The sequence below is a fragment of the Photobacterium gaetbulicola genome, from assembly GCF_003025515.1.
GTDB lineage: Bacteria > Pseudomonadota > Gammaproteobacteria > Enterobacterales > Vibrionaceae > Photobacterium > Photobacterium gaetbulicola.
On record NZ_PYME01000015.1, the window covers coordinates 1 to 57671 of the forward strand.

A 57671-nucleotide genomic window follows, 5' to 3' on the forward strand; every position below is an offset into this window, starting at 1 on the left:
TGCCGTTTGCTTCCTTCAGATCCCACCTCACGGTGGACACCCTTGCATAGGCTAACGGTTCTCGCTCGACTGAGCCCGTAGAGGACTTTCACCTCCTAGAACAACGCCATGCTCGGCGCACCAAAAACACCCCGAGGAAGACTCTTCCTCGGGGTGCTCTGCGAATACAGCGTTAGTAGCCGGTGATGAACCCGTCTACCTACTCTCCGTTCGACAGATTATTCTGCTGCTTCACCGTCACGACGCTCAGCCGCTTCTTTGATCAATGGCTGAAGCTCGCCTTTCTGGAACATCTCGATGATGATGTCACAACCGCCGATAAGCTCACCTTCAACCCATAGCTGAGGGAAGGTAGGCCACTGCGCGTAGGCTGGAAGCTCAGCGCGGATATCAGGGTTCTGCAGAATATCGACATAAGCAAACTTTTCACCGCATGCCATCAGCGCTTGTGCCGCCTGAGAAGAAAAACCACAGCTTGGCAGTTTCGGTGAGCCTTTCATGTACAACAGAATTGAGTTTTCAGCGATCTGTTGTTTAATCTTGTCGATGGTTTCCATAGCTTCCTCTTACGACTTTGCTTTATAAGTTGACTATCACAGACATCATTCTACTTGCTCTCGTGCCGGAAAAAAATGCCTAAAAAAAGTAAGGACATTATTTTTCAACTCTTTTTTAGCTTTCAGCTCTTTTAATAAAGAAAAAACTTGCTAAAATGATTTCACTGTCACAATTTAGACCCATACCTCGCGGTATAGTAATCCGGTGACAATAGTCAGTTTCAAATAATAAGTTGGCCCTAGCCGACTGGAAGCAATGTCAAGGGAAACGCCCCTTAACCAAAATGGAGAATCGAGCAATGGCATTCGAACTACCAGCTCTACCTTACGAAAAAAATGCTCTTGAGCCACACATCTCTCAGGAAACTCTTGAGTACCACCACGGCAAGCACCACAACACTTACGTGGTAAAACTAAACGGTCTTATCGAAGGTACTGAGCTAGAAGAAAAATCACTAGAAGAAATCGTTAAGACTTCAACGGGTGGCGTATTCAACAATGCAGCTCAGATCTGGAACCACACTTTCTACTGGCACTGCCTAGCGCCAAACGCAGGTGGCGAGCCAACAGGCGAAGTTGCAGAAGCAATCAACGCAGCATTTGGTTCTTTCGAAGCGTTCAAAGCGAAATTCACTGATTCTGCAATCAACAACTTCGGCTCTTCTTGGACTTGGCTTGTGAAGAAGGCTGACGGCTCTCTAGACATCGTTAACACGTCTAATGCTGGTACTCCGCTGACTGAAGAAGGTGTTACTCCTCTTCTAACTGTTGATCTGTGGGAGCACGCTTACTACATCGATTACCGCAACCTACGTCCAGACTACATGAATGGTTTCTGGGCTCTGGTTAACTGGGACTTCGTTGCGAAGAACCTAGCAGCCTAATCGCGCAAAGATTCCCCCCTCTTTCAACTTGCCATAGAGTTGAAACGAAAAAACGCCTGCAAATGCAGGCGTTTTTATTTGGCTCAAGTAAGCCTTATTAATGCTTTTCAGCCAAGATAATACGCAGGGTGCGGCGTAGTGGCTCTGCAGCCCCCCACAATAGCTGATCACCCACAGTGAACGCATTGAGGTAGTCATCACCCATCGCCAGCTTACGCAAACGGCCAACAGGAATCGACAGCGTCCCTGTTACCTTAGTCGGGCTTAGCTCTTGGACAGTCACATCGCGGTCATTCGGGATCACTTTTACCCAATCGTTATGCGATGCGATAATTTCCTCTACTTCGTCCATAGGCACGGCTTTTTTCAGCTTCAGTGTCAAAGCCTGGCTGTGGCAACGCATTGCACCGATACGCACGCAGGTACCGTCAATAGGAATTGGGTTGTTATCAAGCCCCAAGATCTTGTTGGTTTCCACCGAGCCTTTCCACTCTTCTTTACTTTGGCCATTGTCGCGCTTCACATCAATCCAAGGGATTAACGAACCTGCCAGCGGCGCGCCAAACTCAGAAGCAGGGAAATCATCAGAACGCATGGTCTCGGCGACTTTACGATCGATATCCAAAATAGAAGTGGAAGGATCAGCCAGTTCGCTAGACACCGCATCATTGATCACACCCATCTGGCTGATCAGCTCACGCATGTTCTTTGCACCAGCCCCTGAAGCTGCCTGGTAAGTCTGGGAGGTCATCCACTCCACCAAGCCGGCCTGGTACAGGCCCCCTACAGCCATCAGCATAAGGCTTACCGTACAGTTACCACCGGCAAAAGTACTCACACCGTTATGCAGACCTTGCTGCATCTGGTCAAAGTTCACCGGGTCAAGGGCAATAATTGAATCTTCTTTCATGCGCAAGGTTGATGCCGCATCGATCCAGTAGCCTTTCCAGCCTGCTTGGCGAAGTGCTGGGTACACTTTCTCGGTATAGCTGCCACCCTGACAGGTAACAATCGCGTCCAACTGTTTCAGGCGCTGAATATCAAACGCATCCTGAAGGACACCGGCATCCTTACCAAAATTTGGGGCTGGGATCCCAACTTGGGACGTAGAGAAGAAAACAGGGTCAATCACATTGAAATCACCCTCTTCTACCATACGTTGCATTAGGACTGAGCCCACCATGCCTCGCCAACCCACTAATCCTACTTTCATCATGTGCACAACACTCCCTGATCATTGTTCTATCGGTATAACTATTGGTCTGCTGGTACGACCATCTAAACAAAAACGGCCAATAGTTATAACGACAGGCAGACCCCCATCTATAGTAATTTCAGCAAGGAAACTCAAGCAGAAGTTGCAAAAAAGCTGTAAAAAAAATCACCAAGCTGTAAAGAAAAGCCGCAAATAATATTACATCCTGCACTATCTAACTTTAAATCCCCACACTATTTTTGGTGAAATTTCGGGCTAGAAGACAAACAACCACCGGGTAAATTGCACGCAAATCGCCACTACATGTATAAAAACAAAGCTGAAAGATTAAATTAAATCGAAACGACCACAAGTAATCACCATCACTTTTTTTGATCATTTCGCCACACATTGATAACCTACCACAACCATAAGCAGCGAAGCTTAATTCTAGGATATTACCACTTGTATGGTTATATCATCTATTCATTAATGGAATTTCACACATGGAAACAATACAAACAAACAGTCAAAAAACAAACAAAAAACAAATTAAGCACGCTTAATTAACAATAAATCAAAATGCAAACATCAATTTTTAAAGGGTTTTGATAGCAATTTGTATGAGATCACATCTAGAGACATTTTCTATCGTGACAACAAAAGCTATCCGCTAGAGTAGCAGCAAATCATTGCTAGTCCCCTTTAGCAGGCCGTAATGGTCATCAAAATTATTACAAAGTAATTCCTTGGAACGAGAAATAGGCTCCAAAGGAATATTCACTCTTTACAGGCTCGAACTTACAAGGTTAGAAGTATGAACAAACAGACAGTAAAACTACCGTCGCTGACTCAGGTCTTTATTGCCCTCGGTATTTTTCTTGCGCTGGCTTTCTCTTTTACTGCGAAACTCGATTTACCTATCCAGCTAGCACTTTACATTGGTTGGTTCGTGATCATCGCACTGGGCATAAAACTTGGACATGATTACAAATCGCTAGAAACAGCGGCCACCAAAGGCATTGCTAACGGCCTCGGAGCGGTACTGATCCTGCTGGCTGTCGGCGCTCTTGTTGGTACCTGGATTGCTGGCGGTATTGTACCGACCATCATTTATTACGGGTTGAAAGCGATCCACCCATCCATCTTCCTGCTTGCCACTATGCTGATCTGTTCGATGACGGCACTGGCGACCGGTACCTCTTGGGGCGCAGCGGGCACCGCCGGTATTGCCATGATGGGTATTGGCCAGGGGCTGGGCATTCCTGCACCGATGACTGCCGGTGCCGTGCTCTCAGGTTGTTACTTCGGTGACAAGATGTCGCCGCTGTCAGATTCGGTGATCTTGGCGTCTTCGATGTCCAATGTGGAAATTGTTGAGCACATCAAAGGCATGCTACCTATTGCCCTGATCAGCTACATCATCACCGGCATCCTCTTTACCGCTGTAGGTATCCACTACGCCGGCAATGTCGACATGTCTCAGGTTGAGTCGGTTATCGTCGCTATGGAGCAGCAATTTGTGATCTCGCCGTTCTCTTTCGTGCCGGTGATCATTGTGCTTGCCCTGCTTGCCTTGCGCCTGCCTTCTTTCCCAGTCATTTCACTTGGCTCCCTGCTGGGTATCGTTTGGGCGGTAATGGTTCAGGATATGGATCCGCTAGTAGCCTTCAACACCGCTTGGGCACCATTCTCTATCGACTCGGGTGTTGATTTCATCGATGCAATCCTAAACCGTGGTGGTATGTCATCGATGCTGGGCTCAGTAGCGGTGATCGTATTCGGCCTTGGCTTCGGTGGCCTGCTGGATAAAGTGGGTGTACTACAGACGATTGCCAAACTTTTCGAGAAGCGTGTTAACTCGGCAGGCAGCCTATCGGTATCGACTATTGCTACTGCTTTCCTAGGCAACGTGTTTGGCTCTGCAATGTACGTCTCCCTGATCCTGACGCCGAAAATCTGTGCCAAGAACTACGACCGTTTGGGCTACCAGCGCAAGAACCTATCACGTAATGCCGAGTTCGGCGGCACCCTGACATCAGGTATGGTGCCTTGGAGTGATAATGGTATCTACATGGCGAGCATCTTGGGTGTGGCAACTTTCTCATATGCACCATTCATGTGGCTGAGCTTCGTGTGCATCATCGTCACCATTGTCTCGTCTTACATGGGTTGGTTCGTCGACCGTTGCCCGCCAACAGAAACAGCTGACAACCACGACGATGAAAGCCAGCTGCAAGCGACTCAGGCACAGCAGCAAACAGCTTAACCCTTATTCCCCCGTAATTCCCAGGGCGCCTTTGGGCGCCCTTTTCTTTATCTGCACAATAAAATAGTTGTAAACAAATATTAATGACGCTTATACTAGCAAAGCCTCGCTAATAGGCATATTTATCATTCCCCACCGCCCCAAAAAACACTTTAAAAACACACAAAGCACAACATGGAAATGATTAATTAATATATAAAAAACAATTAATCATGCTTTAAAACATTGCTTGGTGATATTAAATTTTGTGAATGAGATATTAATGTAGATCACGATCACAAATACTACCCATTACCCCAATTGGATTAGCATTCAGTAGCACATATTGACCCCCGTCAATTATTTCCTAACTAAATCAGGGACAATGACCTCGTTTCTGTTTTGAGGACTCTGTAACAGCAGCTTTTGTTGTGAAGAATTGTTACAGATTCCTTATTTTGGCCAATCGGCCTTTTTGATTCCTAAGAGGTTATATATGAGCAATCCAGCAGAAAAAAACCAAAAGGTAACGATAGGTGCATACATTGCCCTTGCGTTCGCTTTTGTGTTCTTTTCAGGTTTACTACAGACCAACGAATGGTACGGTGTATTTGATTTCAACACCCTGAACGGTTCTTTCGGTACCATGGCAAACAATGTCACTATGGCCGCTGATGGCGCTGTAGAAGTGACAAAAACAACAATGCGCGGTACTGGCGGTAGCGGTGCACGTGACGGCTTCCTATTCGCCCTAACCTTGGTGCCAACCGTTATGTTCGCGTTGGGTATGATCAATGTTCTTGAGCACTACGGTGCGCTGGACGCTGCTCGTAAGCTTCTGACACCACTTCTACGCCCGCTAGTCGGCCTACCAGGTGATACCGGTCTAGCTCTGATCGCTTCTCTTCAGAATACTGACTCAGGTGCATCGATGACTCGCCAGCTTCAGGAAGCAGGCCATATCAACCAGCGCGAGACCGATGTGTTCGCTATGTTCCAGTTCTCTGCCGGTGCAACCATCGTTAACTTCTTCTCTTCTGGCGCGGTACTGTTTACCCTGACCTACGCTGACGGCAGCAATGCAGTAACCTCTTCAATCGGCCTGGCGGTTGTCATCATGTTCGTGATGAAAATTGTTGGCGCGAATATCTTCCGCCTATACCTAAAAGCCACTGACAAGAAAACCAACGTTTCTACTGAGAAGGAGACCGCATAATGTCTCAAGCAACTAAAAAACCAATGGTTACTGATATCTTCGTAGAAGGCGCGAAGAAAGGCTGGGCAATCTCTACCAGCTCAACGATTCCAAACGTACTGATGGCTTTCGTGATCATCAAAGTACTTTCGCTAACCGGCGCACTAGACGCGATGGGCGTGCTGTTCTCGCCAATCATGGGTGTCTTCGGCCTACCGGGTGAAGCAGCAGCTGTACTTATCGGTGCTTGGATGTCTATGGGCGGTGCAGTTGGTGTGGTGATCACCCTGTTTGACAGCGGTATCCTTGACGGTAACCACATCGCTATCCTTGCCCCTGCTATCTACCTAATGGGCTCTCAGGTTCAGTACCTTGGCCGTATCCTTGGTGTTATCGGCACAGAAGGCCGCCACATCCCAGTGATGGTTGCGATCTCTGTTCTGAACGCATTCGTCGCTATGTTCGTGATGAACATCCTAGTGTAAATCACTACCTTTAAGGGGGCCTACTGCCCCCTTTTTCCTGTCGCTATTCATACCCCTAAGGGTTTCTCTCAGGAGCTAATATGAGTTTCTCACTGCAAGATTACTTGGAAGAACTACGCCCGCTGATCGATGTTGACTGCGGTACGCTAACCAAAGAAGGCATTGAAGTTATTGCCAACCAGATGGAACAGAAATACGTTGATCTGGGCTGGAACGTTAAGCGCATTGACTGCGGCATTGCTGGTACAGGTCTTGAAGTTCGCAACAAGCCTGAAGCAGAGCAAATTGACGTGATGCTAATCGGCCACATGGATACCGTTTTCCCTGTTGGCACTGTAGCCGCTCGCCCAATGACGTTTGATGACAAGCGTGCCTACGGCCCTGGCGTTTCTGACATGAAATCTGGCCTGTTGAACGTTGTTTACGCCCTGCGTGAAATGGACAAGGAAACCCTGGACAAGCTGTCTATCTGCGTATGCATGAACCCAGATGAAGAAATCGGTTCGCTACACTCAGAAAAATGGCTGAAGAGCGTTGCGGTTAACGCGAAAAATGTATTGGTAGCAGAAGCTGCCCGTGCAGACGGCTCTTTGGTAAAAGCTCGTAAGGGTATGGCTCGCTACCGCCTGACTTTCGCTGGTAAAGCGGCACACGCAGGTAACGAACCACAAAACGGCCGCAGTGCTATCACTGAAATGGCCAACTGGATCCTGGCTATTAACGAGCTGACTAACTTCGAAAGCGGCACGACCCTAAACGTCGGTGTCGTTAAAGGTGGTGCAGGTGCCAACATCGTTCCAGACCACGCTGAAGCTGTGGTTGACGTTCGTTTCTGGGATAACGACGAATACGCTGCTGCCGATGCGAAAATTCGCGCCATGGCTGAAAAGCCGTTCGTCGACGGTGTAACGATCACCATTGACCGCGAAGCGCACAAACCATCTATGGTCCCTTCTGAGAAGACAGAAGCGTTGATGGCTATGGTAGAAGAAGCAGGCCAGGAACTTGGTATCAACATTACTTGGCAGGAAGTCGGCGGCGGTTCAGACGCCAACCTGACTGCTGTTCTGGGCATCCCTACTCTGGACGGCCTTGGTCCTGCTGGTGCCGGCTTCCACAGCGCAGACGAATACCTTGAGCTTGAAACTATCGAGCCTCGTATCCAGCTGCTGAAGAAAGTACTGACTAAAATTGCGGGTTAATTATCGTTAATTCACCGTATTAGACGAAAGGGCGCGACAGCGCCCTTTTTCATTATGAGCAAACACCCTTTACATATCCCTTCGAACGTATTCGGCGCTTTTCATTTGTTTGGTAAGCCTCTATATGTTTCTCCCTCACCCTCGCTAAGTGTGCCTGGGCCAGCTTTTCTTTAATTCTCATAGAGATAGTCATAATTACCACAAATAATCAACCCGCGAGCAATAGGCTACACAAATACAAAACACCGTTCAATAGCACCCTTACAATCCATACATTTCGATACACTCACCATAACCAGTATTTAAAATACATGTCATTTACCAAAAATGATCTCGATCAATGACGTTACTGCTCTTTGCCCTTATCCTCACCCCATAAGTTGCAATATAAATACACCTTTAAAGGAATGCAATAATGTCGAACTTAGCAATGTTCTGTCACCAATGCTCTATGGCCCAGACTGGCGGTTGTGGTAGCACGGGAAAAACCCAAGGTACTTGTGGTAAAGACGAAAACCTTTCCCGCCTACAAGATATTATGATTTTCGGCCTGAAAGGCCTTTCTGCCTATCGTACTCATGCCGATGATCTAGGTGCAGACACCAAATCAGTCGATGATGTGATTGCCGAAACCCTATACTTCACGCTGACTAACGTTAACTTCAGCTTCGATCAGCATATCGCCCAGCTGATGAAAATTGGTGGTGCTGGTAGCGAGATGATGTCTCGTCTCGGTGAAGCCCACCACGGCCGCTTAGGGATCCCTACTCCTGTATGTGTGCCGCAAAACAAAGCTGAAGGTAAAGGTATCCTGGTTACTGGTCACGACCTTGAGCTACTAGAGCGCTTGCTGATTGCCACCGAAGGCAAAGGCATCAATATCTATACCCACTCAGAAATGCTACCTGCCCACGGCTACCCTGAGCTACGCAAGTACAGCCACCTTAAGGGTAATATCGGTAAAGCTTGGTTCGACCAAAAACAACTGTTCCAGAAGTGGAACGGTACTATTATCGTCACCACCAACTGTATTGTACCGCCAACGGGTCGTGCTGATTATGCAGATCGTTTATACAGCTACGGCATTGTGGGCATCGATAATTGCCGCCAGCTTGAAGACGATTTCGCTCCATTGATCGAGCAAACGCTGAGCCTACCTGACATCGAAGGCTTCGACAGCGAAGAAACCCTGATGACTGGCCACAACTACAAGACTATTCTAGGTCTGGCTCCGCAGATCCTTGAAGCGGTTAACGAAGGCAAGATCAAGCAGTTCTTCGTGGTTGCCGGGTGTGACAAGCCAGGCAAGCCGAATGACTACTTCCGCGAGTTGGCCCTGTCGATTCCGGAAGATTGCATCATCCTGACTTCTTCGTGCGGTAAGTTCCGGTTCAACGACCATGACTTCGGTACCGTTCCGGGCACAGAGATCCCACGCTACCTAGACCTTGGCCAGTGTAACGACAGCTACGGCGCAGTGATGATTGCGCTGGCATTGAGCGATGCGATGGGAGTACCTGTTAACGATCTTCCAGTGAATATCGTCCTGTCTTGGATGGAGCAAAAAGCGGTATTGATCCTGCTGGCGCTGTTCAACCTGGGTATCCAAAACATCTACTTGGGCCCTAATCCACCAGAGTTTGTTAACGAAGATATCTTTGCCTTCTTGCAGCAGCAGTTCAACCTGCAGCTAACTGGTGATGCCAAGGACGATTTGGCTCGCATGCTGAACCCTCAGCCACAGCTAGACGTGGTTGAAGTGTAAACGGCAGTCATGCCCTCAGGCCGGCCCTCTGCTACCCACTAGGGGTCGGCCTACCCTTAATTAAAACAATAACACAGCAACGTGTTTGCCTGTGTCGATTACCTGCACCTGTTAAACAGGGCTTGCCCATTGGAGCCAGTCATGTCTACTCATCCTGAAAGCCAATCGCAGTTTGTCACCATGGACGGCAATGAAGCCGCCGCATCAATCGCTTACCGCTGTAATGAAGTGATCGGTATCTACCCTATCACCCCGTCTTCCCCGATGTCGGAAGCCTGCGAGACATGGGAATCCCAGCAAAAGGAAAATATCTGGGGCCAAGTCCCTCGCGTTATTGAAATGCAATCAGAAGGTGGGGCTGCCGGAGCCGTGCACGGTGCCCTGATGGCCGGCGCGATGTCGACCACTTTTACCTCTTCGCAAGGGTTACTGCTTAAAATCCCGAACATGTACAAAATTGCGGGCGAACTCACCCCGTTCGTTATGCACGTTGCCGCCCGTACCCTTGCAACTCATGCCTTATCAATTTTCGGCGATCACTCTGATGTAATGGCAGTGCGCCAAACTGGTTTTGCCATGCTGGCGGCAGGCAGTGTGCAGCAAGCCCATGACTTTGCGCTTATCAGCCAAGCTGCGACATTGGAAAGCCGTGTACCCTTCGTTCACTTCTTCGATGGCTTCCGTACCTCGCATGAAATCAACAAAATCAAAGTGATTGATGACGCGACGTTACATGCCATGATAGACAGCGAGCAGGTCAACGCCTTCCGTGAACGAGGCCTGACTCCAGATGCCCCGAGCATCCGCGGTACCGCACAAAACCCGGATACTTTCTTCCAGGCCCGCGAAGCATCAAACCTGTTCTATCAGGCCTGTTCTGATATCGTCGCCGCGAAAATGACCCAGTTTGCCGAACTAACTGGTCGTGAATATCGCCCGTTTGACTACTACGGCCACCCACAAGCCGATGACGTGATTGTGGTGATGGGCTCAGCCTCTGCTACCGTAAAACAAGCTGTTGACCACCAGCTAGCTCTCGGGCAAAAGGTCGGAGTCATTACCGTTCACTTGTACCGTCCGTTCTCGCTTTCACATTTGGTTGCGGTATTACCGACTTCGGTGGCACGTATCGCAGTACTGGACCGCACCAAAGAGCCGGGTGCCTTGGGCGAGCCACTCTACTTGGATGTCTTGGCCGCCTTGCAGCAGGCTGTTGCCAACCAGCAATTTCCGCACATGCCTTCGATTGTCGGTGGTCGCTATGGCCTGTCCTCCAAAGAATTCACACCATCGCATGCGGCTGGCATTTTCAACGCCATGCTAGAACAGCAAATCAAGCATCCGTTTACGGTGGGCATCATCGATGACATCACCCACTTGTCGCTACCTCAGCCAACCGCTATCGACATCGAGCCTGCGGGACGACTGCGTGCACTGTTTTATGGCTTGGGGGCCGACGGAACCGTCAGTGCCAACAAGAACACCATCAAGATCCTGGGTGAAAATACCCTGTTGCACACCCAGGGGTACTTTGTCTACGACTCGAAAAAATCGGGCGGGATCACCACCTCACACCTGCGCATTGACCCTCATCCCGTCGAAGCCCCTTACTTGATCGAACAGGCGGACTTTATCGCTTGCCACCAGTTCCAGTTCATCAACAAGCTGGAGATGTTTGAAAGAGCCGCACCTAAAGCAAGCCTCCTGCTCAATAGCCCACACGATGCTGACACCGTATGGCAGCACCTGCCACGGGAAGTACAGCAGGTGATCATCGGCCGCCAGTTGAAACTGTATGTGATTGACGCAGTAAAACTTGCCCGTGAGCTTGGGCTGAAAAACCGTATCAACACCATCATGCAGGCGGGCTTTTTTGCCCTGAGCAACCTGATGCCGCTCGATGAGGCGCTTGGTCAGTTGAAGGATGCTATCGAGAAGAGCTACAGCAAGCGCGGCCCGGCAATTGTCGAGGCCAACCACGCTGCGGTTGATGCAGCTGTTGCACACCTGCATGCTGTCGCTATTCCGGATGAAGCCACCAGTATTTTCCGTCGCCCGCCAGTGGTCGGCGAAAACGCACCGGACTTGGTCAAGCGTGTCAGCGCCATGATGATGGCCGACAAAGGTGACCAACTGCCTGTCAGTGCTTTCCCTGTTGATGGCTGCTGGCCGACAGCAACTACCCAGTGGGAAAAGCGTAACATTGCCCAGGAAGTCCCGGTCTGGGAAGAAGATCTGTGTACCCAGTGTAATATCTGTACCTTGGTGTGCCCGCATGCGGCCATCCGAGCCAAGACGGTTGCGCCGGGTGAGTTGGTTGATGCCCCGGAAGGTTTCAAACATACCGATTACAAGCAGCGTGACTTCAAGGGCCAAGCATATACCCTGCAGGTATCTCCAATGGACTGCACCGGCTGTAACCTGTGCACCACGGCCTGTCCTGCCAGTGACAAAGACAACCCGGCGCGTAAGGCCATCAATATGGTGCCGAAGCAACAAGTCATTGAGCAGCAGAGCACAAACTATGATTACTTCCTGCAACTGCCGGAAGTGGAACGCATTGATATCAAGCGCATTGATGCCCGCACCAGCCAGCTCCTGCAGCCATTGTTCGAGTACTCCGGCGCCTGCTCGGGTTGTGGCGAGACATCCTATGTCAAACTGCTCACCCAGCTATTCGGTGACCGCCTGTTGATTGCCAATGCAACGGGCTGTTCGTCAATCTATGGCGGTAACCTGCCGACCACACCCTACGCCGTCAACAGTGATGGCCGGGGTCCGGCTTGGGCCAATTCGCTGTTCGAGGACAATGCCGAGTTCGGCCTGGGCATGCGCTTGGCATTGGACAGCAAGCGCAATAATGCCCTGTCATTGCTCGATAGTGCCCGCGATATTGTCCCCGCAGACTTGCTCGACCAGATCCGCGAGGACGCCTTCGACAGCAGCGAAACCGCCGTTGTCCGCCAACGCGGTAACCTCACCCGTCTGCGGGCGGCATTGCCTTATTCAATGCGCCAGCTTGACGCCTGTGCCGACGACCTAGTCGCGAAAAGCAACTGGATTGTTGGTGGCGACGGCTGGGCGTATGACATCGGCTACGGTGGTTTGGACCATGTCCTTGCCGGCGGCGATAATGTCAACGTACTGGTGATGGATACCCAGGGTTATTCCAATACCGGCGGCCAGCAGTCAAAGGCGACGCCAACCGGAGCCGTGGCAAAATTCGCCACTCAGGGCAAAACCAGCCAAGGCAAAGATTTGGCCCTCAACATGATGATGCACGGCAATGTCTACATCGCCAAGATCGCGCTGGGTGCCAACATGAACCAGACCATCAAAGCCCTGCAGGAAGCAGAAGCCTATCCTGGACCGTCTTTGGTAATCGCGTACTCACCGTGCATCACCCATGGCTTTGACATGGCGGAAGGCGTCGAGCATCAGCAACTATTGGTGGATTCAGGGCTATGGCCGCTATTCCGCTTTGATCCACGCCGGGTTGCCAAAGGCCGTGCCGCGCTGCAGATGGACTCGAAACCAGCCAAGAAAGATATCGAAGAGCTTATTGGCCGTGAAGCACGCTTTACCCAAATCAAGCGCAAAGATCCGCAGCGCTATGAACAGAACCTCAACCGCCTTCGCCAGCAGGTAAACCACAAACAGCAGTTACTCGAACAACTGGCCCAGTGGAAACCGGCTCAAGACAACAACGAATAACCCAGTCCAACGGGTGTGCAACTCAACAAGATCACAAAGCGGCTGGCCAGCGTTTTATTACTCTCAGCAGCCAGCCAGCATTAAATAGTTAGGAGAAACAAATTATGGCTAACATCGGTATTTTCTTCGGCAGCGATACCGGTAACACCGAAAAAGTAGCAGAAAAAATCGCGGCAAAACTGGCATTGGAACCGCAGGATATCGCGGGCACCAGCAGTGACATCTTTGATGATTATGATGTGCTGATCCTCGGCACCCCAACGGCTAACTACGGCGAGATGCAACCCGATTGGGATTACTTTGTCCCAGAGATGGAAGAGGCCGATTTAACCGGGAAGAAGGTGGCATTGTTTGGTCTTGGCGATCAGATTGACTACCCTGATAGTTTCCTCGATGCCATGGGCGAACTAGCGGAAATGGTCGAAGAAGCCGGCGGTGAGCTGATCGGCGAGTGGCCAACGGACGGCTATCAGTTCAATGACTCCCGAGCAGTAAAAGACGGAAAGTTTGTAGGGTTGGCGCTGGACGAAGATCGCCAGCCAGAACTGACTGACGATCGCGTTGCAACGTGGCTATCGACGCTAGGCCTTTAAGCCGTTAGAGATAGAAAAATTGAACAACAAGGGCTGCAATCGCAGCCCTTGTTGTTCGGGATTCGCCTCTAAAGCCAACTTACACAGTCAAGATGTGACAAAAAAGAGAACTACTGCTGTAAGGAAGATGAGGAGTTATCGACTTGTTCACCACGGCGCAGGCAGTCAATCTTGAACTTTAAGGTTTGCAGCGGACGCCGCCATGCCAGTTTCGGCATAGCCCATCGCAACACATGATTAAAGTGCAGACGTTTCGAAGGCTGATAACAATGACTCTTACACTGGATACAGTTAGGCTTTTCATTACCGAGCCGACATTTTTCTACGCGGTGTTCGACATATTTGATTAACCCTTCACACTCAGGGCACATAATGGCACCACGATGCAGCGTTTTGCAGTAAAGGCGAATCATCGCCTTTGCGGTATCCAACTCACGCTGCTGACGAGCTGGACCAGAAGTTAGAACGATCATAGTGGCGCTATTATCCACTGCCGCCACATCATTTATATGATCTCGATCAATTTAGGCAAGCGAACAAACAAATCACTCAGCCATATGACAGTAGACCGAGAGAAAATACTGCTAGCAACGCTCGCCTTTCAGTCTTATGTAGCACGCCACTAGGCGTCTACTTTCGCTTTGGCCAGAAGAACCTCTGCCTGGGCGATTGTTTTATTCAAGATTTGTTCGATATCACGACATTCACCCTCTGAAACGATTTGGTTGTGTTTGAGCTTGGTTTCTGCCTCTTCGCAGCAATCTCGTAAAGGCGCCGCCCCGAGGCTGGCTGCCACCCCTTTTAGCGCATGGACGACATTCAACGCGTGTTCTTGCTGGCCGGGCTCTGATGCTGCTGATACCAATACCTGACCTTTCCCCGCATTGTCCTCAATAAATATCTCGAGCAACATGCACACCGCGTCCTCATCACCATCCATACTTTCAAGCAGAGCAGTGATATCGAGCCAGGGGGAGGCAGGCCGTTCCTTTGCGTCATCATCGGCAGGCGCTGCCGCCATATTAGCAATGACAGCCTCGCTGGGGTCACTATCCAAAGGAATAACACGGGGACTACCTATCAGGGAAGAGGTTTCATTGCGCGATTCTCGCAACCTGAAGCTGGCGCATTCCTCAAGGAATGATTGGATTTCCAGTGCCGCCGGGGTAAAGACCATCTTCAACAATTCACACAACTTTTCCAACTTTTCACTATTAGCCTGAGCTTTTACTTCGCGTTCGATCTGTTCAGCCAATGCGTGGACTTGTTCGGTGCCCAGGCTGGCCGCCACCCCTTTGAGGCTATGAGCGATCATCTGTACCTGATCCAGATCACCGGCTTGAAGCGCCATTACAATCTTATGGCCATCGTTGAAGTGTTCATCGACAAAGACCTCCAGCAGCATCGCCACCATATCGCGTTCACCATCCATGGTCTCGAGCAGGAAATCACTGTCGAAAACCAGCATTGACTCCACTTCAGGCGAAAGACTCAATGGTTCCGCGTCGAGCACTGTGCGAGAGCTTACAGTGTCTTCGTTCGTTGAGCCTGTTGTGGCATCCGTGCCGATATCGGCGTCTTCTCTTGGCTTTACCAGCAAATTGAATCCAAGCCCCAACGCAGCCACCAAAGCCATCACCGAGAACACAATGAGTGAATAGCCCACCACTCCAGACAAGTTAACCCCAAGATACAGACTCGGCAGCGCGGCAACGATAAGTACGGTACCAACAACACTTTTCCTGGAACTATGAGATCTCAAAGGGGAGGTAGAGTTTTTGCCGCAAGCATTTGTCATGGTCACTCCTGTCCATCTTAACGATGGCGATGAAACACACTCAGACCTAGTATTGAAAAAAAAACCAATAGGTACAGAAAGCTATACAAGAACTGTAGGCAATAAAATTAGAGAGGTACAACCAAAATCACAGCTTAGTTGATATGCAGTGCAACTTTACACAAAAAACGGGTAACCGAGAGGCCACCCGTTGTCCAGAGCTCTAGCCGTCGCTATTGAGTCGGCGTAGTAACTGATCTTTCAAGTTTGGTGGTGTCCCTTTCAAAGTCAGGGTATCGGTATCGGCATCGTAGAAAATACGCTCACCAAGTAGCATGCCATCAAAATTAATGGTGACACCACCACCTGAGCCAACAAACTTGGTCAACTTACGCATCGCCGTTCTGTCGGCGGGGAAGCTTTCTTCCAGCTCATAGCCCTGCTGTGAAGTGAACTGATAAAAATCAGTCCCGTCTTCAGACTCGGGAAGCTCAGCAGCCAGCTCTTTGACGGTCACTTCATCACCAGCCTGCAGTTGACTGTTACAGTAATCGTACACCTGCTTGCGGTATTCCTGCTTTTCCTCTTTATCCATACGCGAATCGGCACAGAAATCTTCCACAGCCTGCATCAGAACCTGATTCTGCTCTTTGACATCCAGGCCAACTTCTGCCTGCAGGAAATCAAGGAAAAAGTCAGAAATCTTGCGACCGACACGCCCCTTGATGAAGGTCAGGTAACGGTTAGAATCTGCATCCGTTTCCCACGATGACAGATCGATGCGGGCAACAATATCCATCTTCGAGACATCAAGATAATCGGTCGCACTGATATCAAGTTGCTCGGTCACTTTCATACTGTGACAGGTAGGCAGCAGGCCGATAAACAGGTAATCCGTCGCTAGCGATTGGTACTCGGCAATCACCAGTGTGCCAGTCTCGGCAAACGGGTATTTGGCCAGCTCGGCCTGCAGGCGCTGAGCCGACTGATTAGAAAATGTAAGAAAGTCCAACTCACCACGACGAGTCTGTTTCAGCCAGTGGCCAAATTCGCTATCGTCAGAGAAGTGGCCGAACCCTTTGGCACCTTTGCTGCTGTAAACCCGATGGAGCTCCGAAACCAGATCCTCGGTCGCAGTGTTATTATCAAGGGATTGTTTTCGAAGATGAATTTCCAATTCATCGTTTTCATTCTTGACTATTTGATGAAGAATGACGTTAGAAAGCGTGAGACTCATAATGGAAAAATTTCAGTAAATCTAAAGTGTAGGTTATTATAAGTCGCTTTCCTTAACATTAAACAAGATTAAACAAGACTTCCTATGCCAATTACTTCAAAATACACCAATAAAAAAGTTGAACAAATCATTGAAGATATGTTCGATGTATTAGAGAAGCATGATGCTTCTGCAGAACTCGCGCTGATGATCGTGGGCAACATTGCCACCAACATCATCAATGCCGATGTTCCTGCATCGCAAAGGAAAGCTATTGCAGATAAATTCGCGCAGGCTCTGCAGTCCTCTGTCAAAGAAGACTAATCTTGTTTGCTTGTGCCACAGCTATATAGGACTGGGAAACACTGACATCTATGGTCTCCAGCGGTAACAATTACAAAGACAAAGTCTCTCAGCTTATCAGCTGGGGACACTGGTTCAGTTTTTTCAATATCATCGCCGCCATGCTTTTGGGTACGCGGTATATTGTCCATTCTGAGTGGCCGGCATCCCTGCTTGGCCAACTCTACCTGCTGTTCAGCTGGGTCGGCCACTTCGGCTTTCTGGTCTTCGGTTTCTACATCCTGATCCTGTTCCCGGCCAGCTTCCTGATCCCCTCTCAGCGTCTGATGCGGCTGTTTGCCGTGTTAGTGGCCACCACAGGCCTAACCGCATTGCTGCTTGATACCCATGCGTATGAAACGCTGGATCTTCACCTGAGCCCCCTGGTGTGGGATTTACTGCTCAGCGGTGAGCGCACTGAACTCAATGCCCGCTGGCAATACCTGTTTATTACCGTCCCGGTCATCTTCCTGCTCCAGCTGGTGCTGTCTGAATGGCTGTGGCGCAAATTGAGAAAGCTTACCCGCAAACATGTCGGGGTTCCAATCGCAACAGTCTTTGGGATCTGCTTTATCAGCAGCCACCTCATGTACATCTGGGCTGATGCCAATTTGTACCGCCCGATCACCGTACAGCGTTCAAATTTTCCACTGTCCTACCCAATGACAGCCAAAAGCTTCATGGAAAAGCATGGTTTGCTGGACCGTGAAGAATATACCGAGCGTCTCAATGCCCAGGGGATCGAAACCAGCGAACAGCTGCGCTATCCGCTGGAGAAAATGGCATTTGATGATCCAGGAACAGGCAAAAATCTGCTGATCGTAATGATTGATGGGTTACGTAGCGATATGGTTGAGGCCGAAACCATGCCTTACCTGTCAGCCTTCGCCAGCCAAAATATCGATTTCGAAAACCACTACAGCAGCAGCAACGACAATACTGCCGGGATCTTTGGCCTTTTCTACGGCTTGCCGAGCAGCTATATCAACAGCGCCCGCTCAAGCAACGCCAGACCGCTTCTTGTCAGTACGCTTGAACAACGTGGCTACCATTTTGGTTTGTTCGGTGGCGATAACCTTCGTCAGGATCCGATATACTCCGACGCGATTTTCAATGGTCTCCCGGTCGAGGAAATGACCACGACAGATCAAGATGCCGAAGTCGTGGATAGCTGGGCGTCATGGCTTAAAGCCCAGAACAGTGAAAAACCTTGGTTCAGCTACATTGAACTTACGTCAGTACAGAACTTTGAAGAAGGTGGGGATTACTCTCCAAAATTTGAGCCATCACTGGGTTCAAGCAACATCTCAGGCCAGAACACTAACCTGATATTGAAAAATAGCTACCGTAATGCAGCTTACTTTATTGACGAGCAGTTGATCCGTATCTTCGACCAGCTGGTTAACCGACAGCTCATGGATGACACCATTGTCATTATTACGGCGAACCACGGTACTGAATTCAACGAAACCGGAAGTAACAGCTGGGGTGCAAACAGCAACTACAGCCAATATCAATTGAAAGTGCCAATGGTTATCCATTGGCCGGGCAGCGTTTCCTCAGTGAGCGACAGGCTCACCAGCCACCTTGATGTTGCCCCAACATTGATGGAGTCACTGTTTAACACCACAACCCCCTCATCTTCCTACAGCAGTGGCAACAGTTTGTTCAGCCCCTCGGCCAAGCGCCGCTGGATTTTGGCGGGTAATGAAAAAGACATTGTGATGATCCAGCCACAATCGACCACTGTTATTGATAAATACGGTAACTATCTGGTTTATGACCAAGACTATAAACGGATGGATTCTGCCAAACCAAAGCTGTCAACCCTGATGCAGGCTATGCACGAGATGAAACGGTTTTACAGAGCAGAGCAATAAAACAGAACATTTAAAATAAAAGGGCAGCCCATGGCTGCCCTTCCTATTTCCTTGACGCTATTGCCTGCTAACTACAGGTAATCGGTATTATCGGCATAGCATTGCTCATACCCATCCTGCCAACCGTAAGCATATTTATGGTCGGCCTCCATTCTTTCGGGATCTTGACGAAAACCATCCAGATGCGTTGCCGGTTCGTTCTTGCGGCTGAAACACCCGTCTTGGTATCCATCTAAGTAAGGTCGGGTAAATCCGAGTTCAGCCAGCGTGTCGTGACGCGAATCTGCACACCCCGCCAGAAGGAGCAGAGCAAGGGGGAGCCCCATCAATGTTGGTGAAAGAGTCATAAATATCCATATATGAAAGTAAACACCTAAAACTTAGCGGAGAACAGTACTTCAGCCTGTCTTAGTTTCGATACTTCCGCTATCTTTATACCTACCTGATTAATATTCTCTATTTTTCAGCCTCTTATTGAGTGTGATATTTCCCCAAAGAGCAGCGGGTTAAGGATAAAAAATGAATAAAACCGTCTTAATTACTGGCGCAAACCGTGGCGTGGGACTGGCGTTGACCGTGGCTTACCTTGAAGCCGGCTGGCGGGTCTATGCGACCTGCCGCGATATTGCCCGTGCAAATGAGCTGACCCAAAGGCAAAGCTTGTTTCCCAACCTGACCATCGTCGAGCTAGATGTCACCAACCACGATGCCATCTTGCATCTCGCCCAATCGATGGCGTCCATCAGTCTAGACTTGCTTATCAATAACGCAGGCTACTACGGCCCTAAAGGGTATGGTTTTGGTAACACTGATGCCGAAGAATGGCGAAAAGTATTGGAAATCAATACTATTGCGCCGCTGAAGCTGGCAGAGGCCTTCTACCCTCAGCTCAAAGAAGGAACGCCCGGTATGATTGCCTGCGTTTCCTCCAAAGTAGGCAGCATGGCCGAAAATACCAGTGGCGGCGGCTATATCTACCGCTCTTCCAAGGCAGCTCTCAACTCCGTGGTCAAGAGCCTATCGAACGATCTCCAGGCCGAGGGGATTATCACTATCGCCCTTCACCCTGGCTGGGTGCAGACAGAGATGGGCGGACCGAATGCGCTAATCGATAGTCAAACCTCAGCCGTTGGCCTGAAAAAAGTCATCGATAACCTCACTCCGGCCGACTCCGGCTTGTTCATGGACTACCAGGGTAATTACCTGCCTTGGTAACGGCCAAAGCCGCGATGAAAACGAACACTTTATCGCGGCTTCCCCCAGAGTTTTCACCCGAAAAACCACTGATTGATAAGTCAGCCAGTTGCAGCCACACGTATGATGCGTCGCAGAAAGGCTTTCTCGCCAGGAGAAATAAGCCAATTTGCAGTATCCATTTATCTATACAGGTAAAAAAAACGTAACAATAGATTGTGCACCAAGAATCATGATCCAAGTGTGCCGTATCCGTATTGAGTGCATAGTCATTTAGGGTGGAAGGTAAATTGATCCAATATCATAAAGTCCGGCAATTTTACGATCGTCTACTTGCCCAAAGCGGAAAATCCCATAATCTTCAAACAACATGCGAGCAGATCTGCAACAACCTCGCTCTCCGTTTTTCAGTCACCCGTGCGGTTATTGCTCTGGCCTATGGCAATCAGTGGAAAATTATCCTGAACATGGATGAGCAAGGTACCCAGTATCATTATCCGCCTATTCCGTATCTGGAGATCCCCTCGCTACCGGCAGAATTGATCAACTTGGCCATTACGCAACAGTGGCCGGTATTCCATCCTCACAACGCGGGACAGTGGCTGCTGCTTCCCTTAGAGCGGCAATCGGAAAACATTGGCTGCATGCTTATCGACTTCCCCGAAAGTGCTGACAACCAGCACCTTCAGAGCCACGATTTTCACTTTCTCGCGGCATTACTGGCTGCCGAGTTGAATGCCTCGATGTTCGATAGTATTTTCCTGAGTAAATTCAGCAAAGAACGTGTTGCGGAACGAGAGATGAAAATCCGCCAAAACGAACAGCATACCCTGCAAAGACAACTGCAGGCCCTGCATGACATTTCCTTCAAGCTTTGGCGTGCCGACTCAATCGATAGCATGCTGTTCACCGCCGTTGACGAAGCCAAGCAGCGGCTCAATATCGACAGAATGGCCATTTTTTTATTCCAGGCCAGTAACCGAATGAAGGGAACTTACGGCACCGATCTGCAAGGGAATACCGTCAACGAAAGTAACTTCGAATCAGATATCCCTGATATGTGGTTTACCCCCCATGCACTCGGGCAGAAAGAATATCTCGTCGTCGAACAAAACACCCCGCTCTATCATGACCTCAAACAAGTCGGCTTCGGCTGGAGCGCCTACATTTCCCTATGGGATGAAGATACCCTTATTGGCTGGATCGCTTGTGACAACCTGCTAAGAGGCCTGCCACTCCCGGATCACTTTCATCAGCTCCTCAAACAATTCGGCTTCATTGTCTCGCAGCACTTGGTCAGGCGCCAAGCAGAGGAAAAACTGAGGAAGCTCAACGGCGAGCTGGAACAGAGGATTGCCGAGCGAACCCACGCTCTGCAACGAGCCAACACCAAACTTCAGAAGGTATCGCGTGAAGATCCGCTGACCGAGGTAGCAAACCGCCGGGTTTTCGATGAACGCTTTATTGATGAATGGCGACGGGCCGACCGGCACCAGCTTCCGCTATCGATATTAATCATAGACATTGACTACTTCAAAGAGTACAACGACAGCTTCGGCCACGCCGCCGGTGACGAATGCCTCAAAACCATTGCCCAAACCCTGGCGCAGGTTGAGCGGCGAGCCGGAGCCTTGTTTGCCCGTTACGGCGGAGAGGAGTTCGTCCTGCTGCTACCGGGTCAAGATAACCGTGCTACCCACTACGCGGCTGACAAAGCCCTGAACGCCATTCGCCGGCTACGCCTTGCTCGGGACCCGCATCCAGAGCAGACTACGGAGTTTGTCACTATCAGTATTGGCGGTGCCACCATCACGCCTTCAACACGCTACACCCCTGACGCTTTCTTCAAAATGGCCGATTCTGCCCTCTACGAGGCAAAAAGCGGAGGCCGTAACCAGCGGCTAATTGTAGACATTCTAAGCTAGCGGCAATGTCGTGTACTTGCTGATCCGGATGATTAACTGGAACGCCGCTTCCTCGTCCCGCCCTTGCGGGTACTGCCCGCAGCCGGTTTTCTCGTTCCTTTACTCGAACGACGCTTCTTCGTTTTAAAGGGCTCGGGCGATTTTAGGTCGCGCAGGCTCTGGGGAACCTCACAGGTTTTCACCGTTTCCATCATCTGGGTCACCTGGACTTCCAGCGCATTCATGAACGGTTTGTAGGCACACTTTTTATCGGCCATATCCTGCAGCTGGTGTTCCCAATGAGCGGTCATATCCGGATAGGTCGCCTCGTCCGGCAGCGCATAGATCAGGCCTTTGCCTGCATCGGTTGCATGGATGCTTTTGCCCTGACGCATCAGCAATTGCCTTTTAAACAAAATATCCAGGATCCCGGCACGGGTTGCTTCCGTGCCGAGCCCATCGGTCTCTCGGAGGATTTTTTTCAGCGAGCTGTCGGAGACAAAGCGGGCAATTCCGGTCATCGCCTGTAACAGCGTGGCCTCGGTAAACGGCTTGGGCGGCTCCGTCATCTTATCCACAATCTCGCCATCGCGACAGGTCAGGACCGTTCCCTTGTCAAGCGGCGGCACTTTGTCAGCCAGATCCGCCTCATTGTCCGCGGGTTCATCACGCCCCAGCAAAGTACGCCACCCAGCCGACATCAACTGGCGTCCCCGGGCCACAAACAGCCCACCGGCAATGGTGAATTCCAGCTTTGCCTCGCTGTAAATCGCCGCCGGGTAGAACTGCATCAGGTACTGCCTGGCAATCAGCTGGTACACCTTCTGCTCGCTGCCACTCAGGCTCGCGGCATTGACCGCCTTTGGCGTGGGGATAATCGCATGGTGGGCATCCACCTTCTTGTCGTTCCACGCCTTTGATTTGAAGCTAGTATCTGCTCCGTCCACCGCTTTGCCAAGCTGGCTGTCTGTATTGGCAATGGCTTGGCAAACATCCCCAGCCTGGCGCAGGTGATCCATTGGCAAATAACGGCAATCTGAACGCGGATAAGTGATCACCTTGTGTCTCTCGTAGAGCGACTGACATGTGGCCAGCACATCGGCGGCACTCATACCAAAGCGCTTGGCGGCATCAATCTGCAAGGCCGACAGTGAATAGGGCAAAGGAGGAGCCTGCCGGGTTTCCTTGCGCTCCGACGCGGTTACTTCCGCTGGCTGACCTTTAATGCGGCTGACAACGTTCTCACACAGCTTGCGGTTCATCACCCTGCCGTCTTCATCCTGCCAAGGCTTACAAGCTTCGCTCGGTTTCCATCTGGCACGGATCTCCTGCTGCTGGTACGGGATCAGTGCAAACAGCTCATAGAATGGCTTTGGGACAAAATTGGTAATTTCATCATCACGACGGGTCACCAACCCCAGTACTGGCGTTTGCACCCGGCCAACCGATAATACACCTCGGTAACCCCCTTTCTGGCCAAGCAAGGTATAGGCACGGGTCATGTTCATGCCATACAGCCAGTCAGCCCGGGAGCGAGCCAGTGCCGATACCGACAGCGGGATAAAATCACGGTTGCTGCGCAGCTTGCCGAGTGCCCGCTTAACTGCCGCAGGGTTAAGATCGGAAATCAGCAACCGCTGCATGGCAGCTTTCTTGCCCTGGGCAAGATTGACGTAGTCAATCACCTCGTCCACCAGCAACTGCCCTTCGCGGTCCGGGTCACCCGCATGGATCACTTCGCCTGCCTGCTTGCACAGCTTGCGCACCACCCCCAACTGTTTTTTGGCCGATTTGCGGGGAACCAACTGCCACTGCTGCGGCACGATTGGCAAGTCAGCCATATGCCATTTTTTATACTTCTCATCATACGCATCCGGCTCGACCTGCTCGAGCAGATGGCCGATACACCAGGTGACGATATCCCCGTTTCCCGCCTCGATATAGCCATCATGGTTTTTATGAGGACGTGGCAAGACCGCGGCAATGGCGCGCCCCAGGCTGGGTTTTTCTGCAATATATAGACGAGACATGGTTGAAGTTCAGTTGAATCGCTTTGGAAAGTCTTGGCTGAACTATAAGAAAAAAGTCTGGGGAGAACAAGAAAATACTGGATATAGATACAGGCCACTCGACATCAGGCTGGCTGTTGGACAGAAAAAAGCCCAGCGGATGCTGGGCTTAACATCAATGAGTTAGGCGCAATTTTCAGCCAACCATGCCTTGACCTCAGCATATTCACCACGGAAGACAATGCGATCCGCTTTCTTGCCGAGCTGGTAGGTATACATAGGATCGTAGTATTGCTCAAGCAACAGGGTTAACCAATCATAGTGACCGCCAAGCTCACCGGTGGCCTGCATCGCTTTGACCGCCTGCTGCTGGACCAACAGCAGCTCTTCATAGCGCTGGAAGCCAAGACGCTTGCGGATACTGAACATTCCACGCTCCAGGTACTGGGCAAACCGCTCCCATCCCTCTTGTTCGCCGTATTCAGCACAGAAGTCACGTTGCATCCGCACCACGTAATCATCCAACAAACGCTCGAGGCGGACATCCAGCGGATCATCAACAATGGCGATAGGCGCTTGCTGCATGGCTTGGTTGATCGTCAAGGGAACACTGACCGAGCCAATGATCTTACCTTCGTCCTCGTAGACAAAGTGCGACACGCCCGCGGCCTGCTTCTTGAGCATGGCAATCGCCAGCACATTCTCGAAATTGATCTGCGTTCGCTGGGCAGTCACATAGCGACCGAAGGACGAACCTCGGTGATTCGCCGCTCCTTCCAAGTCGATACCGTTGCCGATCTCATTGACCATGATCGTCTTGCCGCAGCCAGTGTTGCCGCCAATCAGGGTCATCGGCTTGGTGGCAACATCATCGATGGTATCGATCAAGAAACGTCGCAGGGCCTTATAGCCCCCCTCGACAAAGGGGTAGTCAACACCGGCTTCTTTGAGCCACTGCTGGGTAATGCGCGAGCGCAGCCCGCCGCGGAAACAGTAAAGATACCCTTCAGGGTTGGCTTCGCAAAAGGCCTTCCACTGTGCTACCCGCTGGGCTTTGATATCGCCGTGCACCAGCTCGTGGCCAAGGGCAATCGCGGCTTCCTGGCCGTGCTCTTTGTAGCAGGTGCCCACCGCCTTGCGCTCTTCGTCCTGCATCAGCGGACGGTTAACGGAGGCTGGAAAAGCACCGAGTTCAAACTCTACCGGCGCACGCATATCCATCAGTGGCGTATCGTTGATAAACAGCTGGCGGAAATCTTGGCAATTAGGACGCGACATAACTAGCAGATCTCAATCAGTACTGTTTCTTCGCTCGGGGCGGTTACCAGCTCGCCGATGGCATTGAGCTCGATGTCATGCTGCTGGGCCAGCGCTTTGACTTCTTGCTCGAATTCAGGTGCCACCGCCAACAGCAGGCCACCTGAGGTCTGAGGGTCACACAGCAGCGCTTTTTGCTGCTCGGTCATCGCCCCCAGGCGGTGGCCATAGCTGGCGAAGTTACGCCCGGTACCACCTGGCACACACCCTTGCTCGATATAATCAAATACGCCCGGCAGGGACGGTACCTGGGCAAACTCGAGCTTCGCCTTCAGACCGCTGCCCTCGCAGATTTCATTGAGGTGGCCCATCAAGCCGAAGCCGGTCACATCAGTCATCGCCTTTACGCCTGCGACGTTGGCAAAGTCAGCACCCGGCTTGTTCAGCTGGCACATCCAGTCGCGGGCCAGCCCGCGGTGCTCTTCGCGCAATTTGGATTTTTTCTCTGCCGTGGTCAGTACCCCGATACCTAGCGGCTTGGTCAGGTAGAGCTTGCAGCCAGCCTCGGCCTGGTTGTTTCGCTTAACACGGTCTGTATCTACAATGCCCGTCACGGCCAAACCGAAAATCGGTTCCGGGGCATCAATCGAGTGACCACCCGCCAGAGAAATACCCGCTTCACGGCATACGGCACGGCCGCCTTCAATCACCTGCTGGGCAATTTCCGGAGCCAGTACGTTGACCGGCCAGCCCAGAATGGCAATAGCCATGATCGGCTTGCCGCCCATGGCATAGATATCACTGATCGCGTTTGTTGCTGCGATACGGCCAAAATCATACGGATCATCGACAATCGGCATGAAAAAGTCAGTGGTGCTGACGACGGCGGTACCATTGCCAAGATCATAGACCGCGGCATCATCTTTACTTTCGTTACCTACAAGCAGGTTAGGATCGGCAAACGGAGCGAGCTGCGTTCGAAGAATAGTATCAAGAACTTGAGGGGAGATTTTACAACCACATCCTGCTCCGTGGCTGTATTGAGTAAGGCGAACATTTTCCATGACACGCTCCGATAATTTTACAAGAGCGATGGATTCTACTCCTGCAACCAGACCCTGTCATCCACTTGGATCAAAAAGGAGAGCCGACGGCTCCCCTCGCAACGTCGCAATATCGGTTACAGGTACTCAACGAACTGAGTCAGATCCCGAACAGGTGGTTTGGCATCCCGGCAGCCGGGGGTGCCCAGATACAAAAAGCCGACAATCATATTATCTCCCCCCACTCCCAGAGCCTGACGGACCACGGGGTGATACGCCCACTTACCGGTGCGCCAAAAACCAGCGTAGCCCTGGGCGATGGCCGCCAGTTGCATGGCCTGCACCGCACAGCCCGCCGACAGGTACTGCTCTATTACCGGCACCTTGTCGTGCTCGGCGACCTTGGCGACGACCGTTATCACCATCGGAGCCCGGAAGGGAGCGCTGCCGGCTTTCTCGATCGCCGCATCATCAGCACCCTCGCTGTTTGCCGCCTCGACCAAAATATCGGCGAGCTTCTGCAAGCCTTCACCTTGGGACACAATAAACCGCCAAGGAGCCAGGCCCGCATGATCCGGCGCCCGCAGGCCCGCCCGGAAGATCGCTTCCAGCGCCTCTCCCTCGGGCGCCGGCGCGACCATCTTGGGCAGCGAGCGGCGGTTTAGCAATAAGGTAAGTGCGTCCATAACAACCTCATAGAAATGTGTAGTTATATTAGACGGTAGCATAGATTCTGCGCAGTAAATCCATGGGAAAGGTACGTGATCCTGGAACCTAACTTCCCCATGTGGTTCTGCGGTTCTGCGGTTCTGCGGTTCTGCGGTTCTGCGGTTCTGCGGTTCTGCGGTTCTGCGGTTCTGCGGTTCTGCGGTTCTGCAAACAGGCTCAAAACGGCCAAGGGAAAATCAACAGATGTCGAAGTTATTATCAAAACTACTTATTCCCAAAAACCTTAGCACCAGCTTCCTAAACATTGCTCCGCTTTAAATACCATAGAGCCACAGAACCGCTTTTCTCCCATAGGACCGTTTTTCTACAACTTCGCCGCCAGCTCAACCCCTTGGCGGATCACCCGCTTGGCATCGACCTCCCCGGCGACATCGGCCCCACCGATAACATGGACATTGGTGTTTTTGGCCCGGAGCGCTTCGGATAGCTCATCCACCGAAGTTTGCCCCGCGCACAGGACTACATGATCGACATCCAACACCCGCGACTGGCCTTCGACCGTGATATGCAATCCGAGATCATCAATCTTGTCGTAGCTGACCCCGCTGAGCAGCTCGACTCCGCGCTTCTCCAACACTTTCTTGTGGATCCAGCCCGTGGTCTTGCCCGGCCCTTTACCCATCTTGCCCGGACGGCGCTGCATCAGCCAAACCTGACGCTGGCTGACATATTCTTCATGCGGATACAGGCCGCCAGCATGCTCAATCGACTTGTCGATCCCCCAATCCTTAAGCCAATCATCCAGGCTCTGGTGGTCGGGCTCGGTCAACATTGTGGACACATCGACCCCGATCCCTCCGGCACCGATGACAGCAACACGCTGGCCCAGCTCGACCTTGTCGCGGATCAGCGTCTGGTAATCAATCACTTTCTCATGCTCGATACCCGGGATCGGCGGACGTCGTGGCTGGACACCGGTCGCAACAATCACTTCGTCGTATCCGCCGAGCTCGTCGGCCGAGACGGCGTGGCCAAGCTTCACATTGACCCCGGTCTGCTCCAGGCGGCGGGTAAAGTAACGAATCGTCTCTTTGAACTCCTCCTTGCCCGGAATTTGCATTGCCAGGTTGAATTGGCCACCGAGATAATCGTTCTTCTCAAACAGATCCACCTTGAAGCCACGCTCGGCCGCTGCAACGGCCGTTGCCATACCGGCTGGACCCGCCCCGACAATGGCAATCTTGCGTTGGCTGGCTGATGGCGACAATACCAGCTCTGTCTCGTAACACGCCTGCGGGTTCACCAGACAGCTCGCTCGCTTGCCGACAAACACATGATCCAAGCAAGCCTGGTTACAACCAATACAGGTATTGATGTCATCCGCCCGATCCTGCTCGGCTTTCACCACAAAATCCGGGTCAGCCAAAAACGGCCTCGCCATCGACACCATATCGGCTTGGTTACTGGCCAGAATGTCTTCGGCAACCTGCGGGGTATTGATACGGTTAGAGGTCACCAACGGAATGGAAATCTCAGACTTGAGCTTTTCGGTCACCCAGGCAAAAGCTGCCCTTGGCACCTGAGTGGCAATGGTAGGGATCCTTGCCTCGTGCCAGCCGATACCGGTATTGAGGATAGTCACCCCTGCCTGCTCAAGCCGTTTAGCCAACTGCACCACCTCGTCATGTGTACTGCCCTGCTCAACCAGATCAAGCATCGACAGGCGGAAAACAATAATGAAATCCCGCCCTACCCGGGCTCGAACCGCCTTGACCAGCTCGATGGGGAAGCGCATCCGGTTTTCATAACTGCCGCCCCACTCATCGTATCGATGGTTCGAGCGCTTACAGATAAACTGGTTGATCAAATAACCTTCCGATCCCATCAGCTCCACACCGTCGTAGCCTGCCTCTCTGGCTAGCTCAGCGCTGCGGGCAAAGGCCTCGATGGTTTTCTTAATTTGTCGGGAGCTCATTTCCTTGGGGGTAAACTTGGAGATAGGCGCCTTGATAGACGAGGCACTGACTGCAAAAGGATGCATGGCATAACGGCCGGCATGGAGCAGCTGCAGCGCAATCTTACCCCCCTCCTCGTGCACCGCATCGGTAATCACCCGGTGCGCTCGAGCCGCCCGCCCCGAGCTAAACTCAGCACTGAGCGGATGGAGGCGACCGCGAAAGTTCGGCGAGAAACCGCCGGTGACAATCAAGCCAACGCCGCCCTTGGCTCGGGCTGCATAAAAGGCAGCAAGTTTTTTGAATCCATCGCGGGATTCTTCCAGCCCGGTATGCATCGATCCCATCAACACACGATTACGCAATTGAGTGAAACCAAGTTCTAGCGGCGCTAACAGATGAGGGTAAGATTTATCGTCCATGGCTTCCATTCTTTATGTTGTTATGGTCTGACCAGTATACGAAGGTGCCAACCATATTTCAAACAAACGTTTACATAAACGCAACAATATATTGATTTAGATCTAACTCTCTGTATAAAAGTAGGTATATTCATTTTGATGCTAGCTGCCCCGCATTTGTTTGCCCCGGCGATTCAGCCGATACGATTAGATACTGTAATTCCTTGATTACTCAGGTAGCATAGAACTTAACCATAATTATTACGTCCAATCAGATATAGATTGAGAGATAAGCAGGCCCAGAGCCTTGGCTAAATATCAGGAACCTTCATGAAAATGATCTTTAAAGGAATTGGCAAAATTTTCCGTTGGATATGGAAACTGATCAGCTTTACCCGTCAGCTGATCATCAACTTACTCTTCCTCATTATCATTGGCGCGCTTTTCTTTGTCTTCAGCGAAAGCGGCAAGGAGCCAGAGCTACCGGAGCAAGCGGCGCTGGTCTTAGACCTTTCGGGGCCGATTGTCGAGCAGCGGAGCTATACCAGCCCACTCGATAGCCTGACCAGCAGTGCGTTCGGCAACGAACAGGCACAGGAGAATGTGTTGTTCGATATTGTCGAGACCCTGCGCACTGCAGCGACCGACGAGCGTATCACCGGGTTAGTACTCAACCTGCGCGATATGCAAGAGACTAACCTGACCAAGCTGCGCTATATCGCTAAGGCCCTCGAGGAGTTCAAGCTATCCGGCAAGCCGGTCTACGCGATAGGCGATCACTACAAGCAGAGCCAGTACTACCTGTCGAGCTACGCCGATAAAATCTTCATGTCCCCGGATGGCGGTGTACTGCTGACGGGTTACGGCAGTTATACGCTGTACTACAAGAGCCTGTTCGAGAAGCTGAACGTCAACACCCATGTCTTCCGTGTCGGTACTTACAAGTCTTTCGTCGAGCCGTATACCTTGGACGGTATGTCTGACCAAGCTCGCGAAGCCAACACCGCATGGCTAAACCAGCTGTGGGGGGCCTATACCTCTGATGTCGCGAGCAACCGCCAAATTGAAGCCCGTTCTCTGACGCCAGAGCTTGATCAGTTTGTCGCCGAGCTGAAAAGTGTCGACGGCGACTTTGCCAAGCTAAGCCAAAAGATGGGCTTGGTCGATGAGCTGGTAAGCCGCCCGCAACTCCGTCAGCAGCTGATTGAGGCATTTGGTGAAAACGACGACCACAGCTTTAATCAGATCAGCTACTACGATTACCAGCCAACCGTTACCGACACCCAGCTTCCGAGTGACAACCAAATTGCAGTTGTGGTCGCTAGCGGTGCCATCATGGATGGCAGCCAGCAACGGGGCAATGTCGGCGGTGATACCACGGCTACTCTACTGCGCGAAGCTCGCCTTGATGACAACGTGAAATCAGTGATCCTGCGCGTCGATAGCCCAGGGGGCAGTGCCTTTGCCTCGGAAGTGATCCGCAACGAAGTCGACGCCCTCAAGGCAGCCGGCAAGCCCGTGGTGGTGTCGATGTCGAGTGTTGCGGCATCTGGCGGTTACTGGATTTCCGCCTCTGCTGACAAGATCATGGCCCAGCCGACCACGATTACCGGTTCGATCGGTATCTTCGCGATCCTGACGACTTTCGAAAAAGGACTGGAAAAGATGGGGATCTACAGTGACGGTGTGGGTACTACTCCATTCTCCGGTGTCGGTGTGACCCGCGAGTTACCAGAAGGTATCGCCGAAATCTTCCAGCTTGGGATTGAAAATGGCTACCAGCGTTTCATCGGCTTGGTCAGCCAATACCGCGATATGACGATTGAACAAGCCGACAGCGTTGCGCAGGGCAGGGTCTGGACCGGCCAAGATGCCCTGGCCCTCGGCCTAGTCGACGAGCTCGGTGACTTTGACGATGCCATCAACAGCGCCGCCGAACTGGCCATGCTGGGCGATGACTACGAGCTTCGCTGGATGGCTAAACCGCTGAGTACTGCAGAGATATTCATGCAACAATTCAGTTCTGGTGCCAAGGTACTCTTCCACCAGTTGGTATGGGGGGAACTGCCGGAGGCAATGCAACCAGTCACCCAAAAAGTTGTTACAGACCTCTCAACCCTTGGTAACTTCAATGATCCAAAAGGGCAATATGCCTTCTGTATAAACTGCCCGGATCGTTAAAAGTGAGATCAGCCCGGCATCGCCGGGCTTTTTTTACGCTACATACCCCGTATAATGCGCCCACCAAACCGATAATTCTGTACCTTCATATGGAAAGAAAAAACATTTACATCGCCTACACGGGCGGCACAATTGGCATGCAGAAGTCTGACCACGGCTATATCCCGGTTGCAGGCTTCATGGAACAGCAACTGGAAAGCATGCCAGAATTCCATCGTGCAGAAATGCCAAAGTTCACCATCCACGAGTACGATCCCCTGATTGATTCGTCGGATATGACGCCAGCGGATTGGCAGCGCATTGCTGATGATATTAAAGCGAACTACGACAAGTACGACGGTTTTGTGATCCTACATGGTACGGATACCATGGCATACACCGCGTCGGCCCTGTCTTTCATGTTCGAAAACCTCGACAAGCCAGTGATTGTGACCGGTTCGCAAATTCCGCTTGCGGAATTGCGCTCTGACGGCCAGAGCAACCTGCTCAATTCGCTGCACGTTGCGGCTAACTACCCGATTAATGAAGTCACTGTTTTCTTCAACAACAAGTTGATCCGTGGTAACCGCAGTACCAAAGCCCACGCAGACGGGTTCGGTGCCTTTATTTCACCTAACCTACCACCGCTGCTGGAAGCCGGTATCAACATTCAACTCAATAATGTTGAAATCGACAAGAAACCTGACGGGCCATTCAAGGTTCACAACATCACGCCACAGCCTATTGGCGTGATCACCATGTACCCGGGGATCTCACCAGAAGTGATCCGCAATACCCTGCGCCAGCCGGTCAATGCGATGATCCTGCTGACCTTCGGGGTGGGTAATGCCCCGCAAAATCCGGAACTGCTAGAACAGCTCAAAGAGGCAAGCGAGCGTGGTGTAATCGTCATGAACCTGACCCAATGCCTGTCAGGCAAGGTCAACATGGGCGGATATGCGACGGGCTGTGCCCTGGCTGACGCCGGGGTACTCAGCGGTTATGACATGACCCCGGAAGCCGCACTGGCCAAGCTCCACTTCCTGCTAAGCCAAGATCTGCCGGTAGAAACCGTCCGCAGCATGATGCAGCAAGATCTTCGCGGCGAACTGACGCTCTAAGCGCCAAATAAGCCACGGCCAAAACAAAAACGGCAGTAAATCGCTGCCGTTTTCATTGTTCTCCCCGCATAAACAACAACTCGGCTACACTTTGACTATTCCTGTCAGCAAAAGGCCGCCCGTACATTATGATCCTACATGGTTCCTCGATTTCACCATTTGTCAGAAAAATCATGCTGGCCCTTGCCTACAAAGGGATCAACTACGAGCTTCAGCCCCTCAACCCCTACTTTGAAAAGGAGCTGGCTCAAAAGCGCCATCCGCTCGGTAAAGTGCCTGTGCTGGAGGTCGACCAGTACAGCATTATCGATTCCACGGTCATCGCCCATTACCTTGATGACCAATATCCCGTCCCCCCGTTATATCCCGGCGACCCGCTCACCCGAGCAAAAATCCGCTGGCTGGAAGAGTATGCCGATACCCGGCTCACATCGCTCATTGGTGGCGTACTGTTCTACCAGAAAATCCTGAGGGGGAAGATGCTCGATAAAGACGTCGATGAAGAAGCCGTTGAGCAGTGCCTCGAGCACCACCTGCCTCGGGCCATACAGTACCTTGAAGAGCAGCTACCCGAGCAGGGCTATATTGGCGACCACCTGTCGATGGCAGAAATAAGCTTGTGGAGTGTACTGCGAAGCGGTTGGATGGCTGGACTGAGGTTTTCCCACTACCCGCATCTTGACAGTTACCTTGCACGCATCGAGCAAGAGCCCTGGGTCGCCAACCTGGTTGGAGAGGAAGACCACGAGCTATCAGGTTTCTATTGCCCGCCCGTGGTACTCGGCACCATTAGATAACATGCCTGTGCCGTGCCAAGCCTTATAGCTGATCATGCTCAAACCGGGCTATGTCATCGGCGGCCACCGCTGCTGCCGGCTCCTCGCCTGCAAACTCTTTTTTCAGCTCTGCCTTGGACTTAAATTTGAGTTCCCCCCCTTTTTCGACCGTCATATGGGCAGCTTCAGCGTTATGGCGGGACTGGTAGAGCATAACGGCCTGCATGGCCGAGTCGCGTTGAACAGGGGTCAAAAGCGTTCCATCTGGCCACTTGCCAATTTCAACGGCGGTTGAAAGCCGCTGGTAAACTTCTGGGGTCATGGCGTTGAGCACCGTTTCTATATCCATGGCTGTTCACTTTTTCCATTTAATGATTATTGTTGCCCGCAGTAATAGCAGTTTCCATTAAAGCTCGCCAAGAATACGTCGATAAAATGCTTGGGGGATCACACTGCTCAAAATCGGCGGCCCGCCGCAGTCTTTTATCGCCATTTTGATAAACTCATTAATAAGAACACCTTGACCAAAGGCACTGGAAGCCAAATGAGAAAAACAATCCAAAAACTTACCCTTCTGTTGGCCAGCGTCATTTTTGTCAGCGGTTGCTTCGAGCGCCACCGCTCAACCGACAGCTTGTGTGAGGCCGAGCCCCAACTCTGTGCCGACACTAACCTCAATGACGGCCAATGCCGGCTGCAGCGGGTCAACCTGATTTGGCAACGTTACGAGGTGCAGAAAAACCCTAGCGACAAAGAAAAGTTCCAAGAGCTCAAATATACCTACGATTATCAGAAATGCCTGGAGTATGCCGCCCGCATCGAGCCTACGGAATTGAAGGAGCGCAAAACCCACCGAACCCAGGCCATGCTCAGTGCCTACGCTTCCATCAAACGACTCAACCTTGAGCTCGCCGAATCGAACGACCCGGAGATCCTGTATTTTCGCTGGAGCCAAGGCGACAGAGATGCACTGCGGAAATTCTTGAGGCTCGAAGGCTCGCCAGAAATGGAAACACCGGAGATGCAGTTGGCCTTGGCGACCTTTTACACCACCAAAGATCAGGAGAAGACCATCCAGTTGCTCAAACACTCACTTGAGCTCTACCCGCGCAAGCCGAAGATAAAACCAGAAATCATCCAGGGCCTGGCCACCCTATCCCATCAAAGCGGGGCGAGTGAGCAGGCCTACCTGTGGGCCAAAGTCGGTGGGAAATTGGCAATACCGGTCGCCAGCCAGGAGAAGCTCAATGCCTTCTACCCTATGAGCGACGAGCGTCGCAATGAATTGAATGAGCAGGCAGAACACATTGCCCAGGCACTCAGTGATGGCAAGTTCCACACAAGCATGGCGAATTAGCCCAGCTTATTTCTGAGATGGCAGGTACGCCCTGTAATGGAAGCAGGGCGTAACGGAATCTTGGGGCGTTAGCCGTCTCGGTGATCGCTATCGCGACTCTCGTGATTAAACCGCAGGGATACCGAGTTAACACAATACCTTTCTCCGGTGGTTTTGGGTCCGTCCGGGAAAACATGGCCGAGGTGGCTATCACACTGGGCACAGCGGATCTCAATGCGGTGCATGCCATGGCTGTGATCATCGAGGTAGCGAATTGCATCACGGGCGATTGGCGCATCAAAGCTTGGCCAGCCACACCCCGAGTCGTATTTGCTGCCCGAATGGAATAATGGCGCTTGGCAACAGGTACAGCTGTAAATACCGGTTTCGCGGTTATGGAGCAACTTACCGGAAAAAGGAGCCTCGGTCCCCTGCTCCCGACAGATGTGATACTGTTCTTCCGTTAGCTTTTCACGCCAATAAGACTCTGATTTTACTGACATTACCTTTCCTTCTTATAATTTTCACGTTATCTCTTCCGAAAAATGGTTGCCATTAACGCGGTCTGTGGCACATACTTTCTGCTCGAAAGGATTTTACATCTTCACTGCTCATTAAAGCATATTTTGAATGGGCTTCGTGTTGATATTAAAAGTTAATAACAGCAATGATTGATATTCATACAACTTCTGTACGAATTTGCAGCGTTGTAGTAGGAATGTAAAAAAAATCCGAACTTTTTTTTGACCTCACGCAATTTAAGTTCGTTTTTCACTTGCAGCGTCACGTTAGATTCTGTAATTTTACTACCAGTTATCTTTCATTAGAAATTAAGTTGTGGAGCAACTGTAATGACTATCAAAGTAGGTATTAACGGTTTTGGCCGTATTGGACGTTTTGTTTTCCGTGCTTCTGTAGAGCGTAACGACATCGAAGTTGTTGGTATCAACGACCTAATCGACGTTGAGTACATGGCTTACATGCTTAAGTACGATTCAACTCACGGCCGCTTCAACGGTACTGTTGAAGTAGAAGGTGGCAACCTAATCGTTAACGGCAAAACAGTTCGCGTAACTGCAGAGCGTAACCCAGCGGACCTTAAGTGGGACGAAATCGGTGTTGACGTTGTTGCTGAAGCAACAGGTATCTTCCTAACTGACGAGACTGCTCGTCAGCACATCACAGCTGGTGCGAAGAAAGTTGTTCTAACTGGCCCATCTAAAGATGCGACTCCAATGATCGTTATGGGTGTTAACCAAGACACTTACGCTGGTCAGGACATCGTTTCTAACGCTTCTTGTACTACGAACTGCCTAGCGCCAATCGCTAAAGTTCTTAACGACAAGTTCGGCATCGAGTCTGGTCTGATGACTACTGTTCACGCAACTACAGCTACTCAGAAGACTGTTGACGGTCCTTCTGCTAAAGACTGGCGTGGTGGTCGTGGTGCTTCTCAGAACATCATCCCATCTTCAACTGGTGCTGCTAAAGCTGTAGGCGTTGTTCTTCCAGAACTAAACGGCAAACTAACTGGTATGGCTTTCCGCGTACCAACTGCTAACGTTTCTGTAGTTGACCTAACAGTTAACCTAAAAACTGGCGCATCTTACGAAGCTATCTGTGCAGCAATGAAAGAAGCTTCTGAAGGCGAGCTGAAAGGTGTTCTAGGTTACACTGAAGACCAGGTTGTATCTCAGGACTTCATCGGTGAAGTACAGACTTCTGTATTCGATGCTAAAGCGGGTATCGCTCTAACTGATAACTTCGTTAAAGTTGTATCTTGGTACGACAACGAAATCGGTTACTCAAACAAAGTTCTAGACCTAATCGCTCACATCTCTAAGTAATGTAAGCTTTTAGCTAGATAGTAAAAGGCGACGCTACGGTGTCGCCTTTTTTGTACCCGTCATTTTTTGTGCTCGACACTCGCCAACCAGCAAGCACTAAACAGCAGCTAAAAAATAATTACAAATTTAACAAATATTTTTTAATCAGTTTTGTTATTTTTTAAATAAAAATAAGTGTAGAATTGACTGTTACTTTTCCACCAAGGTGGCAATCATTTATACATTGCTACAACCAAAGGATAATCTGATGGATTTCAATACTCTTCCAACAGTGGCGGCCTTATCCGATGCTGTCACTATCTGTGAATACCAAGGGATCAAGATTGTACGGATCAACCATGCTCAAGCTGAGGCGGCTATTTCACTGCATGGTGGCCATCTCGTTTGGTTCAAGCCTAAAGGTGAGGATGATGTAATTTGGCTGAGCGAAAAAGCCGAATTTGATACCACCAAAGCGATACGCGGCGGGATCCCAGTATGCTGGCCGTGGTTTGGCAAAGCCGCCGCCCCTTCACACGGTTTCGCCCGGAACAGTGAGTGGACGCTTTACGAACACCGTGAAAATGACAATGGCGTGATCATCGCCCTAACCCTGTGCGACTCGGATGCGACCCGTGCTGTTTGGCCGTACAAGTTCAGCAATATGCTGACCTTCGAAATTGGCACGGAACTAACGGTTTCACTGACCTCCACCAATAGCGATGACAACGCATGGAGCTACTCCGGCGCACTACATACTTATTTCAATGTAGAAAGCATCCGCGAGACCACAATCACCCAGATGGGTAGCGAGTACCAAGACAGCACCCAATCAGATCAAATCTGCCAGGGCGGCGACAAACTGACTTTTCAGTGCGAGGTCGACCGCGTTTACACCCAGCCAGAGTCAACCGTGTTGATCGCCGACGGTAGCCGTCGCCAAATCGCGGTCACCAACAGCGGCCACAATGCCGCAGTGATCTGGAACCCGTGGCAGGCACTGTCCCAAAGCATGGCAGATATGGCCGACGACAGCTTTGAAACCATGGTGTGTGTAGAGTCGACCATCCACAACAGCCAGAGCATCACACTGGCACCGGGTGAATCACATACCCTCACCACCCAGATCCAGGTCAAGCGCTAGCGTCTTAGCATACGGGTTAAGCTGCCCGCTGCACCATAAAAATACCTGTACGGCAGCTGCCGTCAGGTATCCTCCATCACCCTGTCAAGCCAGCATCTGGGTATTCGCTTCAATAAGCACCCAGCCATTGCCATCAGGATCGGCGAAGGTCGCAAATCGTCCCCCGATCAGGGTCACAATCTCTGACAACGGGACCCCCCGGCTCGACAGCTCGTTGTGGGTCAAGTGGATATCATCCGTCTGAACCACCAGCCCCTGTACGGATCCGGCTTTCATTCCCCCGAATGGCATCACCAGACTGATCGTCGTTTCAGCCCCTTTAGGTGCAAGCTGAATCCAACGCTTATGCTGATCCGCCTGGTGATCCCGTATCAGCTCAAAGCCCAGGGCATCGCGATAAAAAGCTAACGCCTGATTTTGATCAGATACAGGAATTGAAACTGTATCAACACGAGAAATACTCATTAACTAGGCTCCCCCAACTCTCGGCACTTTTTTAGCTTAAGCCAGAGATTTTGATTTAGCTCACAAAATAACTCCCACTCGCACTTTTTTAACATCACAACGACAAGAAATAGGCCATACCGCCCCCCCGTTGACTTCATGCTTATTTGCAAAAATAGCCATGGAAAATCCATTTTTTTGCAAAAAAGCCATCTTGCTCTGGCCTGGCACCATTTAACACCTATTTGCGATGATGAAATCCTTTGCATTCAGTAAATAACTCTGGCTTAGAAATAAAATTCACCATATCTGCCTATTGATTTTCACAAGCGAGCATCATCACAAGCCATCAACATTTTTGTGATTTTTTTTAAACACCAGCACTTGCAGAACGGGATTTATAGGAGGATAGTAGATTAATGAGCAAAATATATGCAGCTTGTAAGGAACACCCAAAAAGGAAATTTAGTTTATAAACCAACAACTCAGTCAAGCAATTTAATCAGTTAGGTCTAGTCTTAAGATATGGGGGATGTGAAAGATTTGTGTTTTCGTCCTTTCTAATTGATTAAAGAACGATTCAGGGGGCATACCATGAGTATTTTTGACCACTATCGTCAACGCTATGAAGAATCCAAGGATGAAGAGCTTTCATTGCAAGAATTCCTTGAGATTTGCCGTAACGACCGCAGCGCTTATGTCAATGCAGCAGAGCGCTTGCTGATGGCCATTGGCGAACCAGAAATGATTGATACCGCTCAAGACCCACGCTTGAGCCGCCTTTTCTCCAATCGTGTGATTTCGCGCTATAAAACGTTTGAAGATTTTTATGGTATGGAAGATGCGATTGAGCAAATCGTTTCCTACCTCAAACACGCCGCACAGGGCCTGGAAGAGCGTAAGCAAATCCTCTATTTACTTGGTCCTGTAGGTGGTGGTAAGTCATCGTTGGCTGAAAAACTGAAAAGCCTCATGCAGAAGGTGCCAGTATATGTGCTAACAGCCAACGGCGAGCGCAGCCCTGTCAATGACCACCCATTCTGCTTGTTCGATAAAGTTGAAGACGGCGATATCCTCAAGAAGGAATACGGTATCCCCGAACGCTACCTCAACACCATTATGTCGCCTTGGGCCGCCAAACGCCTGCACGAGTTCGGTGGTGATATCACCAAATTCAAAGTCGTGAAGGTTCGCCCATCCATTCTCGACCAGGTCGGTATTGCCAAGACCGAGCCCGGCGATGAGAACAACCAGGACATCTCTTCACTGGTCGGTAAAGTCGATATTCGCCAACTTGAGCACTTCGCCCAGGACGACCCGGACGCGTACAGCTACTCAGGTGCTCTCTGTAAGGCCAACCAAGGCCTGATGGAATTCGTCGAGATGTTCAAGGCACCGCTGAAAGTACTCCACCCGCTGTTGACTGCCACGCAGGAAGGCAACTACAACGGTACCGAGGGGCTATCAGCACTGCCATTTGACGGTATTATCCTGGCCCACTCCAATGAGTCGGAGTGGCAGTCATTCCGTAACAACAAGAACAATGAAGCCTTCCTTGACCGTGTCTTCATTGTCAAAGTGCCATACTGTCTGCGCGTTTCCGAAGAGATCAAAATCTACGAGAAACTGTTGCAGAGCTCCGAGCTGTCAGCGGCACCATGCTCACCTTCTACCTTGGAAATTCTTGCCCGCTTCTCGGTGCTTTCTCGCCTGAAAGAGCCGGAAAACTCGAGCCTGTACTCGAAGATGCGAGTCTATGACGGTGAAACACTCAAAGATACCGATCCGAAGGCCAAGTCTTATCAGGAATACCGCGATTATGCCGGTGTCGATGAAGGTATGGCTGGTCTGTCTACCCGTTTCGCGTTCAAGATCCTATCGCGGGTGTTCAACTTCGACCACTCCGAAGTGGCAGCTAACCCAGTCCACCTGTTCTATGTACTAGAACAGCAGATTGAGCGTGAGCAGTTCCCACAAGAGTTGGCTGAGAAATATCTTGAGCACCTCAAGGGTTACCTAACACCTAAGTACGTCGAATTTATCGGTAAAGAAATCCAGACCGCTTACCTCGAGTCATACTCTGAGTACGGCCAGAATATCTTTGACCGCTACGTCAGCTATGCCGACTTCTGGATCCAAGACCAGGAATACCGTGACCCAGAGACAGGCCAGCTATTCGACCGCGCCGCTCTGAACAATGAGTTGGAGAAAATCGAGAAACCTGCCGGGATCAGTAATCCGAAAGATTTCCGTAACGAGATCGTCAACTTCGTGCTTCGTGCCCGTGCCAGCAACGCCGGTAAGAACCCGAACTGGACCAGCTATGAAAAACTTCGGACAGTCATCGAGAAGAAAATGTTCTCGAATACCGAAGAGCTGCTACCAGTTATTTCATTCAACGCCAAAACATCAACGGAAGAGCAGAAGAAACATGACGACTTCGTTGCCCGTATGATGGAAAAAGGCTATACCCGCAAACAGGTCCGCCTGCTATCTGAGTGGTACCTGCGTGTGCGTAAGTCTTCGTAAGTTAGATGGGATGAATAAGGGGAGAGCTTATGGCGCATTTTATAGACCGCAGGCTCAACGGTAAAAACAAAAGCACGGTAAACCGTCAGCGTTTCCTGCGCCGTCACAAGCAGCAGATCAAAGAATCGATTGCAGATGCGGTGAACAAACGCTCGATTACCGATGTGGAAAGCGGTGAAGATATTACTATTCCAAACCGTGACATCCGCGAGCCAAGCTTTCACCAAGGCCGGGGCGGACAACGTGAAGTTGTCCACCCGGGCAATGACCAGTTCAGCCCCGGAGACCGGATTGAACGCCCCCAAGGAGGGGGCGGACAAGGCGGTGCTGGAGAAGGACAGGCCAGCCCCGATGGTGAGGGCCAGGATGAATTCGTATTCCAAATATCCAAAGATGAATACCTCGACTTACTCTTTGAGGATTTGGAACTGCCAAACCTCGAAAAAAACCAGCTCAACAAAATCGTTGAGTGGAAAACGTTCCGTTCGGGCTACAAGTCGTCCGGCGTGCCGGCCAACATAGCCATTGTAAAATCGCTCCAGAATTCGCTGGCGCGGCGTACCGCAATGACGGCAGCCAAACGCCGCCAGCTGCGTGAGCTAGAAAAGACACTGGATTTGCTAATGAACACCGAACCCGCCCAGCCTTTCGAGGAGGAGCGGATTAAAGAGGAAATCCAGGGATTACGCCAGAAAATCAGTAGTGTGCCGTTCATTGATACCTTTGACTTACGCTACAAGAACTACGAGCGCCGGCCTCAGCCGAGCAGCCAAGCGGTAATGTTCTGCTTGATGGATGTCTCGGGATCGATGGATCAGGCCACCAAGGATATGGCCAAACGTTTCTACATCTTGCTGTACCTGTTCCTCAACCGGACCTACAAGAATGTCGACGTCGTGTTTATCCGCCACCATACCCAGGCCAAGGAAGTGGATGAACATGAGTTCTTCTACTCGCAGGAGACCGGGGGCACCATAGTGTCCAGTGCTCTGCGCTTGATGAACGAGATAGTGAAGAAACGCTACTCCCCTGCCGAGTGGAATATCTACGCGGCACAGGCATCGGATGGGGATAACTGGGCGGATGATTCACCGGGCTGCCGTGAGCTCTTGGACAAAGAGATCTTGCCGGTGACCCGTTACTACTCGTATATCGAAATCACACGCCGGGCCCACCAAACACTATGGCGGGAATATGAGGCGCTACAGGCCAGCCACAGTAACTTTGCGATGCAGAATATCAGGAGTGTGGAAGACATTTTCCCTGTATTCCGGGAGCTATTTAAAAAGCAAGTCAGTTAACATCGCTTTAGGGGGAATGTGCTATGGAGACAGCCGCCAATTCAAAGACACTCAGTGACGGTCCAGATTGGACATTCGATTTATTGGATAAATACCACAAGGAAATCAAGCGGGTAGCAGAACACTACCGGCTTGATGCCTATCCCAATCAAATCGAGATCATCACTGCCGAACAGATGATGGATGCTTATTCCAGTATTGGTATGCCGATCAACTACCATCACTGGTCATTTGGTAAGCGTTTCATTGAAACCGAGCGGGGCTACAAGCACGGCCAGATGGGCCTTGCCTACGAAATTGTTATCAACTCCGATCCCTGTATTGCCTACCTGATGGAAGAAAATACCATCACCATGCAGGCATTGGTAATGGCCCATGCCTGTTATGGCCATAACTCGTTCTTTAAAGGCAATTACTTGTTCAAGACTTGGACGGATGCCAGTTCAATCATCGACTATTTACTGTTTGCCCGTAAATACATCACTGAATGTGAGGAAAAATACGGGGTCGATGAAGTTGAGAGACTCCTGGACTCTTGCCACGCCTTGATGAACTATGGCGTTGACCGATACAAGCGACCACAGAAGATCTCGATGGTCGAGGAAAAAGCACGTCAGAAAGCCCGGGAAGACTACCTGCAAACACAGGTTAACTCGTTGTGGCGAACTATTCCGGTCCAGCAAGAAGAGGAGGTCGAGGCCGAAGAAGTGCGATTCCCGGCCGAGCCACAGGAGAATATTCTCTACTTTATTGAAAAACATGCACCTTTATTGGAGCCATGGCAACGTGAAGTGGTCAGGATTGTCCGCAAGGTCAGCCAGTACTTCTACCCTCAAAAACAGACCCAGGTCATGAATGAAGGGTGGGCAACCTTCTGGCACTATACCATCCTCAACCACTTGTACGACGAAGGCCTGGTTACCGATCGGTTCATTATCGAGTTCTTGCACAGCCATACCAATGTAGTCGCCCAACCGGACTACAACAGCCCTTACTATAGCGGGATCAACCCCTATGCACTGGGCTTTGCCATGTTCCAGGACATCCGACGGATCTGTGAGAACCCCACCGAGGAAGACAAATACTGGTTCCCGGACATCGCCGGTAAGGACTGGCTAGATACACTCCACTTTGCGATGGAGAATTTCAAAGACGAAAGTTTTATTAGTCAATTCTTGTCTCCGAAGGTGATTCGTGACTTCAAACTGTTCGCGGTCAACGATGACGACCGCCACAACTATGTCGAAGTCAGTGCCATTCACAATGAGGAAGGCTACCGGGCTATTAGGGAGAAACTGTCGTCCCAATACAACCTCAGCAACAATGAGCCGAACATCCAAGTCTGGAATGTCGCACTGAAAGGTGACCGTTCACTAACCTTGCGCTATGTCCCACACAATCGTATCCCGTTAGCGAATAGCCACCAGGAAGTCTTGAAGCACCTGCACCGCTTGTGGGGCTTTGACGTCACCTTGGAGGAGGAGCTACCCGACGGCCGAACCCATATCTTGGGTACCTGCCCTAACCGTGCCCAGTACAATGCCGAGATCTGATCGTCTGTCTATTTAACCAAACAAGGGCAATTATCCGCCGACAAACGTTACACACACTTTAACATTTAGAAACAAAAAGGAGATGCCATGGCATCTCCTTTTTTTACAGTGTAGTGCTATCGGTGCTGATTACTGCTCTTCTTCGAACAAGTAACGGGCAATTTCAATACGGTTAGCATACCAAATCGCCCCACTCTCGCGACCATATTTGCGGATACGATCAGCGACCAGCTCAGGCTGATTGTTGTCACAGTAGGACTTCATGTCACGGTAGAACTCAAGAGCCAGCTCACACGCTTCTTTGGACATGAAATAATAACCGCCCACACGGGTGTATATTTTGCGTAGACCGTTAATTGTTAAGACATACAGGGTATTTCCCGACTTCGAGGCCAACCCCTGGAACATACGGTAGTCAAAGTAGTTAAACGCGCGAGCACGGCTAATGGCCTCACACAGTTCAGGTTCATCTTTACCGTATTTATCAACGATCTTTTTCACTTCCTGCATCAAGTCCGCTTTGTCTTCGCTTTGCTCAATGTAGTCAGCAAAACTATCGGCCTTCAACAGCGCTTCACATTCCTCGATGACATGGTTGATCAAAGCTGAGGACTCTTCAGGATTCCCCTTAACCGCGTAGCGCATGTATACACTGCTGATATCGGTACGGGCCGAAAGCAGATCTTCCAATACGCCCTGTACATCTTGGCCATCAAGTGTGATTAGGGTATCGAGGATACTAAGCCCCGAGGTATCCATGTAGTTGTTAACCCGGGTCGGTTTACCATGCTGGATTGTCAGCCAGCCATCACGAGCCAGGCGCTGCAGCACCTCACGAAGGGTTGTCCGTGTCACACCAATGAGCTCTGACAACTCTCGTTCTGCGGGAAGGATTGAGCCCTGGGGGAAGTGATTATTCCAGATACTCTCAATAATGTATTTCTCAGCAAATGTTGCTGGGCTATCAGCCTTTATAACCATCTGATCAGTTTTCCAGTTGCTTCTTGCTCTATTTTTATTAACTCATCATACCACCAGTCTTTACCTTATGCCTACCTAATTACCAAAAGAAGTATCTCGGCTGCTTATTTATAACCATGCACAATGGGGCGATTGATATGCACCCGGTATATCGGTACGGGCAAAAAATTGCTCAAAGTTCAGTCGAACTAAAATTTGACGAAGCTCAACGTAAAATGAAAATTGTAAGCATATATTTCAAAGCTACGTGAAAAATACCCATACAAGCCGTGTTTTGCGATGAATTTTCACAAACGTCAATAAGTTCATCTCTAAGCACTTGACTGCGATGGATCACGCGGTAGAGTTAGCACGTTTTCACTCTGGGAGCTGAACGGATGCTGCTGCCTGCTTTAAGTTAAACACCATCAAGGAAATGGTCTTTAGCTTAGAGGGTCTCAAAAGAACATTTAACCAGAACAATAACATAATGGTTATCCTGCTCTCGGACTTCAAAGGCAAGATAGCAACGCAGCTCATTATTAATAGTATTTGCGTATATCAAGAGACTCGGACACATGGCAATTTCGCTAAGGAACGCCTTTATAAAAAACTTCCTCGGTAAAGCACCGGACTGGTACAAAGTCGCCATCATTGCTTTCCTGATCATCAACCCCATAGTTTTCTTCCTGATTGACCCCTTCGTTGCCGGTTGGTTACTCGTTATCGAGTTTATTTTTACCTTGGCAATGGCATTGAAGTGCTACCCGTTACAGCCCGGTGGTCTGCTCGCCATTGAAGCGGTCGCAATTGGGATGACCAGCCCAGAAATGGTCAAGCATGAACTGGTTGCCAATATCGAAGTGTTATTGCTCTTGATCTTCATGGTTGCGGGTATCTACTTCATGAAGCAGTTGCTGCTTTATATCTTCACCAAGATATTGATCGGCATTCACTCCAAGACCCTGCTCTCGCTGTCATTCTGTGTCATGGCCGCTTTCCTGTCAGCCTTCCTTGATGCCCTGACCGTCATCGCCGTTGTCATCAGTGTGACCATTGGTTTCTACAGCATTTACCACAAGGTGGCTTCTGGCCAAGAACCGCACGCGTCGCACGACCACACCTCGGATAAGCATATCCTTGAAGTCAGCCGCGATGACTTGGAAAACTACCGAGCCTTCCTGCGCAGCCTGCTGATGCACGCCGGTATCGGTACCGCACTGGGTGGGGTGATGACCATGGTCGGTGAGCCGCAGAACCTGATCATCGCCGATCAGGCGGGCTGGCTCTTCGGTGAATTTATCATCCGCATGCTGCCAGTGACTTTGCCGGTTTTCCTGTGCGGAATCGTCACTTGTGTCTTGGTCGAGAAATTCCAGATTTGCGGTTACGGTGCTCGTCTGCCTGAAAACGTCCGCCGGATCTTGGTCGAGTTCGACAATGAAGAGCGCAAGAGCCGCACCAACCTCGACTATGCCAAACTGGTCGTTCAGGTTGTGATTGCGATTTGGCTTATCGTTGGCTTGGCGATGCACCTTGCGGCAGTAGGCCTGATCGGCCTGACTGTCATCATCCTCGCGACCTCCTTCACCGGTATTACCGACGAGCACGCGCTCGGCAAAGCCTTCGAAGAAGCCCTGCCATTTACCGCCCTATTGGCCGTATTCTTCTCCATTGTCGCGGTGATCATCGACCAGCACCTGTTTGCGCCTATCATTGAGATGGTGCTGAGCCTTGAAGGTAGCATGCAGATGACCATGTTCTACATTGCCAACGGTCTGCTTTCAATGGTGTCCGACAATGTGTTCGTCGGCACGGTATACATCAACGAAGTTAAGGCGGCACTGCTAAGCGGGATCATCACCCGCGAACAATTCGATATGCTGGCCGTGGCAATCAATACCGGTACCAACCTACCGTCTGTCGCGACACCAAATGGCCAGGCGGCATTCCTGTTTGCCTTGACGTCGGCACTGGCGCCGCTGATCCGCCTGTCCTACGGTCGCATGGTCTACATGGCGCTGCCATACACCCTCGTGCTGTCACTGGTTGGCCTGGCCTGTATCGAGTTCACGCTGGTACCGATGACCCAGTGGTTCTATGACCTCGGCTGGATCACACAGGGCGCCGTGGAGGCTGCTTCACAAATTGCGCCAGCGGTTGGCCATTAATTGAATTTTTCCAATCTCTGATTGTCTGTATTAAAGCCCTGAATCGTCAGGGCTTTATTGTATTTTTCGTTATTATTTGGTGCTAGTATTTAACTTTTAGCCTTTTCGTTTGATAGACATTGGCACTTTTGGGGTCATTATCGGCAATGGCTAAGTGCTAAATCTGCTCGCAATGGTGACGGTAAACCGTCCCTGAGCCGATTTAGCAGTTAACCTTTCAATCAGGAACACCGTATGTATTTTTTAAATACTTTTTCGAAGAGCCGCCTTTCGTGGGCGATCTTGCTGGCTTTCATTATCTTTTTTGAAGCCTGCGCCCTATTCTTTCAGCATGCCATGAAACTCGACCCGTGTGTCATGTGCATCTACGAGCGTGTTGCCATGATGGGGATTGGTTTTGCCGCTATCCTGGGCATGATTGCGCCGAGAAACAATTTCATTCGCTGGGCAGGATTGGCTGGCTGGGCCTACAGCTCCTACCAGGGGCTTGCCCTCGCTCAGGAGCATGTCGGCTACCAATTCCCTGAGTTTCCATGGTCAGCAACCTGTGCGCTGGATGTTAACTTCCCGGCCTGGGCTCCGCTCAACCAATGGGTACCCTGGATGTTCGAAGCCTCGGGGGATTGCGGAAAGATTGTATGGCAGTTCCTGGGGCTTTCAATGCCGCAGTGGCTGGAAATCATCTTTGCAGCCAACTTGGTGGCCGTGGCAATCATCGTCGTTGCCCAGTTCCTGGGCACCAAGAAAAACTAATCCCACTAACTTATTGCCCAGTCCACGACTGGGCAAGCGGTGATACCATTGACTGCCTGAAGAGGCCCTCCAACATTCGATGGTGTCGCCTTTCTTCTTTGCCGAGGTAACGGTAGAAGGACATCAGCTCGCGAGCGATAAGCGCACTACTGCCGAAGGTCGCTTCCAGCTGATAGGCTCGCCTGACGATCTGCGCGTTGATATTCCGGTTCTTCGGCAGCGCATGGTTGTACGTTTCAACGGCATTAACCCTTTTGAGTACACTTTTCATGTAAGGCAAATGCTTAAGGTAATTCTTCTGTGCTAAGCCGTTGATATGGGGTATCGAAAGATAGCAGTCCCTTTCAGCCAACAGGTCGAGGTAATAGTCAACTCCCCTGGTCGTCCTCCTTGCCCGGTAACAGTGCTTGTTCTTTTCGACATCCTCGATATAAAAGGCCTCCAGCTGATCGAGGGTTCTGAAATAAACCAGAAGCTCGAAACCATCCTCGCAAACCAGTTCAATTCCCGGCACATTATTCATCCCTCTTTCGCAAGCGGCGATCGCACCACGGATGTCATTGTGATCCGTCACCGATATCAGATGCGTGTTCCCTGATAAAACAGCCAGTATAGAAGGTGGGATGATGACTCCCTGTGATGCTGTGGTATGCAAATGGAAATCAAAATAGATAAATTTCCCCCTCGCCTGGTAGTCAAAGAAGTCAGAGAAAAACTCAGATAGCTGATCAAACTCAATCATAATATCCTGCCTCCTCCTTAAAGATAGGAGAATCCCTCTTATTTGAAAAAGGGAACGCATAGGTACAAGCGACACCCCAATAGTAAGTCAGTAAATTGTGCAATTGGTTAGTATACTTAGCGTTATGTTTTCGATGCCGGATCAGCGAATGCTATGAATGATTTTCCCTCTAAGAAGGCCAATCAACCACGCAAGACGGCAATCTCGGCTCGCCATTCAGCCCACTCCGGGCAGGTGACGGCAGCCTCCAAACTCGAGGCCACCGAGCTGTTCCACCCCTGCGATCCTGACCTGTTTGATTTTGAAACAACAGAGGATATCGAGCCGACTGACTGTCCGGTGGGGCTCGAACGCGCCGTCGAAGCGATCAAAATCGGGATCGGGATCCCTGCCAAAGGCTTCAATATCTTCGTCATGGGTTCGGCGGGGCTTGGCAAGCACTCGATAACCGAACAGCTGCTGGCCCGGCACCTCGACAAAGACAAGCCGCTTTCTGACTGGTGCTATGTCAACAACTTCAGCAACAGCAATCACCCGATAGCCCTCGAGCTGCCTGCGGGGATGGGGACACGCCTAAAACAGTGCCTCACCCTGCTTATTGAGGAGCTCAGAAAAACCATCCCTTCCTTGCTGCAAAATGAAGAATACATTCACCATACCGACAAACTGCAGAATGAACTCAATGACATGGAAATCAATGCGTTCCAGTCAATAGAAAAAGTCGCCAAAGAAAAGAGCTGCATCCTCAAGCGCTCGCGCAACGGCTATGTCATTCATCCGGTCAAGGACGGCAAGGTGATTAGCAAAGAAGAGTTCGCCAAGCTCCCCAAAGAAAAGCAAAAGGTGATCGACCAGGCGATCGACGAGTTGAGGCTGATGCTGGTCAACCTGCTAAAACAGGTACCTCTTTGGGATCAGGAGATGAGAAATAAAAAGGAGAAGCTGGAAAAGGAGTTCGTGGCCAGTACCCTCGACTACCTTATCGACCAGCTCCCCGACGACCTCATGACTATCGATTGCGTGGCACGCCATACCACAGCCCTCAGGCAGCACGTGCTCAATAACATCCCCCTGTTCAACGGTAGCCTAGAAACCGAAGTTAACGAGTACACCGGGCAAAAGCTCAGCTTCAGCCCCTTTACTGCCTATGACGTCAATATCATTATCGACAATAGCCAGCACCAGTCCCCCCCGGTCATCTACGAAGACAACCCGACCTATGCCAACTTAATTGGCCGGATCGAGCACAAGGGCGAGCTCGGTACCTTCATCACCAACTTTACCCTGATCAAGCCCGGCGCTTTCCACCGCGCCAACGGCGGTTACCTCATACTCGATGTTATCCAGCTGCTCAATAAGCCTTTCGTCTGGGATCTGTTCAAACGGACGCTACAATCCGGCGAGATCAAGCTTCAGCCCCTGGAACAGCAGCTCAGTGTCACAGCCCTTTCAAGCTTGGAGCCCGATGCAATCCCGATAGATATTAAAGTCATTCTGATCGGCGATCGCATGACCTACTACCTACTCAAGCGCTACGACCCTGACTTCGGCCAGTTGTTCAACATCCAGGCCGACTGTGCTGAAGAAATCAACCGCACCTCGGGATCGTGCCAGCTCTATGCCGGCTTTATCCGCTCGCTGCAGGCCGAGGCATGTACCCGTCACCTTGATCGCGCGGCGGTAGCCATGCTGGTCGAATACGCCGCCCGGCAAGTTGAAGACGGGGAAAAAATGACCCTGCACCGAGACACACTTAACGGGATCATTATTGAGGCAAACTACTGGGCCCAGCAGCACGACTATCCGCTGATCACCGCCGCTGCGATTGAGCAAGCTATTGAGGCCCGCGAGTATCGGCGTAGCTACCTCAAAGAATGCATTACCGATAATATCCACCGCGGTATCAGCCAGATTGAAACCCAGGGGGCAACCATAGGCCAGGTAAACGGCCTGTCGGTCATTGCGCTTGATGACAGCTTGTTCGGCCGTCCCAGCCGGATCACTGCAACCGTCCACCTCGGTACCAGCAGTATTATCGATATTGAGCGGGAAGTGGATCTGAGTGGCCCAAGCCATTCCAAAGGGGTAATGATATTGACGTCTTTTCTGCGCGAACAATACGAACAACAGCAACCGTTGGCGTTTTCGGCCACCCTCACCTTCGAGCAATCCTACGGAATGGTAGACGGAGACAGTGCGTCGGCGGCCGAGCTGTGCGCCCTGCTCTCCGCCATCGCCCAAGTCCCGATCAAGCAAAACATCGCCGTAACCGGAGCCATCGACCAACATGGCAACATTGAAGCTATCGGTGGCGTCAACGAAAAAATTGAAGGCTTCTATGATATCTGCAGTGCCAGCGGCCTGACCGGCGATCAGGGCGTGATCATTCCTCAAACCAACACCGTCCACCTGATGGTGAACCAAAAAGTGCGCCATGCTGTGGCCGAGCAGCTGTTCCATATCTGGACCGTCGAGCATGTCAATCAAGTCATGACTCTGCTCACAGGGCTGCCGATGGGCCAGCCCAACAGCAAAAAGCAGTATCCGCCCAACAGCATCAATGGCGCAATTGCTGCCCGCATCAAGCAGATGAACAAGGCCCTGGGCAAAACGGGGAATGCAGGAAGAGGGCCAGCAAAGCGGTGAGGTGAGTAATCCCTTAAGCGAAAGGCGCTTGGATTAAGCTAGACTTTCTACTTATTGCCAAGCTGTTTTTAGCTGTTACCGGAAGGAAATTTCATGAAGGTTTCACTGTTAACATTTATGCTGTGCTCTATTTGCGTTACTGCTTCGGCGACAACGCCGCCCAAACCTCTCGCAGATACCATCTATGTCGGCGGGGAGATCATTACAGTTAACGACGCTGCCCCAACCTCCGAGGCTATAGCGGTTAAAAATGGTCGAATATTAGCTGTCGGTAGTGAATCAGAACTCATGAAATTACGAGATAAAAATACACGAGTGGTTGATTTAGAAGGGAAAACCATGATCCCTGGCTTTATTGACGCCCACGGTCACGTCTTTAATACTGGCATTCAGGCCCTCTCTGCCAACTTACTTGCCGCTCCGGACGGTGCAGTTAATGACATCGCTTCCTTGCAAGAAGAGCTCAAATCTTGGGCCGCCAAACCCGAAAACAGCAAACACGGCATTATTCTAGGCTTTGGCTATGATGATTCGCAGCTAAAAGAGCAAAGGCATCCTACTCGCCAAGAATTGGATGAGGTATCTAAAGATCTTCCGGTGCTGATTATTCACCAATCGGGGCACTTGGCTACGTTGAATACCAAAGCATTGGAACTGGCAGGTCTGACGGCACAGAGTACAGACCCGGATGGGGGGAAAATTCGTCGTGAGAGTGACGGCGCAACTCCCAACGGAGTGCTGGAAGAGACGGCCTTCTTTGGTACATTGCTACCGATGTTCGCCAAACTAAGCGCGAAAGAAAACGAAGTGATTTTCAGAGCGGGGATAGATCTCTACGCGAGCTTTGGTTACACCACGGCTCAGGAAGGCCGAGCTTCTACATCGGCAGTTAAAACCATGTACGACCTTGCTCAACGTGAAAAGCTTCCTATCGACGTGGCAGCCTACCCTGATATTCAAGTGGCGCAGGACGTTATCTCCCCTCCTTACTATTCGGCTGAGTACTCAAATGGATTTCGGGTTGCGGGTGCAAAACTCAACCTTGATGGCTCTCCGCAAGGTAAAACCGCATGGCTAACAGAGCCTTACCTTGTTCCACCTGTCGGTCAGGAGAAAGGGTACAAAGGCTATCCAAGTATGAGTGACGAAAAAGCGGCAGAGCTTATTGAGCTAGCACACACAAATGGATGGCAGCTACTCACGCATGTCAACGGCGATGCTGCCATCGATCAACTGCTCAATGGTATTGAAGCGAGCGAGAAAAAACATGGCGTCCCAGACCGAGGCTTTGTGGCTATCCATGCCCAAACCGCCCGTAAAGATCAAGTTGAAAGGTTCAAGCGCTTGGGCGTCTTCCCTTCATTTTTCCCCATGCACACCTTCTACTGGGGAGATTGGCACATGAATTCCGTTTTAGGTAAAGCGCGGGCAGAAAATATCTCCCCAACCGGCTGGGCACGAGACTTGGGAATGATTTACACCTCACACCATGATTCTCCAGTCGCTCTGCCTAACTCAATGCGTGTTTACTCAGCGACGGTGAATCGTGTAAGTCGTACCGGCCATGTGCTGGGGCCCAAGCAACGAGTATCGGCGCTTGATGGATTAAAAGCGCAAACATTATGGGCTGCCACACAATACAAGGAAGAGCAAAATAAAGGTTCATTGGAAGTGGGGAAACTCGCAGACTTCACCATTCTGTCTGCAAATCCATTAACCGCCAAGCCTGAAACACTGGCCGACATCAAGGTGCTTGAAACGATAAAAGAAGATCAAACCGTTTACTCAAGTGATCACAAGGTAGCTGCAGGAAGCTGCATAAGTTCAACACGTTGCCAGGCCATTGCAGCGACGGCAATGATTTCAGCAGGGTTATTGCATCATTCACACTAAGTGCATCGGTTAAACGGGAGTTATTGGTTTCAATAAACTCCAGGTATAAAAAAAGACGTCCTCTAAGACGTCTTTTTTCAAGAAGATGGCGGTGAGGGAGGGATTCGAACCCTCGATACGTTGCCGTATACACACTTTCCAGGCGTGCTCCTTCAGCCACTCGGACACCTCACCAAATTGTAGGTCAAGGCATGTCGCCTCAACAGGGTCGCTACTATAGTGGCTGAGGCGCTAAAGGTCAACAAAAAACACAGCACAATCAATCAAGTGCTCACAATTACAGCAAACATCATGATTTACCGGTGAACAGTGCCACCATCTTCACGACCCTGTTACAATACTTCGTATAAATCGTGTTCTTCCAGCGACAGCCTTGCGTTGGACCAACCCAGATATCAAATATACGAGAGCGAATTATGTCTTCTTCTTTACGCACACTGCTGGCGAATCCGCAATTGGCCCAACAGTTACTATCTGAAGCCCAGACCCGTGGTTTTGTGACCGCAATGGCGGCAGCCCCTCACCTGATCAACCCGTCAGAATGGCTAGCATTCATGTGGGGTGGCGAAGAGACTTCACCTTTTGCCAGCCAGGAAGAGCTGGAAGCCTACGCCAATGCGATTGTTGAACTGTGGAACGAAAGCCGCGAATCTCTGCTGGACGGTAGCTGGCAGTGGCCGGAAGGTTGTGCGCTGGATGACAAAGAACTGGTGTCAACAGAAACCCGTGAGTTTGCCGAAGGGCTTCTTCAGGGCTGGCAGCTATCCCGCGATGACTGGGAAACCATTATGCCAGAAGAAAGCGAAAACAACGCTCTGCTTGGCGGCGTACTGCTGTGCTTCAGCCTGCTGTACGATCCGGAGAATGCAATGGAGGCCCTGTCCCAGGAAGGCGCCGATGGCCTGGCCCAGTTCGAGGAGATCTTCACCTCGGTCCCTACCATGTTATCTGGCCTGACAATCCGCGCCTACCAGCTGGTTAGCAAAGGCGACGAAGAAGCATAATCAGTGATTCGACAAGCAAAAGGCGGTAACCACAGTTACCGCCTTTTTTCTAGCGGGCGAAGAGCGAGCGCGAATGCCCCCGCTGGTAGCGGTAAATCATCACGGCGACCGGAATATTCATCAACACCCCATATAGCAGGGGTGTCAGTGCCAGCTCTGGTTGCTTAAGCTGTACCACCGCGACAAAGATCGCGGTCCCGGCATTTTGGATCCCCACTTCGATTGCCAGAGTCTTGGTCAATACCTCCCCCCCTTTAAGCCAAAAGGCAACGACTACACCCAGCGCCATACCCAACAGGCATAGGGCAATGGCAACGACAGAAACCGTGGAGAACAACTGCTGGAACACCTTAGTGTTGGCCGCTAAGGTAATTGCAACCGTGAACATCAACACCCAAATCGACGAACGCCCAGCCCATTTAGCAAAACGCCCATACCCCTTGCCGCGGCAAAAATGATGACACAGCATGCCGATAGAAACGGGGACCAAGGTAACCATCACCAACTGCAAAATAGCCGTTTTCAACGGCAGTACCAACTGGCTATCACTAAGCACCACGGGAAGTAGTAGAGGTAGGCTAAAAGGGATGATCAAGCTACTCACTGCGGTCATTGAAATGGAAAGCGCGGTATTTCCGCCGCACAAGTGGGTGATCACGTTGGACGATGCCCCACCCGGTGCCAATGCCAGGAGCCACAGGCCAACAGCGACGACTTCCGGCAAACCAAGAAAATGGATCAAGGTCAGGGCAATCAGTGGTAAGCCGATCAACTGGGCTGCCAATCCGGAAATTATAACCCGCGGATAACGCCCTACTCGCTTGAAGTCAGCCAAAGACAGCGTCAAACCGACACAATACATCATCCAAGCCAGCGCAATGGGCAAGGCGACCGTAAGCATTGTCTGTCCCACAGAAAATCTCCTTTATCAAAAAGTTGATTCTAACCAAATATGAGCTTTGTTACATAAAAAAGAGCGACCTAGGGTCGCTCTTTTTTGGCAGAGATGGCATTACGCGTTGCCTTTCACGCTGGCCTGCAGCTGGGCCGCAAAGTCCAGCATACGGTTGAGCGGGATCAGCGACTTTTCACGCAGCGATTCATCAACAAAGATTTCGTGCTGCTCGCCACCTTCTCGCAAGCCCTGCTCGATCGCTTTGAGGCCATTCATCGCCATCCACGGACAGTGGGCACAGCTACGGCATGTGGCACCGGCACCGGCTGTCGGCGCTTCAATCAGCTCTTTGCCCGGCACCATTTGTTGCATCTTGAAGAAGATGCCCTTGTCCGTAGCCACAATCAGCTGCTGGTTAGGCAGCTCTTTAGCCGCTTTGATCAGCTGGCTGGTCGAGCCTACCGCATCCGCCAGGGCCACAACACTGGCTGGGGATTCTGGATGTACCAAAATCGCGGCATCCGGATACAAGTGTTTCATGTCACGCAAGGCTTTGGCCGAGAACTCGTCATGAACCACACATTCACCCTGCCACAACAGCATTTCGGCACCGGTTTGTTTCTGGATGTACGAACCTAAGTGACGGTCGGGACCCCAGATAATTTTCTTATCTTCGCTGTCTAGGTGCTCAACAATTTCCAGCGCGATACTCGAGGTCACCACCCAGTCGGCACGGGCTTTTACCGCGGCGGAGGTGTTGGCGTAAACTACAACGGTATGGTCTGGATGGGCATCACAGAACTTGCTGAACTCATCAATCGGACAGCCGAGGTCTAGCGAACACTCCGCTTCCAGGGTCGGCATCAATACTCGCTTTTCCGGGGTCAGGATCTTGGCTGACTCACCCATGAAGCGTACGCCACAGATCACCAGCGTCTTGGCCGGGTGCTGGTTACCGAACTTGGCCATTTCCAGCGAGTCACCAACGAACCCTCCGGTCTCTTCCGCCAGCGCCTGGATTTCAGGATCGGTATAGTAGTGGGCCACCAGCACTGCATCTTTTTCCTTCAGCAGTGCCTTGATTTTTGCCTTGTACGCCTGCTGCTCATCAGCGCTTAGCGGAATTGGCTTAGGTGGAAACGGGTAAACCATTTCAGAGGGATCAAATGTTAGACTCATAGCTCGGTTGCTCTATTGCTGTCCATGTACAATCCGCGCATTATACACCGCAAACGTTCAAATAGCATGGATCAAAAAAGGCCGGTCAACCGGCCTTTTGCAATCCATCCGAGCAAACGCTTAGAGTTTGTCGAGGTTACTTTGCGCCTGACGCGAACTGGTTGAGTTCGGATAGGCGGAAATAACTTGCTGGTAGTATTGCTTCGCCTCTGCGGTTTTCTTGCTTCGCTCGGCAATAATACCGAGTTTCAGCAACGCATCAGCTCGCTTATTGGACTTCTCAAAACTGGCCACCGCGGTGAATTGCTCTGCCGCTTCGGGGAGTTGGTTTTGCGTGAAGTAAAGCTGACCAAGCCAGTAATGGGCATTCGGCTTGTAGCTTGATTCAGGGTAGGTCGTAAGAAAGCTTTTGAACGCAGTGATCGCGCCGGTGTAATCCTTCTCCTTCAAGATCAGGTTCACGGCTGATTCATACGCTTCGTTCTCACTCACATTGCTGGAGTAGACTTCGCTACTGGCCTTTTCTGATGATTTTTCTTCAGCCGGCTTAGCTTGAGGCTGACGACTGAGGGCATCAATCTCACGATAGAGCTCGCGCTGACGCTCAAGCATCTGGCTTAAATCGTAGCTGTTCCTTTCTACGATACCTCGTAGCTCATCCATTTCGGTTGCCAGCTGATCCAGTTGCCGTTGCATATCCAACTGCACCTGGTTGCGAGCCTCAATCATCCTTTCCAGACGTTCCAGGCTATCGCCCTGCGCACTGCTACCGCTAATTTCAGTAACAGGAGCAGGTGCGGCGACCACCTGGGTCGCCGCACCAACCAGCAACGTAAATGCGAGCTTGCGCATTGTGTTACTGTTCATCGTAATTACCTATGATGGCTTAGTAAACCAGAACCGAACGACGGTTCTTGGCGTAGTCAGCTTCAGTGTGGCCTAGAACTAGAGGCTTTTCTTCACCGTAGCTAACAATTGAGATCTGGCTTGCAGATACGCCTAGCGCCTGAAGGTACTTAGCAACTGCGTTTGCACGGCGCTCACCTAGAGCGATGTTGTACTCTGGCGTACCGCGCTCATCCGCGTGACCTTCAACAATCACTTTAACTTCCGCGTTGTCGCGAAGGTATTCAGCGTGTGCAGTTAGCATGTCCTGGTAGTCAGGCTGGATTTCAGCATTGTCAAACTTGAAGTAGATAGTTTGCTCTTGACGTAGCTGCTGACTGCGAAGCTCCTGCTCAGAAAGTACTGGCTCTTGCTCAACCGGTGAGGTTACTACCGTAGATTGCTCAGTTGTTGAACCTGTGTTGGTCTCTGACGCCGCTGAGCTATCAGTGCTTTCGCTTGAGCTACACGCCGCTAGAGTGAACATTGGCAGCGCAATTGCCAAACCCTTTAAAACTTTGTTCAGTTGCATTTTATTTTCCTTTTTATATTACGAGTTGCAGCTAACTTAGAGGAAAGGTCCCCAGGCAGGAGCCCTCACCCGCCCGTTAGTTGCAGGTAATCTTGCTTTAAATCGCCCATCAATCGACACTAGTGACAGCTCGTTGGACTTGTTATTGACCGAGCTGTAAATCACCATACCGCCATTTGGCGCAATGCTTGGTGATTCATCCAAAAATGTCTTGGTCAGTACCTGTACGGCATTGGTTTTCAAATCTTGCTTGGCAATGTTGTAGCCAGAATCAGACCGATTCACCATAATCAGGTAGCGGCCATCAGGCGTCAATTGACCACCGAGGTTCTGACT

General features: G+C 50.9%; 48 protein-coding genes and 1 tRNA gene (1 of these 49 running past the window's edge). 27 read left to right on the plus strand and 22 right to left on the minus strand.

What is annotated here, in order from left to right; translation table 11 throughout:
* Positions 1-218: 218 nt before the first annotated feature.
* Complete coding sequence (locus C9J03_RS14040; protein ID WP_039456904.1) at positions 219-557, minus strand: Grx4 family monothiol glutaredoxin; 339 nt, start codon at positions 555-557, stop codon at positions 219-221.
* A gap of 299 nt (positions 558-856) precedes the next feature.
* On the opposite strand from C9J03_RS14040, the gene sodB reads away from it, so the two are divergent.
* Positions 857-1441, plus strand: a complete 585-nt coding sequence (gene sodB, locus C9J03_RS14045; protein WP_039456908.1) for a superoxide dismutase [Fe] — start codon at positions 857-859, stop codon at positions 1439-1441.
* Between the two features lie 97 nt (positions 1442-1538).
* On the opposite strand, the gene asd is transcribed toward sodB, so the two are convergent.
* On the minus strand, positions 1539-2657 hold the full coding sequence (asd, locus tag C9J03_RS14050) for an aspartate-semialdehyde dehydrogenase (protein ID WP_044622890.1): 1119 nt from the start codon (positions 2655-2657) through the stop codon (positions 1539-1541).
* A 796-nt stretch (positions 2658-3453) separates the two neighbouring features.
* On the opposite strand from asd, the gene nhaC reads away from it, so the two are divergent.
* The 7 genes from nhaC (at position 3454) to fldA (ending at position 13838) form a co-directional block, all read left to right on the plus strand.
* Positions 3454-4905, plus strand: a complete 1452-nt coding sequence (gene nhaC, locus C9J03_RS14055) for a Na+/H+ antiporter NhaC (RefSeq protein ID WP_044622889.1) — start codon at positions 3454-3456, stop codon at positions 4903-4905.
* Positions 4906-5380: 475 nt separating this feature from the next.
* On the plus strand, positions 5381-6100 hold the full coding sequence (locus tag C9J03_RS14060; RefSeq protein WP_039469356.1) for a nucleoside recognition domain-containing protein: 720 nt from the start codon (positions 5381-5383) through the stop codon (positions 6098-6100).
* Positions 6100-6564, plus strand: coding sequence for a YjiG family protein (locus C9J03_RS14065; protein WP_044622888.1), 465 nt, complete (start codon positions 6100-6102; stop codon positions 6562-6564). The genes C9J03_RS14060 and C9J03_RS14065 overlap by 1 nt, the downstream gene beginning before the upstream one ends.
* Positions 6565-6644: 80 nt before the next feature.
* The gene (locus C9J03_RS14070; protein WP_044622887.1) at positions 6645-7766 is read left to right on the plus strand and encodes a M20 family metallopeptidase; all 1122 of its coding nucleotides are present in this window, start codon (positions 6645-6647) and stop codon (positions 7764-7766) included.
* A gap of 415 nt (positions 7767-8181) precedes the next feature.
* Complete coding sequence (gene hcp / locus C9J03_RS14075; RefSeq protein ID WP_044622886.1) at positions 8182-9531, plus strand: hydroxylamine reductase; 1350 nt, start codon at positions 8182-8184, stop codon at positions 9529-9531.
* A gap of 141 nt (positions 9532-9672) precedes the next feature.
* On the plus strand, positions 9673-13245 hold the full coding sequence (gene nifJ, locus C9J03_RS14080; protein WP_044622885.1) for a pyruvate:ferredoxin (flavodoxin) oxidoreductase: 3573 nt from the start codon (positions 9673-9675) through the stop codon (positions 13243-13245).
* A gap of 104 nt (positions 13246-13349) precedes the next feature.
* Complete coding sequence (fldA, locus tag C9J03_RS14085; protein ID WP_044622884.1) at positions 13350-13838, plus strand: flavodoxin FldA; 489 nt, start codon at positions 13350-13352, stop codon at positions 13836-13838.
* Between the two features lie 110 nt (positions 13839-13948).
* Here fldA and C9J03_RS14090 read toward each other — a convergent pair whose 3' ends face one another.
* The 3 genes from C9J03_RS14090 to yejK all read right to left on the minus strand — a co-directional run bounded on the left by C9J03_RS14090 (position 13949) and on the right by yejK (position 16852).
* The gene (locus tag C9J03_RS14090) at positions 13949-14311 is read right to left on the minus strand and encodes a nitrous oxide-stimulated promoter family protein (protein WP_044622883.1); all 363 of its coding nucleotides are present in this window, start codon (positions 14309-14311) and stop codon (positions 13949-13951) included.
* 149 nt (positions 14312-14460) lie between these two features.
* A complete protein-coding gene (locus tag C9J03_RS14095) occupies positions 14461-15636 on the minus strand; it encodes an Hpt domain-containing protein (protein ID WP_044622882.1) in 1176 nt (391 codons plus the stop codon).
* 202 nt (positions 15637-15838) lie between these two features.
* Entirely contained in the window at positions 15839-16852 is a 1014-nt protein-coding gene (gene yejK / locus C9J03_RS14100; RefSeq protein ID WP_044622881.1) for a nucleoid-associated protein YejK, read from the minus strand.
* 84 nt (positions 16853-16936) lie between these two features.
* Between yejK and C9J03_RS14105 the strand changes: the two genes are divergently transcribed.
* Positions 16937-17155 carry a YejL family protein gene (locus C9J03_RS14105; RefSeq protein WP_039459229.1) on the plus strand — a complete coding sequence of 73 codons (219 nt, stop codon included), beginning with the start codon at positions 16937-16939 and terminating at the stop codon, positions 17153-17155.
* Between the two features lie 50 nt (positions 17156-17205).
* Positions 17206-19053 (plus strand): DUF3413 domain-containing protein, encoded by a 1848-nt coding sequence (locus C9J03_RS14110; RefSeq protein ID WP_044622880.1) that lies wholly within the window; start codon positions 17206-17208, stop codon positions 19051-19053.
* A 71-nt stretch (positions 19054-19124) separates the two neighbouring features.
* On the opposite strand, the gene C9J03_RS14115 is transcribed toward C9J03_RS14110, so the two are convergent.
* On the minus strand, positions 19125-19400 hold the full coding sequence (locus C9J03_RS14115; RefSeq protein ID WP_044622879.1) for a hypothetical protein: 276 nt from the start codon (positions 19398-19400) through the stop codon (positions 19125-19127).
* Between the two features lie 172 nt (positions 19401-19572).
* On the opposite strand from C9J03_RS14115, the gene C9J03_RS14120 reads away from it, so the two are divergent.
* Together C9J03_RS14120 and C9J03_RS14125 are read left to right on the plus strand one after the other, a co-directional pair.
* Positions 19573-20268, plus strand: a complete 696-nt coding sequence (locus C9J03_RS14120; RefSeq protein ID WP_044622878.1) for an SDR family oxidoreductase — start codon at positions 19573-19575, stop codon at positions 20266-20268.
* 269 nt (positions 20269-20537) lie between these two features.
* Positions 20538-22172 (plus strand): GGDEF domain-containing protein, encoded by a 1635-nt coding sequence (locus tag C9J03_RS14125; RefSeq protein ID WP_044622877.1) that lies wholly within the window; start codon positions 20538-20540, stop codon positions 22170-22172.
* Between the two features lie 32 nt (positions 22173-22204).
* Here the strand turns inward: C9J03_RS14125 and C9J03_RS14130 are convergent, their stop codons facing one another.
* Positions 22205-24181, minus strand: coding sequence for a DNA topoisomerase III (locus tag C9J03_RS14130; RefSeq protein WP_044622876.1), 1977 nt, complete (start codon positions 24179-24181; stop codon positions 22205-22207).
* Between C9J03_RS14130 and C9J03_RS26745 the strand changes: the two genes are divergently transcribed.
* The gene (locus C9J03_RS26745) at positions 24180-24347 is read left to right on the plus strand and encodes a hypothetical protein (RefSeq protein WP_156149937.1); all 168 of its coding nucleotides are present in this window, start codon (positions 24180-24182) and stop codon (positions 24345-24347) included. The two genes, C9J03_RS14130 and C9J03_RS26745, sit on opposite strands and share 2 nt — an antisense overlap.
* On the opposite strand, the gene mnmH is transcribed toward C9J03_RS26745, so the two are convergent.
* From mnmH to C9J03_RS14155, 4 genes are all read right to left on the minus strand, one after another.
* On the minus strand, positions 24344-25438 hold the full coding sequence (mnmH, locus tag C9J03_RS14135; RefSeq protein WP_044622875.1) for a tRNA 2-selenouridine(34) synthase MnmH: 1095 nt from the start codon (positions 25436-25438) through the stop codon (positions 24344-24346). The genes C9J03_RS26745 and mnmH overlap by 4 nt on opposite strands.
* Positions 25439-25440: 2 nt before the next feature.
* On the minus strand, positions 25441-26481 hold the full coding sequence (gene selD, locus C9J03_RS14140; protein ID WP_044622874.1) for a selenide, water dikinase SelD: 1041 nt from the start codon (positions 26479-26481) through the stop codon (positions 25441-25443).
* Between the two features lie 116 nt (positions 26482-26597).
* Positions 26598-27146, minus strand: coding sequence for an NAD(P)H nitroreductase (locus C9J03_RS14145; RefSeq protein WP_044622873.1), 549 nt, complete (start codon positions 27144-27146; stop codon positions 26598-26600).
* A gap of 347 nt (positions 27147-27493) precedes the next feature.
* Positions 27494-29506, minus strand: a complete 2013-nt coding sequence (locus C9J03_RS14155; RefSeq protein WP_044622872.1) for an NADPH-dependent 2,4-dienoyl-CoA reductase — start codon at positions 29504-29506, stop codon at positions 27494-27496.
* 309 nt (positions 29507-29815) lie between these two features.
* On the opposite strand from C9J03_RS14155, the gene sppA reads away from it, so the two are divergent.
* The 3 genes from sppA to C9J03_RS14170 all read left to right on the plus strand — a co-directional run bounded on the left by sppA (position 29816) and on the right by C9J03_RS14170 (position 33563).
* Positions 29816-31666, plus strand: coding sequence for a signal peptide peptidase SppA (gene sppA, locus C9J03_RS14160; protein ID WP_044622871.1), 1851 nt, complete (start codon positions 29816-29818; stop codon positions 31664-31666).
* 89 nt (positions 31667-31755) lie between these two features.
* Entirely contained in the window at positions 31756-32766 is a 1011-nt protein-coding gene (gene ansA / locus C9J03_RS14165; RefSeq protein ID WP_044622870.1) for an asparaginase, read from the plus strand.
* 128 nt (positions 32767-32894) lie between these two features.
* The gene (locus tag C9J03_RS14170; RefSeq protein WP_039459198.1) at positions 32895-33563 is read left to right on the plus strand and encodes a glutathione S-transferase family protein; all 669 of its coding nucleotides are present in this window, start codon (positions 32895-32897) and stop codon (positions 33561-33563) included.
* A 22-nt stretch (positions 33564-33585) separates the two neighbouring features.
* Here the strand turns inward: C9J03_RS14170 and C9J03_RS14175 are convergent, their stop codons facing one another.
* A complete protein-coding gene (locus C9J03_RS14175) occupies positions 33586-33891 on the minus strand; it encodes a YeaC family protein (RefSeq protein ID WP_044622869.1) in 306 nt (101 codons plus the stop codon).
* A gap of 195 nt (positions 33892-34086) precedes the next feature.
* Between C9J03_RS14175 and C9J03_RS14180 the strand changes: the two genes are divergently transcribed.
* A complete protein-coding gene (locus tag C9J03_RS14180) occupies positions 34087-34899 on the plus strand; it encodes a DUF2989 domain-containing protein (RefSeq protein WP_044622868.1) in 813 nt (270 codons plus the stop codon).
* 68 nt (positions 34900-34967) lie between these two features.
* Here the strand turns inward: C9J03_RS14180 and msrB are convergent, their stop codons facing one another.
* Positions 34968-35381, minus strand: a complete 414-nt coding sequence (msrB, locus tag C9J03_RS14185; RefSeq protein WP_039459189.1) for a peptide-methionine (R)-S-oxide reductase MsrB — start codon at positions 35379-35381, stop codon at positions 34968-34970.
* Between the two features lie 348 nt (positions 35382-35729).
* Here msrB and gap point away from each other — a divergent pair, with 348 nt between their 5' ends.
* Both gap and C9J03_RS14195 read left to right on the plus strand, forming a co-directional pair.
* Entirely contained in the window at positions 35730-36725 is a 996-nt protein-coding gene (gene gap, locus C9J03_RS14190; RefSeq protein ID WP_039459186.1) for a type I glyceraldehyde-3-phosphate dehydrogenase, read from the plus strand.
* Between the two features lie 247 nt (positions 36726-36972).
* Positions 36973-37848: a D-hexose-6-phosphate mutarotase gene (locus C9J03_RS14195; RefSeq protein ID WP_044622867.1), complete on the plus strand. Its 876-nt coding sequence runs from the start codon at positions 36973-36975 to the stop codon at positions 37846-37848.
* Between the two features lie 84 nt (positions 37849-37932).
* On the opposite strand, the gene C9J03_RS14200 is transcribed toward C9J03_RS14195, so the two are convergent.
* The gene (locus C9J03_RS14200; RefSeq protein ID WP_039459183.1) at positions 37933-38313 is read right to left on the minus strand and encodes a VOC family protein; all 381 of its coding nucleotides are present in this window, start codon (positions 38311-38313) and stop codon (positions 37933-37935) included.
* A gap of 573 nt (positions 38314-38886) precedes the next feature.
* Here C9J03_RS14200 and C9J03_RS14210 point away from each other — a divergent pair.
* The 3 genes from C9J03_RS14210 to C9J03_RS14220 are packed head-to-tail and all read left to right on the plus strand — an operon-like array spanning position 38887 to position 43675.
* Entirely contained in the window at positions 38887-40821 is a 1935-nt protein-coding gene (locus C9J03_RS14210) for a PrkA family serine protein kinase (protein WP_044622865.1), read from the plus strand.
* A gap of 29 nt (positions 40822-40850) precedes the next feature.
* Complete coding sequence (locus C9J03_RS14215) at positions 40851-42122, plus strand: YeaH/YhbH family protein (RefSeq protein ID WP_044622864.1); 1272 nt, start codon at positions 40851-40853, stop codon at positions 42120-42122.
* A 23-nt stretch (positions 42123-42145) separates the two neighbouring features.
* The gene (locus C9J03_RS14220) at positions 42146-43675 is read left to right on the plus strand and encodes a SpoVR family protein (RefSeq protein WP_039459175.1); all 1530 of its coding nucleotides are present in this window, start codon (positions 42146-42148) and stop codon (positions 43673-43675) included.
* Positions 43676-43804: 129 nt separating this feature from the next.
* Here C9J03_RS14220 and fadR read toward each other — a convergent pair whose 3' ends face one another.
* Positions 43805-44656 (minus strand): fatty acid metabolism transcriptional regulator FadR, encoded by an 852-nt coding sequence (gene fadR / locus C9J03_RS14225; RefSeq protein WP_044622863.1) that lies wholly within the window; start codon positions 44654-44656, stop codon positions 43805-43807.
* Positions 44657-45213: 557 nt separating this feature from the next.
* Here fadR and nhaB point away from each other — a divergent pair.
* Positions 45214-46806: a Na(+)/H(+) antiporter NhaB gene (gene nhaB / locus C9J03_RS14230; protein WP_044622862.1), complete on the plus strand. Its 1593-nt coding sequence runs from the start codon at positions 45214-45216 to the stop codon at positions 46804-46806.
* A 234-nt stretch (positions 46807-47040) separates the two neighbouring features.
* The gene (dsbB, locus tag C9J03_RS14235; RefSeq protein WP_044622861.1) at positions 47041-47559 is read left to right on the plus strand and encodes a disulfide bond formation protein DsbB; all 519 of its coding nucleotides are present in this window, start codon (positions 47041-47043) and stop codon (positions 47557-47559) included.
* 10 nt (positions 47560-47569) lie between these two features.
* On the opposite strand, the gene C9J03_RS14240 is transcribed toward dsbB, so the two are convergent.
* Positions 47570-48301, minus strand: coding sequence for a PHP domain-containing protein (locus C9J03_RS14240; protein WP_044622860.1), 732 nt, complete (start codon positions 48299-48301; stop codon positions 47570-47572).
* A 153-nt stretch (positions 48302-48454) separates the two neighbouring features.
* Here C9J03_RS14240 and C9J03_RS14245 point away from each other — a divergent pair, with 153 nt between their 5' ends.
* Complete coding sequence (locus C9J03_RS14245) at positions 48455-50947, plus strand: Lon protease family protein (protein ID WP_052829730.1); 2493 nt, start codon at positions 48455-48457, stop codon at positions 50945-50947.
* Positions 50948-51040: 93 nt separating this feature from the next.
* A complete protein-coding gene (locus tag C9J03_RS14250; RefSeq protein ID WP_044622859.1) occupies positions 51041-52840 on the plus strand; it encodes an amidohydrolase in 1800 nt (599 codons plus the stop codon).
* A gap of 86 nt (positions 52841-52926) precedes the next feature.
* On the opposite strand, the gene C9J03_RS14255 is transcribed toward C9J03_RS14250, so the two are convergent.
* A tRNA-Ser gene (locus C9J03_RS14255) sits at positions 52927-53014 on the minus strand.
* Positions 53015-53256: 242 nt separating this feature from the next.
* Between C9J03_RS14255 and C9J03_RS14260 the strand changes: the two genes are divergently transcribed.
* Positions 53257-53844 (plus strand): UPF0149 family protein, encoded by a 588-nt coding sequence (locus C9J03_RS14260; protein ID WP_044622858.1) that lies wholly within the window; start codon positions 53257-53259, stop codon positions 53842-53844.
* Positions 53845-53893: 49 nt separating this feature from the next.
* Here C9J03_RS14260 and C9J03_RS14265 read toward each other — a convergent pair whose 3' ends face one another.
* From C9J03_RS14265 to tolB, 5 genes are all read right to left on the minus strand, one after another.
* Positions 53894-54757, minus strand: coding sequence for a bile acid:sodium symporter family protein (locus C9J03_RS14265; RefSeq protein ID WP_044622857.1), 864 nt, complete (start codon positions 54755-54757; stop codon positions 53894-53896).
* Positions 54758-54856: 99 nt separating this feature from the next.
* Positions 54857-55918 (minus strand): quinolinate synthase NadA, encoded by a 1062-nt coding sequence (gene nadA / locus C9J03_RS14270; RefSeq protein WP_039459159.1) that lies wholly within the window; start codon positions 55916-55918, stop codon positions 54857-54859.
* A 120-nt stretch (positions 55919-56038) separates the two neighbouring features.
* Positions 56039-56785: a tol-pal system protein YbgF gene (ybgF, locus tag C9J03_RS14275; protein ID WP_044622856.1), complete on the minus strand. Its 747-nt coding sequence runs from the start codon at positions 56783-56785 to the stop codon at positions 56039-56041.
* Positions 56786-56804: 19 nt separating this feature from the next.
* A complete protein-coding gene (pal, locus tag C9J03_RS14280) occupies positions 56805-57335 on the minus strand; it encodes a peptidoglycan-associated lipoprotein Pal (RefSeq protein ID WP_039459151.1) in 531 nt (176 codons plus the stop codon).
* A 36-nt stretch (positions 57336-57371) separates the two neighbouring features.
* A protein-coding gene (gene tolB, locus C9J03_RS14285) for a Tol-Pal system beta propeller repeat protein TolB (protein WP_044622855.1) crosses the window boundary here: on the minus strand, positions 57372-57671 show its 3' portion. It continues 1050 nt past the right edge of the window; 300 of the gene's 1350 nt are visible here — the last part of the coding sequence; its start codon lies beyond the right edge, outside the window; it ends in the stop codon at positions 57372-57374.

Coding starts and splice junctions, on each gene's coding strand:
- C9J03_RS14130 (WP_044622876.1), bottom strand. CDS start 24,181: ATGTCTCGTCTATATATTGCAGAAAAACCCAGCCTGGGGCGCGCCATT.
- dsbB (WP_044622861.1), top strand. CDS start 47,041: ATGTATTTTTTAAATACTTTTTCGAAGAGCCGCCTTTCGTGGGCGATC.
- mnmH (WP_044622875.1), bottom strand. CDS start 25,438: ATGTCGCGTCCTAATTGCCAAGATTTCCGCCAGCTGTTTATCAACGAT.
- C9J03_RS14245 (WP_052829730.1), top strand. CDS start 48,455: ATGAATGATTTTCCCTCTAAGAAGGCCAATCAACCACGCAAGACGGCA.
- ybgF (WP_044622856.1), bottom strand. CDS start 56,785: ATGAACAGTAACACAATGCGCAAGCTCGCATTTACGTTGCTGGTTGGT.
- nadA (WP_039459159.1), bottom strand. CDS start 55,918: ATGAGTCTAACATTTGATCCCTCTGAAATGGTTTACCCGTTTCCACCT.
- hcp (WP_044622886.1), top strand. CDS start 8,182: ATGTCGAACTTAGCAATGTTCTGTCACCAATGCTCTATGGCCCAGACT.
- fldA (WP_044622884.1), top strand. CDS start 13,350: ATGGCTAACATCGGTATTTTCTTCGGCAGCGATACCGGTAACACCGAA.
- nifJ (WP_044622885.1), top strand. CDS start 9,673: ATGTCTACTCATCCTGAAAGCCAATCGCAGTTTGTCACCATGGACGGC.
- C9J03_RS14070 (WP_044622887.1), top strand. CDS start 6,645: ATGAGTTTCTCACTGCAAGATTACTTGGAAGAACTACGCCCGCTGATC.
- C9J03_RS14175 (WP_044622869.1), bottom strand. CDS start 33,891: ATGGATATAGAAACGGTGCTCAACGCCATGACCCCAGAAGTTTACCAG.
- nhaB (WP_044622862.1), top strand. CDS start 45,214: ATGGCAATTTCGCTAAGGAACGCCTTTATAAAAAACTTCCTCGGTAAA.
- selD (WP_044622874.1), bottom strand. CDS start 26,481: ATGGAAAATGTTCGCCTTACTCAATACAGCCACGGAGCAGGATGTGGT.
- gap (WP_039459186.1), top strand. CDS start 35,730: ATGACTATCAAAGTAGGTATTAACGGTTTTGGCCGTATTGGACGTTTT.
- C9J03_RS14115 (WP_044622879.1), bottom strand. CDS start 19,400: ATGACTCTTTCACCAACATTGATGGGGCTCCCCCTTGCTCTGCTCCTT.
- pal (WP_039459151.1), bottom strand. CDS start 57,335: ATGCAACTGAACAAAGTTTTAAAGGGTTTGGCAATTGCGCTGCCAATG.
- msrB (WP_039459189.1), bottom strand. CDS start 35,381: ATGTCAGTAAAATCAGAGTCTTATTGGCGTGAAAAGCTAACGGAAGAA.
- C9J03_RS14090 (WP_044622883.1), bottom strand. CDS start 14,311: ATGATCGTTCTAACTTCTGGTCCAGCTCGTCAGCAGCGTGAGTTGGAT.
- C9J03_RS14145 (WP_044622873.1), bottom strand. CDS start 27,146: ATGGACGCACTTACCTTATTGCTAAACCGCCGCTCGCTGCCCAAGATG.
- C9J03_RS14200 (WP_039459183.1), bottom strand. CDS start 38,313: ATGAGTATTTCTCGTGTTGATACAGTTTCAATTCCTGTATCTGATCAA.
- sppA (WP_044622871.1), top strand. CDS start 29,816: ATGAAAATGATCTTTAAAGGAATTGGCAAAATTTTCCGTTGGATATGG.
- C9J03_RS26745 (WP_156149937.1), top strand. CDS start 24,180: ATGGTTGAAGTTCAGTTGAATCGCTTTGGAAAGTCTTGGCTGAACTAT.
- fadR (WP_044622863.1), bottom strand. CDS start 44,656: ATGGTTATAAAGGCTGATAGCCCAGCAACATTTGCTGAGAAATACATT.
- asd (WP_044622890.1), bottom strand. CDS start 2,657: ATGATGAAAGTAGGATTAGTGGGTTGGCGAGGCATGGTGGGCTCAGTC.
- C9J03_RS14260 (WP_044622858.1), top strand. CDS start 53,257: ATGTCTTCTTCTTTACGCACACTGCTGGCGAATCCGCAATTGGCCCAA.
- C9J03_RS14155 (WP_044622872.1), bottom strand. CDS start 29,506: ATGGACGATAAATCTTACCCTCATCTGTTAGCGCCGCTAGAACTTGGT.
- C9J03_RS14180 (WP_044622868.1), top strand. CDS start 34,087: ATGAGAAAAACAATCCAAAAACTTACCCTTCTGTTGGCCAGCGTCATT.
- C9J03_RS14110 (WP_044622880.1), top strand. CDS start 17,206: ATGGTCTCCAGCGGTAACAATTACAAAGACAAAGTCTCTCAGCTTATC.
- C9J03_RS14065 (WP_044622888.1), top strand. CDS start 6,100: ATGTCTCAAGCAACTAAAAAACCAATGGTTACTGATATCTTCGTAGAA.
- C9J03_RS14120 (WP_044622878.1), top strand. CDS start 19,573: ATGAATAAAACCGTCTTAATTACTGGCGCAAACCGTGGCGTGGGACTG.
- nhaC (WP_044622889.1), top strand. CDS start 3,454: ATGAACAAACAGACAGTAAAACTACCGTCGCTGACTCAGGTCTTTATT.
- C9J03_RS14250 (WP_044622859.1), top strand. CDS start 51,041: ATGAAGGTTTCACTGTTAACATTTATGCTGTGCTCTATTTGCGTTACT.
- C9J03_RS14220 (WP_039459175.1), top strand. CDS start 42,146: ATGGAGACAGCCGCCAATTCAAAGACACTCAGTGACGGTCCAGATTGG.
- C9J03_RS14105 (WP_039459229.1), top strand. CDS start 16,937: ATGCCAATTACTTCAAAATACACCAATAAAAAAGTTGAACAAATCATT.
- C9J03_RS14040 (WP_039456904.1), bottom strand. CDS start 557: ATGGAAACCATCGACAAGATTAAACAACAGATCGCTGAAAACTCAATT.
- sodB (WP_039456908.1), top strand. CDS start 857: ATGGCATTCGAACTACCAGCTCTACCTTACGAAAAAAATGCTCTTGAG.
- C9J03_RS14170 (WP_039459198.1), top strand. CDS start 32,895: ATGATCCTACATGGTTCCTCGATTTCACCATTTGTCAGAAAAATCATG.
- yejK (WP_044622881.1), bottom strand. CDS start 16,852: ATGAGTCTCACGCTTTCTAACGTCATTCTTCATCAAATAGTCAAGAAT.
- ansA (WP_044622870.1), top strand. CDS start 31,756: ATGGAAAGAAAAAACATTTACATCGCCTACACGGGCGGCACAATTGGC.
- C9J03_RS14195 (WP_044622867.1), top strand. CDS start 36,973: ATGGATTTCAATACTCTTCCAACAGTGGCGGCCTTATCCGATGCTGTC.
- C9J03_RS14060 (WP_039469356.1), top strand. CDS start 5,381: ATGAGCAATCCAGCAGAAAAAAACCAAAAGGTAACGATAGGTGCATAC.
- C9J03_RS14240 (WP_044622860.1), bottom strand. CDS start 48,301: ATGATTGAGTTTGATCAGCTATCTGAGTTTTTCTCTGACTTCTTTGAC.
- C9J03_RS14210 (WP_044622865.1), top strand. CDS start 38,887: ATGAGTATTTTTGACCACTATCGTCAACGCTATGAAGAATCCAAGGAT.
- C9J03_RS14095 (WP_044622882.1), bottom strand. CDS start 15,636: ATGACAAATGCTTGCGGCAAAAACTCTACCTCCCCTTTGAGATCTCAT.
- C9J03_RS14215 (WP_044622864.1), top strand. CDS start 40,851: ATGGCGCATTTTATAGACCGCAGGCTCAACGGTAAAAACAAAAGCACG.